The following is a 55,377-nucleotide window of genomic DNA, read 5'->3' on the forward strand; positions in this document are numbered from 1 at the left end:
GAATGGTAACGTATGGCAATTTACCAATATGAGCTCAGCAATGCTTCATTTCGTAAGCAACAACGGGTTTTTTCATCACCAAGCATCGGTCGACCGACTGCTTTCTTGAGCCATAGTCACAAAGATAACCAGCAAGCATTAGGCCTTCAGCAAATGCTCATTGAACAAGGGTGGGATATCTACATCGATTGGCAAGACCAAAAGATGCCGGAACGCCCTGATGCAGAAACCGCAAGGCGAATCAAGAATGCCATTGTGCATGCCAATTGGTTCCTTTTCCTGGCTACTGAGAACTCCATGTCATCACGATGGTGCCCTTGGGAGATTGGTTACGCTGATGGAAAGAAGAATCTCAATAACATCGTCATCGTTCCTACCGTCGACTCATCAGGTCGTCATCATGGCAATGAATATTTACAGCTTTATTCCCGTATCGACACCACACCAAACGGAGCATTAGCCCTATACGACCTTCAAGGGCACAGTCGTTGGCTGAGAAATATCTGATTATGCCTTACAAAAACCTGACGGGAAGCTCAGAATGAAACGTGATCAGTTACGGCTCGTTGACACCCTTTCAAAAGAGCTAGAAGAAGGAAATCTGGCTATTTTTGCGGGTGCAGGCTTTTCAAGAGCAGCAGGTTATGTCGACTGGAAGTCATTGCTCAAGCCAATAGCTGATGAGCTTGATTTAGACGTCGATAAAGAATGGGATCTAGTTACGTTGGCGCAATACCACACAAACGTCAATGCGACCAACCGAGCAAAACTCAATCAGCTACTGGTGACTGAGTTCTCAATGACGGCGGAGCCCACTGAAAACCACGCGATTCTGGCAAGGCTGCCTATTCCGACCTACTGGACAACCAATTATGATCGTTTGATCGAAACGGCGCTTGAAAAAAACGAAAAGATAGCTGACATCAAACATACCAATAAGCAATTGGCAACGACACGGCCGAAACGTGATGCAATTGTTTATAAGATGCATGGTGACATCGAGCATGCCGCTGACGCGGTGTTGACTCGCGATGACTATGAGCGTTACCACGTCAATATGCAGCCGTTCATTACAGCTTTAAGCGGTGACTTGGTTTCTAAAACCTTCCTCTTTCTCGGCTTCAGCTTCACCGACCCTAATCTAGAATATATTCTTAGCCGCGTCAGGATTCAGTTTACTCGAGATCAACGACAGCACTACTGCATCCTGAGAAGAGCTAGCAAGGGAGAGAATGAAGACCTTGCTGACTTCGAGTATCGCCAACGTAAGGAAGAGCTTTTCACAGGAGAGCTGCTCCGTGTAGGGATCAAAGCCGTTTATGTTGATGAGTTTTCTGAAATTACTGACATTCTGCGTGCCATCGAGCATCGCCACAAAAGAAATACAATCTTTATCTCTGGTGCTGCTCATGACTATAACCCGTGGTGCAAGGCTGAATCAGAGCAATTCGTTTATCATCTGAGCAGGGCCATTTGCAAAGAACAGTACCGAGTGATCTCAGGGTTTGGCCTCGGTATAGGTAGCGCAATCATCACTGGCGTGCTTGAACAAACTGTTATGAATGGTGGCCGTCTCGACAACGACCAGTTAATTCTTAGGCCCTTTCCACAAAGCAAGACTGGGGAAAGGCCTCTGAAGGAACTGTGGACAGAATATCGACGCAATATGCTCGCTCATGCAGGCGTTGCTATTTTTATGTTTGGCAATAAGCTGGAAAATGGCGAGTTAATCCTTTCTGACGGAATGCGTGAAGAATTCGATATCGCTGTAGCGAAAGGCGTTTTTGTAATTCCTGTAGGTATTACAGGCTCGATGTCGAAATTACTGTGGAATGAGGTTATGAAGTCTTATCAAGAATCTCAGCACGAGAATGGTAAAAAGATTACACCCTTGTTGGGTGAACTAGGCGATAAATCTACATCACTTGAACGCGCTCAAGAAGTCATCCTCCTCCTCTTACGGCTCATCTAAGGTGTCCCCATGGCTAGAAAGGTTTTCTTTAGTTTCCAGTACGACGACGTTCTGAGAGCGATGAATGTCCGTAACAGTAACGTGATCAATGCCAACCCTAAAGTTGGATTCATCGACAAAGCAGAGTTCGAGAAGTTAGAGCGCACAGGTGATAGCACGGTAAAAGCATGGATAGATGCCCAGCTTATCGGTACGACTGTGACAGTCGTACTTATAGGTGCCAATACTGATAAAAGTAAATGGGTAAAATACGAAATAGAGAAAAGTATCAAACGGGGCAACGGATTGTTGACTATAGATATTAGTAAAATCCCAGATTTCAATAAACAAACAAGTGACTTCTGCGGCATGAAGATCCAAGGATACAAGCACTACCGCTGGAATACAGATAATGGTCGTGAAAACCTTGGAGTATGGGTTGAAGAAGCCGCCAAGGCTGCTGGAAAACCTTGAGCGATATTTAAGCGACCACACCTTTGAGCTAATTAACGAAGATGAATTCTGATGCCCCGCCTGAAATCATACAGGCTACCAGGGGACCTATTCACCAAGCGATCCTGCGTTTGAACCCTTGTTTTAGCGGAAAAATGTCACGTGCTAACTGCTCGAATTATCCTGAATCGGATCAGGTGTCTTTGCCATCCATCAGAATAAGCTGAAGTACCACTGGCTTAGTTGCTGCCAATTGGGTTAGTGGCACACATATCGCCAATCGTTTTTAGTTTCATTGCATAACGGATTGTTGTAAGCCATTGCTTACAAACGCTGTGGTCAATCGCTTACATAAAAATGGCTTGATAAAGGCTAGGGTGAAAGTGTGACGCCCAGGATCGCCGCTTTAGCACGTCGAATGCGTCACAACAGGGATGTGATTATTGGTAGTGAAAAGAGGTAGGAGTGCCAGGGATGGCAGCTCTTTTCTAGGTTTTGGCCACTGCTAGCTCTTCCCAGCGTGTGGTGTAGCGTGGTGTACGGTGCTCGCAACGCAATTCCCAAGCATTCTGTTTGCGAGGCATGCCAATCCGGACGGTATTTTTTCCGTGTTCGCGATTGAGCTTATCGAGCGTGGCCATCAATTTTTCATTACGAGCACGTTTCTCGTCACTGATCGGTTCGGCGAGCAGCCCTAGTTGTTCATTGTCGTGATCGCACAAATCAATGAGCATAATCCCGCATTTTTGGTACCAGATGTCTTTTTTAAAAATTCTTTCTAGCCCTGCCATGGCAGCTTTGATGAGCTCGCGGCTATCATCGGTGGGGTGAGGTAGCGGTATTACTAACCGTTTACTGTAGCTCGGCAGATCTTGCCGAAAGCGATTGGTGTGAACAAACACCATCAATGCTTACCATGCTTCACTAAAAGCCTGAGAAATTTGACTCCCCATCATGTATGAGTGACGCCAAAAGCAACCTAATTCACGCTCTGCCGATAAAGCGGGAGGAAGCTCCATCACTGCTAAATGATCCGGTAAATGTACATCTCTTACCCAGCCATACGGCAATAATGCATGACCATAACCTGCGGCAACTAAAGCCATTCGATGCTCAACACCAAGGCCATATGTACGAGTCAAGCCGGAGCTTAATAATTTACTTAAGCCTTCAGTAATTAGCGATGGAACAAAATCATCCTCGCTAAGTGGTAGTAATCCAGGCTCACAGAGCATAAGAGGATGGAGTTCAGGCTGAAGTTTATCGGCTCGCACTAGTAAGACAAAGTGTTCCTTGAATAAGCTTGTATATGCCATCCCCTCAGGAACCGACTGTGCTGCACTAATTAGCAAATCAATTTCACGGTTCTGTAAACGCCGTAACAGACCTTGATGCTTGCCACTAACCAACTCGACTTTAGTTTTACCTGAACGGTGAGCACAAATCTGGATAATCCGTAACAAGTTATCCGGTGCCAGTGAGGAAATCACTCCAATACGTAAGGTTTGCCCAAAGGGAAGAGCTAAGCCATCATCACGTAACCCCTCAAGCCGAGTCACGCCTTCTAAAATTACGGCGATTAAGTCTAAAACTTCCTTTCCAAAGGCAGTGGGTGTTATTTTACTCCCCCTTTCAAAAATGGGCTGTCCGAGAATTTCCTCTACTTTTTTTACTTGATAAGACAAGCCCGAGGTCGAAATACCCATGTCTATGGCCGCATAACGAAAACTACGTTTCATTGCGACGGCCTCAACTAAAAGCAAGTCACGCACAGACACTGCTGCTAGCTTGTTCGAAATTACTTCACGCACCGTCATAAAACATTCGATTCCAATTGATGAAACACTGGCTATAATATTTTTAATCAAAATCATAGTCAATCTCATTCTCAATTGGAGAGGTTATGACCTCAATACCCCGTTGCTTTGCCGTGCTAGTAGCGACAACTTTGTTATCAGGTAACTTGTCAGCGCAAGAATTTAACTTTACTGATGTAACCGGACAGGAAATTAAGTTAGAAGCCCCTCCTAGACGTATCATTACTCTGCCCAATCCAGCTGCAGCTACCTTCATCGCAATAGATGGTTCTACCGAGCTGTTAGTGGGTATGAATGAGGGCTCTAAACGAGCCTTTGAGAGCGGTATGATGAGCGTTATGTTTCCTGAAGCTGTTGATATCTCCAGTGACATTTTGTCGGAAAACGGTGGTTGGATGCCCAACGTAGAGGCCATCGCAGAACTTAAACCGGATTTAGTCATCCAGTGGGGTGAGCGCGGCGATGATATCGTAGCTCCACTTCGCAATGCAGGTTTGCCCGTTGCTCTAATGGTAGGCGGTGGCAATGCGGGTACAGAAGAGCTGGCCCGAGCCAATATGAAAATGGTGGCTGATATCACGGGTAATACTGAAAAACTGTCAAAGCTTATTGATTGGCGTGACCGTGTACAAAGTGAAATTACTACTGGTTTAAAACAAGTAGGCTTTCATGCAACACCAAGCATTTTGCATTTGCGCTCTGCCAAATCCAAGTTGACTGCTACTGGTGAGAAAAGTTATCAACAAACCTTCATCGAGCTGGTTGGCGCTAAAAATGTAGCTCAAGGAGCTGGCGTACAAAGCACTGTTAGCGTGGAACAGATTCTTGAATGGAACCCAGATATTATCTTACTTTCCGCAGCAGAGACGGATGCTGGATTAGAAGCGATATACGACGACCCATTACTTTCTCGCTTAAATGCCGCCGTACAAAAACGCGTTTATAAGACACCTCAAGGTGGATATATCTGGGATAGTGCTTCCCATGAAAGCCCCTACACATGGATGTGGCTGGCCAATCTTACTCATCCCGATATTTTCTCTTTTGACCTACGTCACGAATTAAAAGAAGGCTTCAAATTACTTTATAACTTTGACCTATCGGATGAGCAGATAGATCGAATTCTGCGTATTGCTATGAACGGCGACAGTCACGGTTATCAAGTGTTTCGTAAACAATGAACACATATACGCGATCGATTCACTCGTCCTCAGAAATGGTTGAGCCAGTTACCCTGAGCACTTGGCGTGCTAGTCATTGGCCTCTTTTGTCCCTACTGCTTATAGCGACTGTGCTAATCGGGCTATCAGTAGGTCGATACAGCGTAGCGCTAGATGAGATTGTAGCCATCCTATATGCAGCCTTACGAGGTGATAACTCACAGCATATGGATGCGTTGGTGATCTTGAATGTACGCTTGCCGCGCATATTATTGGCAGGAGTATGTGGGGCTGGGCTTGCCATCTGCGGGGTAGCCTTACAAACCTTATTTCGTAACCCTCTCGTTTCACCTAAAGTGCTAGGTTTATCCTCAGGTTCAGCATTAGGAGGATCACTGGCAATTTTGGCTGGAGTAGGGGGGCCGCTACTGATGGGGGCTACGTTTGTATCAGCATTTGCTGCTCTGTTTTTAGTAGTGCTGATTTCAAATATGGCGGGTCGTACTTTGATGACTATTGTGCTTGCTGGAATTGTTATTGATGCTTTATTTGCAGCAGGTATTTCGTTAGTTCAATATGCCGCGGATCCAGAAACGAGTTTACCTGCCATCGTCTTTTGGCTGATGGGAAGCTTTGCAACGGCGAGTTGGGAAAAATTTGCACAAACTGCTCCTATACTCATTGCCAGCATTTACCTACTGAATAGAATGCGCTATCGCATTGCTGTACTCGCTATGGGTGACGACGAAGCTAAGTCGTTTGGCATCCATGTTGCACGCTCCCGGATGATCGTCTTCGCGTTGATTTCTATCATTATCGGCGCCTGCGTAACCGCATCGGGCGTAGTGGGGTGGGTAGGACTCGTAATCCCACACTTTGCTCGTATGTTAGTAGGCGAAGATCACCGCCGGCTCTATTTCACGAGTCTTATGCTGGGTGCCACTTTCATGATTTTGACTGATACGTTGGCTCGTAGTTTAACTGCTGCAGAGATTCCTTTAGGCGTACTCACAGCTCTAGTTGGCGCCCCCGTCTTTGTGTACTTACTATGCACTCGTCGACGTGAAAGGGCTTAATCATGCAAACCGTCTTTACCTCTCATCTCAGTTTAACTGGAGCGTGCGTACGTTTTAGTGAACGTGTGATTTTTCAGGATTTAAGTTTTAACGTACAAAAGGGCGAAACGTTGGCCATTTTGGGCCCAAACGGACGCGGTAAGACTACGTTGCTAAAAGCTCTATTAGGCTCACAACGTTTAGATCAAGGACAACGGCAGGTACCCCACCTCATCGGCTATGTACCTCAATACCAATACGGTAGTGAAAACCATTGTTGCCTCGATGTGGTACTCATGGCACGAGCCGCCTTGCTTCCCATGTTCAGCCTTCCTTCACAGCGGGATCGTAAGCTAGCTCTTGAAGCATTGGAAAAAGTAGGCGGAGGGCATTTTGCTTATCGTTTATATGGCTCTCTATCCGGCGGCGAGCGCCAATTAGTGTTGCTTGCTCGTGCTTTAGCTACTGGTGCTGAGGTACTCATACTTGATGAGCCGGCTTCAGCTTTAGATTTAGCTAATCAGGACTTATTGCTTAACGTCTTATTCGAGTTACGCCGAGTACGTAGCCATTCGGTCGTTTTTACCACTCACCATCCGCAACACGCTCTGCATCTCGCAGACAAAGTACTGCTGATGCACACCAACGATCAGATTAAATTTGGTCCAGCTGATGAGCTGTTAACCGAGTCTGAGTTATCCCGTTTATACAACGTCAGACTACGCCGTCTAATGGTGCAAACGGGAGAACATTTTCAAAGCACAATCTGCCCGGTTTTTGGAATACGTGAACCGGATCAAGATATGCCCATTTCTTATCCTCTAAACAAAGGTAAATACAATGAGTAACGATACAATCTCCTATCTGGAAAATGGACATGAATTTACAGTCCACTTTGATGAGTTATTAAAATACCACGGTGCCGGTTATCCGGGTGGTGTAGCCCACGGGCTAAAAGTTATGCAGCGAGCCTGGCCCTTGCTAGATAATGGTCGTTTGCCTGAACGACGTGAAATTCGCTGTGTCACAGCCTTTGGAGGCCCAGGGGGTAGAGATGCGATTGAGTTTGTTACCCGCGGTCTTACTGAGGGTCGCTACATTGTTGATAACTCAGTAGGGCTCGAAGAAGAAGAGTCCCCCGGTGGTCGTTATTACTTCCGTTTCGAGTACCGTGGCACCGCTGTTGAAATCACCATCCGTCCCGGACACGTACGCCCCGAGTTCATTCAGTTAGCACGCAAGAAAGACCGCTCACCAGAAGAAGAGATCATTTTGGCTGAAATGAAGCTCGAAATGGGAGAACGCTTGTTAGTCCAGCCCGCAGAAGATATTTACAACGCTACCGTATTATCGTAATAAGTCATAGCCATGAGTCAAGAACGTCAAACTTGGCTCGGGCTACTTGCCCGAGCTAACCGAGATTATCTGGAAAATATCTGGGCTACTTACAATCCGGGTGTGCCTATACAAAAACTCGCTGGCCCTGAAACGGGGTTGGTGCAGCTCAATACACAAGCTTGTAAGGCCTCAGTGTCATTTCAGTTTGGTGAGGCTTCTTGTACTCGCTGCGTAATCGCTATTGGGAAAATTCAAGGTTACGCAGTACATTTGGGCTCCGATCTACGCAAAGCGGAGTTAGCGGCCTATCTAGACGCCTTTCTACAAACGGCCCCCTCCCACCAACGTGAGCTGGTGCTGCACCCTATACGCCAACAGTTAGAGCTAAAAAAGGCTGAGAGGGAGCAGCTGACGGCTGCTACTTCTGTACGTTTCTACACCACACAAAAAACTTAGAATCATGAAAATACCTTTACGATCTGAGCACAGACATGACGATGAGTTACATCGGCAGACGCGTACTTATCGGCGACTACTGCATGCCTTTGGTTACCCAATGCGCATACAGCAACTAGAAGAGCGTGCTATTCATTGCATCGTTGACTGCCTTCTAGACAGCCAAACGACGGTAGCTATTGAGGTGGAAAATAAGGAATTAACAAGCCGTATTTTGAATACAGGCGCAACCTTGAGCCAAACTCCCGAATGGGTTTTTGCAGGTTCTCAACGGCATCACTTACAACATATTCCAGCAGGAAGCCGTGAGGCGCCTGAAAGTGGGGCAACCCTTGTCATGGAAATAGCCGCCATATCACCTACAAACGGGGGGCTTGCTATACGAGCCACCGGTGCAGGACTCAACAAACCACACACTTTATATTTTTCAGGGTTACATCAAAATGTAGTCATTGATCATATTGCTTTTCGTGCCGATTACCCGCGTGGAGTGGACCTACTACTATGCGCTGACACGCAGCTGGTTGTATTACCACGTCACTTAACTTTGGAGATCATTTAATGTACGTACCAGTAAAGGGTGGTGAACAAGCAATTGCTGCTTCCCGTATAGCCGTAGAACGGAGTCGCCGAGGCGACGACACAATCCCCGAGATTGAAATTAATCAAATCATGGCACAAATGTCGTTAGCTCTTGATCGGATCATGAGTGAGGGGGGCTTATACGATCGACGTTTTGCTGCTATTGCCTTTAAGCAAGCTCAGGGAGACATTGCCGAAGCGGTATTTCTCGTACGTGCTCATCGCGCGCAATTAGCCAATTTTGGCTCAAGCCAAAACATAGATCTAAAAACAATGCATTACAGTCGCCACATTTCCGCCACGCAAAAAGAGTTGGCTGGAGGGCAAATTTTAGGCGCCACTTACGACTACACCCACCGCTTACTGAATATGGATTTAGAACACTCTCGCCCTCAGTGCGAGTTACCTAAATCAGTGATAACAGCTCCCTCATCGCCCTCTAGCTCTGAGCCACTGTACGCAGATCTTATCCGCACCGAAATATCTAAAGCTCCGATAGACATTACGCGAACTGTTTTGCCTTCTTTACCTGATCCTTGCGAGCGTCTCGCTCATCTCGCTCGTGGCGAAGAAGGCTACTTAACTGGATTAGCTTACGAGAGTTTGCGTAAAGCCTCAACGAGTCATCCCTATGTAGCGCAATTAATGAGAGGGAGCGTTGAAATATTCGTAGAGCTGGAAGACCTCAATTTAACCGTATCCATTGGTGAGGTTGAGTTAACTGCCTGCACTACTGTGGCTCCAAATTTTAGCTCATCTCCACATTTAGAAGCGGGTTTTGGTATTGCTTTTGGAGCTAACGAGCGTAAAGCCGTCGCCATGGCAATCGTAGATCAGCACTTTAAAATTGAGGGTGCTACCAGTGATGCACTCATGCATACCGACGGAGTCGCTGCATCCGGCTATGTCAGCCATTTGAAATTACCTCATTACTCTGACTTTGATGCTGATTTAGCGCGTTTACGCCGAGTTCAGGCTAAGGAGGAAATATGAATTATGCCTACCTTGATCTACCGTCCAAACAAGAAATACGTCGTAAAACCCTAAAAGCACTCTGTCTACCTGGACGTCAAATACCTTTCTCAGCTCCTGAGCTACCCATTGCCTATGGTTGGGGGGTAGGAGGCATGGCTATTACCGCTGCCTTATTAGAACCGAATGACACGTTAAAGGTAGTCGATCATGGTTCGGATGATACCGTTAATGCCCTGAATATCGCGGATTTTTTTACTAAAACGGCAAACATATCAATTACGACAACAAGCTCAAAGGCTACTCTCATTCAAACGCGTCAGCGAGTCCCTGAAAGCCCGTTGCGGGAAGAGCAAATTGTGGTGTACCAAGTTCCTCGACCTGACCCTCTACGTGGATTTATTAATGATGCGGCCGAAGCACTGACACGGCACGCACATCATGATTACGGTGTCGTGTTAAGCGCTCTATTTGAAACATGGTTGCAACAAGATGAGGCGTGCTTAGGATACGACCACCCTGTGATTGTTAATGATGGGGTCTTAATGTCACCGTCGCCTATTCCTGCTATGGATAACCCCCGCATGGCGATGATGCCTGCTATTCAGATTTTTGGCGCCGCACGCGAGCGACGAATTTATGCATTGCCTGCCTATACACCCTTAGCAAACTTAGCTTTTGTTGACCTGCCTGCTAGCCTGAAAAAAGTCGATACAGCATGTTGTATCTGCGGCTCATCTATTCATTATTTGGATAATATTGGTACGTCAAACACCCCCCATTGGGTATGTTCCGACTCCGAAGCATGCAAGGAGCGCGCTCATGTTTAGCTTGCCAGATCCCGTGCTGACAGCACAGGCTATCTCACTTGAAATAGCTGGGCACCGTATTTTGTCGGATTGTCACCTCAAGCTTTATCCTTCCGAGGTTCTCGCTTTAGTCGGCCCCTCAGGTGCTGGAAAATCAAGTCTTCTGAATATACTTGCTGGACGACAGCTATCTAACAACTGTCAGGCTCTTTCCCTTTTAGGCCAGGATTTACTACGTACTAGTCTTTATCAAACTAACCTTTTACGTCGGCGGGCGTGTGGCTATGTGGCTCAGGATGCCAGCACAACCCTAAACCTGAGACAAAGTGCCGCCACTAATATCGTACGTCGTCTTTTTGATTTAGGTGACAACCGTGCGGTTGATGCACTCAAACAAGCACAAAAATGGGGCCAGCGACTTGGTTTATGTCCAGAACGATTACATGAGCCAGTGAAGAACTTTTCGGGAGGGATGCGCCAACGCGTACAAATCGCTGCGGCCATGATCCATCAGCCGAGCATTTTATTTTTAGATGAACCCACTGCTGGTCTCGACTCAGTCGCTCAAGCAGATTTTTTAGATGTGCTCTCTAATTTGAGAAACCAAACACAGACTGCCATGGTGTTTGTGACTCATGACTTACGTCTAGCTCGACTCATTGCTGATCGGGCCATCGTGATGGATCAAGGCCGCATCGTCAGCGAATCCATTATGGATCGTTTGCTTACTGAGCCTGAGCATCTCATCGCCCAAGCTCTTGTTAAGGCAATGATTTAATGAATAAACCAACTGTGATTTTGCAGTATGAAGGCAATGGCATACATCATGGGCCACTTCGCATAACGGCACAAACAGGGCAGATCGTACAGATCTGGGGAGCGTCAGGCTCAGGAAAATCGACTTTGCTCTCACGAATTTGGGGAAGTCGAAGCTTAGGAACGGCACACTTGTGCATACGAACCCACGATCAGCAGTTCACACCAAGCACAATGACACCCGCCCACTTTGCATTTCTACGCTCACGATTAATGTCGTACGTAGGGCAACATCCTACCGTACTACCTCGCGAAAAACTTGTGGATTGGTTTGCTCTAGTCCCCACAAAGACAGTACTCGACGGACTAAGACTGCTGGACCTCTCTCCTAGCTTACTCTCTCGCTATGCCTGTGATGTCTCTGGTGGTGAACTACAGCGTTTTATGTTGCTTCACGCTTATTTTTCTTCTCCTCCAATCTTACTTTTAGATGAGCCCTGTACAGGATTGGATCCAGAGCGTAGTCATCAGGTGAGCACGCTTTTATTACAGGCTAAAGCCGCTCAGAAACTGGTTATTTACACCAGTCATACGAGTGCCAGTTGGGTGGATCAGTCAATCTCTTTAGACGGTTAAACCGTCTACATTTAATTTAACCTGGAAAAGTACTCATAATGAAAAAAATTTTATTGGGATCTGCGTTGAGTGTAGGTTGCCTAAACTTCGTTCATGCCGATACCTCAGTCACACTGGTAATCCCCCCACCAAACCGTAGTGCTTTAAAGTAGAATTTCTCGCAAAGGAAATTCAATGAAAAAGTCTCCCGCTTTGGCTGAGTGAGCGGCTTATTAATGCCTACGCCATACAACATTTAATAAAAAAGAGGAGGGCCAAAAAGAAAAAAAATCTCACGGCAGTGTAAAAACAAACTCAAAAAGATAAATCAGGGAGTAAACATGTTGTTGAACAACAAAAAATGCCATGGCATTTCTACATTGGCACTAGTAGCAGGTTTAGGGTTTTCAGGAACCACACAGGCATTCAATGTGTATGAAGACGGAGAAACTTACTTTGACCTATATGGCCGTATACACTTGACGTTAAACAACGATGACGGTAACGACTATATTAGTGAAGAAGGTTCACGCCTTGGCTTTAAAGCTGGACATAGGATAAATCCTAAGCTAGAGGGTTTTATAAGAGCCGAGTTTAGATTCACCGCTAATGATCGTGACGAGGCACGGCCTAACGTCATTGATGATATAAGGAACACATATGTAGGGCTACGATTTGAAGACGTCGGAGCCGTAAAGGTTGGTAACTTTGACTCCATCTATTATCAGAACATATCCAAGGTTATCAATGTAAGAAATACTGTGGATTGGCGAGCCTTGGCAAAAGGTGGTGCCCGCGCCCGTGGAAACTCTATCTCTTTTGAATCCCAAAGTTTCGATGGCTTCAGCCTGGGTGTCGCTGGAAAGCTCGATCCAGAAGATGAAGATGCAGGTGAAGAAGAAACACTTAACCTAATGGGATATGTAGCCTATGAAACAGGCCCGGTACGTTTTGCCGCTGGCTATGATGAAGCAGAAGGTGATGATGATGCTCTACTCGGGGCAAGCGTAACCTACAAAATATCTCCACAGCTAAGTGTCGGTGCGTTATTTGAAGAGCAGGGAGATATTCGTCATTATGGTATAGCACCCGTTTTTAGTTACTCAGAAGGCAAAATATACGGGAACGTCAGCTATATGGAAAATAGTGACATGAATTTGAGTGACGTCCAATACGTTGCGGGTGGCAGCTACCGGCTTAGTGATCCAATGTTTGTATATTTAGAATATGCTAGCAGTACAGATAGGGAGATCAATGCGATTGATAAGGATTGGTGGGCTTTAGGGGTTCGATACGATTTCTAAGTTTCACAGAGCCCATTAATACAGGTCTACACAGCACCCCGAAAGTTGAACTTGTCCTGCCCGGGAAGATCGAACACCTGCTTCTCGGATTTGGGACCGAACAGCTGCTTTTTGAACCAGTCCAGTTGATGCGTCAGCTGACGAATCGCTTCTGCCTGGGCTCCCAACTGCTCCCGCAACACGGCATTCTCCTCGGCCAGAGCCGAGTAGGAAGGTGCATTGGAAGAAGGAGCGGAAGCGGTTGAATTCATGGCCGATATTATATCGAAAGTCGGCCTTCTATACCTCTCGAAAACGCTTGAACTGGCGATATTTCTGCACCTCGATGCCATCGATCAGCAGTTGCAGATCCGTCAGGGTCAGGGCTCGCTGCCCGGAGGCGGATAACGGCACCCGGAACTGGCCCTGCTCCAGGCGCTTGGCCCACAGGCAATAACCGGTGGCGGTGAAGTACAGCATCTTCATCTGGGTCTTGCGACGATTGACGAAGACGAAATACTGGCCACTGAGCGGGTCGTGCTTCAACTGATTCCGAACCAGGGCGCTCAGGCCCCGGAAGGATTTGCGCATGTCTGTGGGTTCGGTACATAGCCAGATGCGCGCCTGGCTATCGAGCCCGATCATCCGTTCTGGCTCAGCCGTAGCTCGACGCCGTTACCCAGGCTGAGCACAATATTCCAGCCTAAGCCGGATGATGGCGACGTGCCCATCAGTGACGACAAATCGAGAAAGCTGGCTTCTCCAGAGTCTGTCGAATTATCGGTCGGCTGATCGGACAGGCGCTTTCGCCAGTTGCAGAAGCTGGAATAGCCAATGTTCTCTTGTTTACAAAACTGCGAAGCTGACAGACCACTGTCACGATGCTGGTCAACCAGGGCCTGCCACTGTTCCGGGGTGCGGTGCTTTCTCATGGGGGTAACCTCGTGTGGGCAAATGTGAGGTTACTGTAGGGCGAATGTCAGCCGGGCGGCAGGACGTCTTAGAATGAACGCTTACGCTGGCTGAGCAAATCGGGTTGGATCACAAAAATACATCAAGCACCCGCTGCTGAGTTTTTTTTCCAGCTGAGCCCTGTAGTACGTCCACTTTTTATTGAGTTCGAAAAAAATCGTTTTAAGGGGATGGTGAATCAAACGATTTCTAATCTTACTGAACCGCAGCGAAATTTTTTGGAGCTTTTTTGGCAAGAGCCGATAATTCATGGCACAAGGGAAAGCCAAAATTCAATGCCTTACAAAATCTACCATGCTGGCTTGGGATTAGTCACTGTACTTGGACTTTCAAAATCAGAATGGCGAGAAGGTGGACACCTGTGCGAGCGATTTGCACTTAATAACTATGCAAAGTCGAGATTGGAAGATGAGGTTTATGGTATTCCTCCTGTTCGGATTGAAGTTGATCTGAACCTCGAATATGTAGAAGGTCCCGGTTCCTCAGGTGGTGGAGCGCGAGGTCGGATTTAACAATCACAGGCATCAGTATTGACCACTAGAGCGAATAGCCAATTTGATGCGAATAAAAAAATGGCAAAGGTGTGGCAGCCTGTCAGCGATAACAAATGGTTATCATGCGAATTATCATAGGGCTCACATTGGCCAAGCTCTACACCTTACATTCCTATTTGCGCTTCAAGCTTTTTTACATGGTACCGCACAGTTCCCGTGCTCATAGGCTGCATACGGCTTCTGCCAGCAAAGATAAAAGCCTCAGGGTCGATTCCCAACTGATCTACCTTCATTAAATGAGGCAGCGGCCCGAGGAGCTCGTAGCGCTCATCATCCACAGTAATGAACACCTTTCGGCTGGATTGCACAACGTGTGCACAGCGAAGCATAAGTACCTTTTTTAATGGCAACTGATAAAGCATTGAAATTGCTGCAGGCATTAAAGCTTTAGCTTCGCGCTCGTTCGGTGTTGAAACAAGCTTTTCCATTACTGCCTTAATTTTTTTAACGTGTTGCTTATTGCTTATCCCTTTATTTTTTTTCTCAGGTAACACGAGATTAACGGCGTATTTATCTTTGGCAAAGGTTCTGAAAACAGCTAAGGAAGCACAATGCCCTGGCTTTTTCTTAGCATGAGATACGATAGCTTCTTCGGGAAGTTCCTGAATGGAAGATACCTTGGCTGACATCAATAGCTCTATAGCTGCTCGCAGATAGTTCCTAACAGTCAAAGGTTTGATTGGTGTCTCTTTGTAAGTAACTCTCTCACTCAATTCTTTTGCATAGTCGACGACCTCACGATGCCAAGGCTGCTTCTCATAACATTGCAAAATATCATTAATCCTCTTATTTTCAATCGCTTGCTCTTTCTCTTCGTTATCCCACTCTATGCCTAGTTTTTCTACTAAGAAATTCACCACATGAAAAGAACGGCGAAGCTTTTCAGCTCCAAATAAATTGAATAAGTGTTGCTGATCAATATCTCTGACGGACAAAGTATTCCGTTCGAGTATGACCAAAAAACGCGCATAACTATCTATTCGCGTCGTCATATTTCCCGCTTGCCTAGGAAGCCTTTCCCAAGAGCAAAACTCAAGAAATAGCGCTCTACACCAAGAAGCTTCAAATAACTCAAGGTTCAGCATTATTCGTCGGTCTAAACGGCGTTTTAAAGAACAGTCTTGGCAAGGGGCGTTGCCACCACCGGGAGTATCTGCTCCACAGTCAGGACATGAGTGAGTTTTTGGATATGGCCCGCTGCAATCTCTACAAACAGCTCGTCCTTCAACATCATATTGATGGAGCTGACGATATTTCCGACAAACCGAGCAGGTTACAAATGCGCAGGCCTTCCTTTCGCATGCCTGGCAGATAATCTCTGAAAGTTCACCATTAGTGATGCGTGAATATCTGCTAGAAAGACATCCACAACGGGAACAGGTATGTTCCTCTCGCCCATGCGGAGCGCAGCTTTTGCAAAACGCAGCGTGACCAATAAGATAACCGGCTCTCGGCAGCGGCTTATCGCAGCGCGCGCAGACACGGTGCAGCCTGAGGCACTCACCGCAGACCGGGTTCTCTTCATACTTATGGGCTCGCACTGACTCGCCGCATTTAGTGCAAGTCTTCTTCTTAAACTCACGGGCATAACATGTCGAGCAGTAAGCGCTCCCTTTGTAGCGCCTTTGCGCCTTAAGCATGGATCGACCACAGTCATCACACTGCAAGTGGGGCTTATGACTCACAAAAATGGGTATCCTAAAAAACTTAATATATGTCGAGCTCTTTCCTGGCGGAACTGTACAAGCTCAGTTCGTCGGCACCGATTTAGACAAGGGCCTTTTGGCTGCTGATTCGTGCTGCGCGTTCTTCGTACCCCCACAGGCAGATATGACAACTGCTCAGCAAAAAAAGCAGGCATTATAGATTTTATGAATGTCCTCTGAGTTAGACCAAGCACACTTGAACCTTCTTGGAATGACGATGGCCAATCAAGAAGCCAATATGCCAAGGTTTCCAAAATTGCAGTCCTATAGGCAACACGCTGATGCTCATACAAGCAACGCTGATTTGAAGGACGATGGAAGGGTTTCAAGTCGTAATGATGCCTCAGTCGATCATGCTGTAGCGAATTAGCGAGCACGCCTGCCATTACCCGAATGACACTCAGAGCTTCCGGACTGGTGGACGCTTGTGGGAGCAAGTTAGTCGGAGTTCCATTCGCTAATTTCAGTAGCTGGGATTGAAGAGCTAACACTAATGGAGAACAGCACAAGGTTGGTAACTTGCGAGAAAGAAGCGACACCCCACATACCGTACAGCGATCCATTCTTTGCACGGTACTTAGATGTGGCATCAATGGCGCATCACAACGTGGGCAAGCATCGCTCATCATGGCGCCATGGTAAGGACAAACAACCATAAACCCTAAACGCCAGTCACGATAATAGATGGCCCCATAATCCTTGAAGCATTCGGAACAATATTGGAGGCCGTGCTGGGTACGTACCTTGTTAGATATCCCCGCTGACAGAAGAAAGGGGACATTTCCCTGACGATGAATTTTTACCAAACTCTGCTCAATTGAACGTAATGTCATCCTTTCGACTGACGCAACATCAAAACCTGAGTGGCGCGACACGGTATAGAGCAGCTCATCACTGGCACTACGATCAATGTCACGGCTCCAGATAGGAATAGATGGAGCCCAGTAATTAGCAAACCGATAGGGGGTCAGGCCGTGAGCAAAGGCGCTACGCATCAACCACGAAGTAAACAGCTCATTCTTAGCTGGTGATAGCATGATCGCCCAGCTTCCTCTGATCACAGTTTAAGCGCCTCCTTGCCATAATCAGAGAGTTTAACCCAGCCGATGTTATCAAGAAGCTTAGCGTCTATATGCTCTTTACCATCTCGGATCGCTTTAACGGTCGCTCTTTTAAGCACGGTCGCTACGCCGCCGATGGTGCCCCCACTCATACTATGTAGCTTTATCGCGATATCCTGACTAGACAGCTGAGAGGGCTCAGCTAATGGCAGTAAGCGTTCAAAGCTGGCCAAGAGGCGCAAGAAGCTAACATCTAACTGCCATCGAGGTAGTGCCAGCGGCTCAAAGCGACTTGAGAGTTGAGTATCGGTGTGCAGCGCGAGAATGGAGTCACGCGTACCGACGGCTACAAGCGGAAGCTGTAGCTTATTGCTCAATCTTTTAAGCATTCCTAGAAAATGCCTCTGTTGTCTTGCACTTCCATGTAGCACATTGTGGATTTCATCAATAATGAGCATCCTGGCTTGTACGTAAGTTAATACCGAAATAGCTTGGTTCTCCTTACGCTGCACGGGATCCGTATCTCTGTGGGCTATCTTTAATGACAGAAGTAACTCAGTCCAAAAACGCCCCTCATTTGGTTCGGAGGGCATTTCCATAACAATGACAGGTGCTAATGGCTCTCCAGAGGGAAGAATCTTCACAGGATGCTTTTCTCTGAAACGGTCGATTAATGTACTTTTTCCATTCCCGCTTTCTCCGACCAGCAACGTGTTGGGCATCCGCTGTACACGGGGATGTGCTAATTGATCCTCAAGCCGGGTCATGATTTCTTTGGCCCTAGGATAGGAAATCCAATGGTTTTGCTGAGCGAAATAAATGCGGTCTTCCGTCGTCCAGGTGAGTGTCTCAGCAATCTCTGGCTTGAGGTGATCAAAATGGGTCATATTCATTCCCTAGGCATCGTCATCGAATGGTTCTATAGGCAGTGCGAATATATCAATCTCACTTTGCACCTCTGTTTGAGGTGGAGCAGGAAAAACACTCTTAGCAGGCGCTTGTGTTTCAACAGATTCCGTTTTCTTGGCGAGTTTCTTCGTCGTATTGATACGAGCCATCTGACGTCTTGCTTGCTTCGTTTTCGTGACGGCCTGTTCAACACGATGACGCATCTTGAGAATGGTCTCAAAAATCACATCCTCATCAACATGCCGCAGTCCTTCCTCTCGAATGCGGCGAGTTGCTTCCCGTAACTCCCACACACTAATCGCTGGTCGAGTAGGATTCCGATAAGGAACCATGTAATAGATCTCACTTTCAGGGTCGTAGAAATAGACTTTACTGATATCGCGTGGATCACGACGGATAGTAAATGAACGAGCCTTCGTTTGATTTTCGGGGTCTTTTGAACCAATCCAAGGGTTCAACACTTCATGGTAGTAATTAATTTCATCCAGCTGGACGCCGTAGCGCTGCACAGTGCGTGAATAAAGAGGAAGGAAGTCTAACTTCAAACGCGTGGGGTCAGTTGGTATAGGCGGCATCCCCAAGCCCGGCTGTGTTGAGTCTCCTAATATACCGAGTTGCCACTTGCGCATTGGTGGCATGTTCAATTCAGAATGCTTGCGACGGTGATACACCCCAACAATAAATTCAACTAAATGCTGCTCAAACTCACGAAGGGTGAGCGCTGATTCTTTTTCTGAGTCATATCCTTTCCGTTGCTCAACGTTGGAAAATGTTGTGCCAGGTAAGGTGTGTATCTCATTTGCAGCAGTACCCATATAACGCTCTATATGTCCGCCGTAGTGGGGAAGCTTTACCGGACGTAATTGCAGGTCGATACCGTATTGTTCACAAGCCCGGCGCAGCATTTTCCCCCGGAATTCTTTCGCGTTATCAGCATGCAGAACACGCATTTTCCCCCAGACTGGCCACTCTTGCCCCACCCCCAGGTTTGCAAGATATTCATGCTTAGGCAACATGGCATTGGAGACACACAAACCCACTGAGATAGCACTGGGCTTTTCCATGCTAACCGCAATCCCCACCACCATTCGTGAAAAGACATCAATAGCCAGAGTTATCCACGGTCGGCCAAGCGCCAGACGATGCTCTTCATCAACTAAGATGACGTCAGCAGGCGTATGATCTATTTGAACAACAGCAAGAGGGAAATCCGCATTTGGAAACTCTCCCCTGATAGGAGCAAAGGTGTCACGCGCCTTATCTCGTAGCCCGCGGCGTCTCATCGTTTCACGTGTCGAAATCTGTTTTATGCGGTTACGGATTGTATTGGAGTGAGGAGGAAGTAAACCGGCCTGTTTGCAATGAGCTTTGACAGTGATAATTACGTCACTGGGCTTATATCGTTGACGACTTAGATATAAGTCATTGATCGCCCCTTCGATTATTGCCTCGACTTTCTTATCGAGCTTTTTCGTACCTGGCTTGCGGCCTCGCGGGGCTGGTATCAATGCTGAAATATGGCCAGCCTCGTGATAGTCCTTAACCCATTGGTATAAAGTGGCAACGTGAACACCGGCTTCTTCTGCTAACTGCTCTGCCTTTGCACGAGTACGAAATGGATCGTCAAGTAGAGGACGGATTGCTGCAAACCGCTGCTGAGCAACTTGCCAGTCTTCGTCTTCGATCTCGGATAAATCCTTTCCTTCAGCAACACCACCTTCTCCAAGCTCTATATCCGTTACGGGACGAAGCTGATGCGCAGACAGACGGTGCACCTCTCCAGTGTCGGTATCTTTAGCAAGGAGGGTTGCTGTATCCAACAAGTGCGAAACTCTATAGGTACGACCATTGGCTGTTATCACAGACCCAGTAGTTACCGATAGAAAAGCGGGCTCTGTAGCCATAAGAAACCTTCTCCGTTAGTAATCCATATGGGGCTGGACATGTTTAATGGGCGTATGAGGTCAGCATGAACACGGCCTATAGCGATCATTTGCCATAAACAACTAAGCGCACACATACGCTTTTCCTCATTCGCATAAGCAGCTGTAAGTAGAATTTCAGGTGTTGTTTCACCGAGCACGGCAAGGGTTCTAGCCAAGTGAGTAGCGGTAGCCGAGTCCTCTGCCAAGTCCCTATAGGCCCTTAGAAATCGTGCATTGTTCAATAGGCCAGTGCCTCTAATCTCTCGCTCAGTCACAATGCGAAAGCCCCAACCTTGCTGCTTGCAATAGCGTATAGCTGCCTGAAATTTAGGCTTCATAATGTGCCAATTTTCTCTCAAATCTTCGCGATACTTAACCTCATACAGAATCGGCGCCGCTTCATCCGAGTAAGTCACGAGCATATCGGGCGTGTACTGACGCCTTTTTCGATCATCATCTTGATACTTAAGGGTTAGCGGCTGCTCACAAACCGTAGCGACCAACGGATCAAAATCGAGGATCATCAGGAAATCGCGCTCTAATGATGACTCAAAATTGCAAGTGCTTCCTCGTAAGAAAGAAACCTGCCCAGTAAGGCTCCTTCGGTTAGTTCCAATAACTCTAACAGGCCGATTCATATTCAGTCGCCTATATATTTGTGATTTTAACACCCAGTCGCTTATATTGGTGTCAATTAGTAGCGTATTTACTTGTCGAAAATAACGTAAGATATTGTTCCAGTATAGCATTAGTAGCTGTTTTTAGTGGAATTCACAGTGGCTCAAAACCCAAACCAGGAGAAATCTCGCTTGCCCATCACGGTGTGCTTTTTTTAGACGAGCTGCCGGAGTTCTCCCGCAACGTGCTAGAAGTTCTGCGCCAGCCACTGGAGACAGGCGAAATACATCTGGCCCGGGCCAGCCACGAACGCCGATACCCGGCTCAGTTTCAATTGGTAGCCGCCATGAATCCTTGCCCTTGTGGGCATTTGGGCGACCCACGCCAGCGTTGCCAATGCACCGCTAGTCAGATTCAGCGCTACCAGGCGCGGCTTTCCGGCCCGCTGTTGGATCGTATTGATCTACAGGTCGAAGTACCTGCGCTTCCGCCCGAGCAGTTGACCGCCCAAACTCAGGGCGAATCATCAGAAGCAGTGCGCGAGCGCGTGATGGCCGCAAGAGAGCGCCAAATGGCGCGCGGCGCACTCAACAGCCAGTTAAGCGGTAAAGCCCTGGAAGCCGCCTGCGCACTTGACGATGAAGAGCGCGCCTGGCTTGCCAGCGTTCTGGAAAAACTCAAGCTCTCCGCCCGCGCCTACCACCGCGTGCTACGCGTAGCGCTGACGCTGGCTGATCTACAGGGCGAGCCCAAGCCCTCCCAAGCACACCTGATCGAGGCCATTGGCTATCGGCAGCTGGATAGGCTGTTGAAGGGTGCTTAATGAAGTGGCTGAGCAGCGTATATAGTTCTCTGAATTAGGCATTGCCTGTCAGGTCATCAAATTATAGGTATGTCATTGCTTACCTGGCAGCGAAAAATCCAGGCACTTCTTATCAATCAACGTTTCCAGTGCTACTACAACAGGGCTTTCAGAAGCGGTAACAAGGATAAGCGGGCAATTGGATGCAATATCTGCCAAGGGGACTGCGACTAAACTGGACGAAATTTCAGCCACACTCTTAGGCAGCACGGCTATGCCAATCCTGGCCATGGCGAAGCAAAGCATGCTTGAAATATCAGGCACCTCTAAAGCATTCGCCAATGATAGCCCGGCACTCTCTGACAAGCATTCGATCTGACGTCGAAGAAAGGTTTGCTGGGTGGCAGGTTGTAAAAGTAATCGCTCGTTACTCAAGTCTTTAAGAAAGAGTCGATGGGTTTGGGCAAGATGGTGGTCTGGATGGATGAGGACATAAAGTGGCTCTTCTCCCAAGAGATGTTTTCTCAAGCCCTTGGTAGCCGTTTCAGGTATATCTGCTCTTAAAACAGCCGCATCCAGATGGCCCGAACGCAGCGAGGAAAGGTGGTCAAGCGCATTTCCGTAATGAAGCTGAAGTGTAAGATGAGGCCTTTTTTCAAGCACTGTGGCCAGCGCGGAGGTAAACACTGGCGAAAAAATAGCGCTCGCAGAGTAACCTATGTGGAGAGAACCGGCTTCACCGGCATCAGCTTGTCGAACAAGGCTCAGGCTTTGCCTTGCCGATGATAAAAGATTAATCGCCTCTATCAAGAAAACCTCACCTGCACGCGTTAGCTGTACCCCATGCGTATTTCTTAAAAATAGCTTTACATCTAGCACCTCTTCTAAATTTTTTATTGTTTGACTAAGTGGCGACTGAGTTATGTGTAAACGCTCGGCCGCCCGTCTAAAGTTAAGCTCCTCTGCTACTGCCACAAAATAACGTAACTGTTTAAGCTCAAACATAAAACCACTCACCGTGAGATAAAAAAAGACATTCCATCTAAACAAAAACTTATATAGCTTAATAGAACTTCTAAACAGAGCTTTAAATTATGCGCATTTTTATAACATTAGCATCATTTAGCGCATTCTTTAACTTATACCAAACTCAAGCTATTTATCCTTGGCTGGCAGCTCGATATGCTGTAGAAATATCCCAAGCGGGATGGCTAAGCATGGCTAGTCTCTTTGGCATGATGCTATGCGCCCCCTTTGCCAGCAAACTAACCTATAAGTTGCCTCCCAGAAAAACAATCATCTTTGGACTCTATACATTAATAACCCTTAATGCATGTATAGCTATAAGTACAACGCTGGAAACTCTTTTTCTCATACGCTTTTTCCAAGGTATCATATTGCCCTGCATCCTGACGTCTGGAATGACGATAATAGGTCAGGCGCAATGTAAGGAAAGGCGCACTAAGTGGATTGGCTGCTATGTTACTGGAACAATCATGGGCAGCACATTGAGCCGATTTTATCCTGCCTTCGCTATCGACACTATGGGCTGGCAGTGGGGCTTTATATCCTGTGCAGGGCTACTACTTTTAGCCTTGCTCATCATGGCGCATGAAAAACACGTTAACACCATTACCGCAACGACTAACAATGATGACGAAAAAATATTTTATTTAACACAACTTAGGCACGCACTGTCTGATAAAACGCTTATAATGATCTACAGCATAGGCTTCGGGATTTTATTTACACAAAGCTCGGTCTTTACTGCTTTAGGCATCGCACTATCTTATCCCCCCTACAGTAAAACGGCTGGAGAAATAGGGCTTATCTATCTAGCCTGTTTACCTGCAATAATTGCAGTTATCACCGTACCAACGATGTATACATCTAAGAACGAGACGCTGCTCTTTATAATTTTACTGGCATTGCTTTGGGGTTCTATGCTTCTAATGACGAAGAATTATTACCTGGTCATTTTTAGTGTACTTCTCTTCTCAATAGCTACCTATCTATTGCAAGCTTTAACGACGGCAATGCTAAGCCAAGTGCGTAAAGTACCGGTCAACTTTGCCAGCGGTGTATACCTTTTCTTTTACTACGGAGGAGGAGCGCTAGGGGCAATATGTTCCGCGACGCTTTATAGCGCCGGGGGCTGGGCGGGGGTAACAATCGCTATTATGATGGTTCACGCCTTAATATTGGCACTATTACTATGGTTAACAGCCGCTTTCAATAAAAAGAAGCCCTGCACCATATCGCATTAATATCCGTTCAAACAATATCAGTCGAGTATAGGAATACACGGGCAATGTAGCACAGATGGGAGCCTGGCGTGACGCAACGGCCCCACGCCAGGCCCCGCCATCAAAGTGCCCCTTAAGGCGCTTCGCGATGCAGTTTTAACGACGCGTACACGCCAGCATATCCACCAGCCGCTGGCAGAGCGCATCCAGTTTTTTGCTATTGGCTTCTTCGATAAACGTGCCCGCTTCATCAAAAGCGGTGTGCGCTTTGGAGAGCGACATGGGCTGGGGCAGTACGATCAAGCCTAGATTGGCGAGCAACTGTTGGGCCAGCGGCATCGCACGAATGCCGCCTAACCCACCAGGCGAGGCCGACACCAGCGCAGCCCACTTGCCTGAATAAAGTGCCAGGCCCGGCGTGTCTTCATAAGGGCGAGACAGCCAGTCCAGCGTGTTCTTCAAAAGCGGGGTGATAAAGCCGTTGTATTCCGGCGAGGCGATAAACAGCGCTTGGTGATCAGCCAGCAGTTCGCGCAGTTTAAGCACGTTCTCCGGAACGCCTTGGGTTTCAATATCTTCATCAAACAGAGGGCACGGGTAGTCTTTCAAATCCACAAACGTGGCCACGCCGCCCAATGCCTCAATGCGCTTGGCAACCAGCCGCGCCAACTGTTTGTTGTGTGAATCCTGGCGGCTGCTTCCAGCAAATACTAATACCTTGGGTACTACGCTCATTCGATTGGGCTCCTTAGTAACAGGCTATTTAGGGTTCGACAGGCTCATGCGGCCCGCCAGGCATCTGGTCAATAAACGTGTTGATAGCGCTAAACAAGGCCTCGCGAATCGGCTCTGCTTCGTTAACTAAATGGTGGCGTGCTTCCGGATGGTAGTGAATCTCGGCAGCGGTAAATTTTTGTGCTAAAACGGTCAGGTTCCACTGCCAATCAACCGTTAAATCCTGCTCACCCTGCAAAATCAATGTTGGCACGTCGACAGACTCAAGCGCTAGCAGGCGTGGCATCCAGCGCCGCATGGCACTTACCCACGCCACACTTAAGCGCTCGGGCTGCAGTGGGTCGTGATCACGCAGAAATTCGGTAAACGCTTCGTCGGTTGAGTTGGGCCGAAATTTACGCGGAATATCCTTTAAGAACGGGCTAGCGATAAGGTGCATCCAACTCGCCTGAGTCCACCGCCAAGGGCGTACCAACGGCGCGAGCAGCACTAGGCCATCCCAACCGGCCTCTTCGCGCCGGGTGAGCGCGTCGGTTGCAAGAATCGCACCCCCGGTACTCTGCCCAACACCCAACCACGGCCTGGGAGCTATGCCTAGCGTGATCAGGGTGTTTTGCATGTAGGTAAGGCAGTGCTGATAGTCGTCAAAATCTTCAATTTCTGCGCGCGGGCCGCTCGAAAGCCCATGACCCGGCAGGTCCCATAGCACTACCCGCCAGCCCTTGGCCAACAGGTGCGTTAACAGGTGACGATAAAGGCCTAAATGGTCAAAGTAGCCGTGCACCACAAAGGCTGTGCCTGATGGATTGGGTGGGCTCCATACCTGGCACCACAAGGCAAAGCGGCCGGTATCGATAAAGCCTGCATGTACCTCATCGGTGCTTTCAAAGAGTGCTTCCAGACCATAATGCAGAAAATAGCCCTTCACGACGTCCCACAGCGCTTCACCCGGCACTAATCGGGAAAAGACTGATTCGCCTGCCGTTTGCCGAAACAAACTTTCCATCTGTTGGAAATCCTGCATCCAAACCTCTCTATGAGCGCCCTGTTTTCTTATCATTTGGTCGAGCATTGTGCCGCTTTAACGTCTACGCTGTTTACATGCCTGCACAGTTGTGGAAGTATTTTCCATAAATGTATTTTGCGCTTATTTTACTCTGGCCGTGGCCATTCACCACCCACGGGCACCTTCACAGGAGAAACCCCATGAGCGAGCGTATCACGCGCCACCGTTTGCAGGTGGCCACCGAGCTGGACCGCTTTATTAACGAGCAGGCACTACCTGGCACGGGCGTTGATGAAAGCGCCTTCTGGGCCGGTGTCGATGCCCTGTTCCATGATCTGACCCCAAAAAATAAACAATTGCTAGCAGAGCGTGATGCGCTGCAAGAAAAAATTGATGCATGGCATCGTGAGAACCCCGGCCCCGTTAGCGACATGCCAGCCTACCGGGCGTTTTTGAAAGAGATCGGCTACCTGGCCGACCTGCCTTCCAACGTAAAAGCGACCACCGCCAATGTCGACCGCGAAGTTGCCATACAGGCAGGTCCACAGTTGGTGGTGCCGGTAAGTAACGCCCGCTATGCCCTGAATGCGGCGAATGCGCGCTGGGGCAGTCTTTATGACGCGCTCTACGGCACCGACGCTATTTCCGAGGAAGACGGCGCGGAAAAAGGCACACGCTTTAACCCCAAGCGCGGCGCTAAAGTCATTGCCTATGCGCGAGGCGTTCTGGACCGTGCGGCGCCCTTGGCCACCGGTTCCCACCGCGACGCAGTTAAATACGCGATTCGTGACGGTCATTTGGTCGTTACGCTGGAAGGCGGCCGGGAAACAGGCCTAAAAGATTCCGGCAAGCTGATTGGCTTTACCGGTGAAACGTCCGCTCCTGAGACGATTCTGCTAGCCAATAATGGCCTGCACCTGGAAATCCAGATCGATGCCAGTCACGCCATTGGCAAAACTGACCCGGCGGGCGTAAAAGACGTCGTCGTTGAAGCCGCGCTCACCACCATTATGGACTGCGAAGACTCCGTGGCTGCCGTGGATGCCGAAGACAAGGTAGGCGTTTATAGCAACTGGCTCGGCCTGATGAAGGGCGATCTGGAAGAGAACATCGACAAGGGCGGTAAAACCTTCGCCCGTAAGCTGCACGCTGACCGCACCTGGAACACCACCGAAGGCGGCAAGGTGACCCTACCCGGCCGTTCGCTGATGTTTGTGCGTAATGTGGGCCATTTGATGACCACGCCCGCGATTCTGGATGAGGAGGGCAACGAGTTGCCGGAAGGTATTCTCGATGCCGTGGTTACCTCGCTGCTGGCCCTGCACGATCTTAAAAAAGATGCCGACCAGCCGCGTAACTCGCGCACCGGATCGGTGTATATCGTCAAGCCGAAGATGCATGGTCCTGCCGAGGCTGCATTTGCCAACGAACTGTTTGGCCGCGTAGAAGATATCCTTGGCATGAGCCGCGACACCCTAAAGATGGGCATCATGGACGAAGAGCGCCGCACCACGGTCAACCTCAAGGCGTGTATTGCCGAGGCCTCTTCACGCGTGGCGTTCATCAACACCGGCTTCCTGGACCGCACCGGCGATGAGATGCACACCGCCATGGAAGCAGGCCCCATGGTCCGCAAGGGCGACATGAAATCCGCCGCGTGGATTACCGCCTACGAGAAGAGCAACGTACAAGTAGGCCTTGCTTGCGGTCTACGCGGTCGCGCCCAGATCGGTAAAGGCATGTGGGCTATGCCCGATTTAATGCACAACATGCTGGAACAGAAAATCGGCCATCCAAAAGCCGGTGCCAACACCGCTTGGGTACCTTCACCCACGGCCGCTACCCTACATGCGTTGCACTATCATCAGGTAAATGTCACCGACGTTCAGCGCGAGCTTGAAGCGCTGGGCGAGCCCGACTTCCTGGACGACTTACTCAGCGTCCCAGTGGCGGAAAACCCTAACTGGTCAGATGACGAGATTCAGCAAGAGCTGGATAACAACTGCCAAGGCATTCTGGGTTACGTGGTGCGCTGGGTAGAGCACGGCGTGGGCTGCTCCAAAGTGCCGGATATTCACGATGTAGGCCTGATGGAAGACCGCGCCACGCTACGCATCTCCAGCCAGCATATTGCCAACTGGCTGCATCACGGCATTGTCGATGCGCCGCGCGTAGAGGAAACCCTCAAACGCATGGCGAAAGTGGTCGATGAGCAAAACGCAGGCGACCCCACTTACACCGCGATGAGCAGTCACTTTGAGGACTCCACCGCGTTCAAAGCCGCCTCTGACCTGATCTTCAAAGGCCGCGTACAACCGTCGGGCTACACCGAGCCGCTGCTTCACGAGTGGCGCCAGGTGCATAAAGCGAAGTAAATTCGTTTTATGGTACAACTAGCCCTAAGGCATATGCCTTGGGGCTTTTTTTATGAAGGACAACAACAATGACCATCATGACTGTCGAACAGATCGAGCACTTTCTGGATGAGGTGTTTCCCCAGCGAATGGGCAGAGTTGAAAGCGTAGGCGAGATGTGTGCCACGATGCGCTTAACGGTAGGTTATGAACACCTGCGCCCTGGCCCCCGAGTAAGCGGCCCTACGATGATGGGCTTTGCCGATGTGGCGCTGTATGTGGCGATCCTTGCTCAAATCGGCCCTGAACCCATGGCGGTGACCAGCGACTTAAACTGTCACTTCCTGCGCGCAGCTTCAGGCGAACACGACATTATCGCCCACGCTAAACTGATCAAGCTGGGCCGCCGTTTAGCGGTGGGTGAAGTGCAGATATTCTCCGCAGCCGATGAACGCCGCCCAGTTGTGCACGTCACCGCAAGCTATGCCTTGCCCGCTACGTAGCAGCCGACAAACGGGGTAAGCAGCGACCGTAGAGAATAGCTTGCAAAAAAACGCCCCGGGCCCTGGCTATCAAGAAGCCAGGGCCCGGGGCGTTTTGGCGGCTAGAACGCTTAGTAAGCGGCTTCTGGCTCGTAGTACTCTTCTACATTGTCGAGGGTGATCAGGTCAGCGTTAAGGATGAGCCGTGAAGGTACGCCGTGGTACATATCGCCCAGATGCTCGCCTTTCACGCCGTGTACCGCTAGCGCCATGGCAGAGGCAATCATGTTCGGCGGATAGGTAACGGTGCCTTTAACCATCGGGTGCTCGTCACGGATCATTTCAATCACGCGCTGAGAACCGCCACCGCCCACAATCAGTTGGATATCGTCGCGGTTGTTTTCATCAACCGCCTGAAGCGCCGAGATCAATACGTCATCGTCACCCGCCCAAATGGCATCTACTTCCGGGTTACTGCCCAGCAGGTCTTCCGTTACGCTAAGCGCCTGCTGTGGGTTCCAGTTGGTCGTTTGAGAGGTCAGGATATTGATGTTGGGGTAGTTTTCCATCACCCGGTTAAAGGCATCGACACGCTGGCTGTTGATGGGGATGGGCGGGCCTTCCAGCACCAGAATATTGCCCTCGCCGCCCAACTCTTCAGCGATATAACGCGCGGCGTGCTCGCCTAAGCCTGAGTTATCGCCCGCAATAAAGACGTTTTGCGCAGGCGTTTCAAGCTCGCGGTCCACCACAACGGTATAGATGCCTTCATCGTAGGCTTCAGAAATAACCGCCTGAAGCGTTGCCGGGTCGTGGGGAAGAATGACCAGCGCATCCAGGTTGCGGATCATCAAATCTTCCACGTTAGAGACCTGGGCCGTGCCGGAGTTGGCGGAAAGTACCGTAAAACTGACATCCGGATACTCCTCACTTAGGTCGTTGGCGGCTTGCTGTGCCCACCATAAAAGGCCTGCGGTCCAGCCATGGTCAGCGGACGGCACGGTGATGCCAATATGGTAGTCATCGGCCAGCGCCAGGCTGGACGTACTCGCTATGGCCGTTGCCAGCGCGACAGTCTTGAAAAGGCGTGATAGTGTCATTGTTATTGCTCCCTTTCTAACGTACATCGTGGATGGGCGAGCCAACCCCGCCCAGTGTGATCGTCGGCCCTGTTTGGGCATAGCGACCGAAAAGACCGTTTTTAACGTCCGCTTTTACAAGTCAGGCACGCTTGTACTGCAGCAGTACCGCCAGCAAAATGACGCCGCCCTTGACCAGCCCCTGCAAATAAGGGGAAACGCCGGTCAGGTTAAGCATATTGTTGATAATGCCTAGAATCAGCGCGCCGATGACCGTGCCCCATATCGAGCCGCGCCCACCGGAAAGCGCCGTGCCTCCTATGACAACGGCGGCAATAGCATCCAACTCATAAAAGTAGCCCGCATCACTCGGGCTTACCGAGTTGAGCCGCGAGGTCAGCATGATGGCCGAAAGCCCCACGCAAATGCCCGCAATCACAAAGGTGGAGAGCACAATGCGCTCAACCCGGATGCCCGAATAGCGTGCTACCTGAGGATTAGCGCCCACCGCGCACACATGCCGCCCGTAAGGGGTATGAAACAGCAACACATGAGCGATGATCGCCAAACCAAAGAACACGATCACCGGAACCGGAATGCCCAGCAAAAAGCCGCCGCCCACGCTTGAGAAGTGCGGATTGGGGGTAGAAACCACTGCTGCATCGGTGAAGTAGAGCGCCAGCGAACGAAAAATCGACATACTGGCAAGCGTTACCACAAAGGCCGCTATGCGCCCTCGGGTGACTAACAGGCCGTTGAATAGCCCTAACAACCCGCCCGCAGCGATAGCGGCCAACAGGCCGAGAAGCACCGCCTGAATGGGGTCACTAATGCTATTGACGATATACAGGATAACCACGCCCACCAGCGCCACCATCGACCCCACCGACAGATCGATCCCGCCGGCGATAATCACAAAGGTCATGCCGATAGCGATAATGCCGGTATAGGAGACCTGGCGCATTACGTTGGAAATATTGCGCGTATTAAGAAAATATTCGCTGGCGATGGACGACACCACGAACAGCAAAATCAGCGCCACCAGCGGGGCCAGAATCGTCGCGTTAAGGGGCAGCCTGCGCAGACCTTGGCGTGCAACGCTCCCCATTGACTTGGTATTAGGCGGTTGAGCCATCTTTATTCCCCACTTGTTCACGGTTGGCGTGCTGCCGTGCGCCAGCGGCATACAGCATTATTTGTTCTTCGTTGATATCGTCACCGTTAAGCTCAACGGCTATTTGCCCCTCACGAATCACTAACACCCGATCCGCAATACCAATGACCTCTTCAAGCTCAGAGGAGATCACGACAACAGCTTTATTTTGTTCGGTAAAGTCGCGAATCAACCGGTAAATCTGCTGTTTAGCGCTGATGTCGATGCCGCGGGTGGGCTCATCGAGCATCAGGATCTCGGGCTCGATATCGAGTAGCTTCGAGAAGTAAACCTTCTGTTGGTTACCACCGCTCAACAGGCTCACCGGCGCCGCGAGGTTGGATGCCTTGATGGCCAAGCGCTGCTGGTAATGTTCAGCTTGACGCCGTTCAGCGCGATGCTTGATAAACCCGCGCACATAGCGTTTCAGGCTAAGGGCGGTAATGTTCTGCATGACGTTAAACGAGAGAATCAGCCCCTTGCCCTGGCGGTCTTCCGACAGATACGCCAAGCCGTGGGCGTGGGCTTCGTTGGGCGAACGAAGATCAACAAGCTCGCCATCGATTAATATTTCGCCCTGCTCTTTGCGGTGCAGCCCCATGATAGTTTCAGCAATTTCGGTGCGCCCCGCACCTACCAGCCCGGCAAGTCCCAACACTTCGCCACGGCGTACTTCAAGGTTGATGTCCTTGAGCTTGCCCTTGAGGCTCAAGCCCCGCACCCACAGCGCGGGCGGCGTGTTATCAGCACGTTGCGCAAGCTTCTCAGGGTAAATTTGTGACAGCTCACGCCCGACCATTTTGCGCGCCATGTCCTCTTCATTAAGCGTCGCGGTCTCGCACAGCTCTACCTGCTGGCCGTCGCGTAAAATCAGCAGCCGATCACAGAGATCTTTGACCTCTTTTAGCTTGTGAGAAATAAACAGAATCGTGACGCCCTTGGCGACCAGCGCACGCACCACGTTAAACAGCACCGCGACTTCGCGGTCGGTCAGCACCGTGGTGGGCTCGTCCAGAATCAGCAGACGCGCGTCGTTAACCAGCACCCTGGCCACTTCTACCATCTGCTTTTGGGCAACGCTTAGCCGCTCGATGGGAAGCTCAGGGTCCAGGTCCACTTCAAGCGAGCTGAGCAGCTCTTGGGTTCGCTTACGCATACCAGCGTGGTCAAGAAAACCATGACGGCGTACTTCCTGGCCGAGAAAGACATTTTCGTAAACACGCAGCGTGGGGATTAAATTGAATTCCTGGGGGATCATCGCCACGCCGTGAGAACGCGCCGTAATCGGGTCCAATGCGCTGAATATCTGGCCATTCAGGTGAATCGTACCCACCGTTGGCGTGTAAATACCGCTGATGATCTTTAACAGCGTGGATTTTCCGGCGCCATTTTCCCCCAGAATACCCAGCACTTCGCCCGGCATAACGGAAAGGGAAATATCATTCAGTACTTGAACGGGGCCGAAGGCTTTACCGATCCCTTCAAGCGTTAAAATAGGCTCACTCATGGGGCGCCCCCGGAAACGTCCGGCGCTTTACTCAGATGCAGCGGCGTCCAGCCACCCTCCGCCTGGTGTGAGGTAATCGCCGCGGCAATAAAGCGCATGCCATCCACACCGTCTTCAATGCCGGGCAGCCAAGTGGGATACTCACCAGCCGCGTGACCATCGGCCAATGCCTGATACAGGTTGGCAAAGGCTTCAATGTAGCCTTCCGGATGCCCGCCCGGCACGCGAACGCCTTGAGCGATATTCGCACTTAGCCAGTCATCGCGCCGCGTTAAGCGCTGGCTTGGCCCATTAAGCGGTTTCAGCCACAGCTCGTTGGGCTGCTCCTGAGCCCATTGCAGGCTGGCCTTCTCGCCGATGACGCGAATGGTTAGCGCGTTTTCATAACCAGCGGCCGTCTGGCTTGCCCACAGCATGCCTCGCGCACCGCCATCGAAACGCAACAACGCCTGAACGTTATCGTCCAACGCCCGCCCCGGCACGGCTGTCACCAACTCAGCGCTGACCTCACTGACGCGCTGGCCGCTAATAAACTGGGCCAGCTGAAACGCATGCACGCCGATATCTCCCAAACAACCCGCCGCTCCCGCCTGGGTGGGGTCTAAACGCCAGGCGGCTTGACGGTTATCGGCTTTCGGGGGTTCGCTTAACCACTCCTGAATATATTCGACCTGCACATGGCGAAGCTGCCCCAGCGCGCCCTGGGCAATCAGTTCACGGGCATGCTGAACCAGTGGGTAACCCGCATAGTTGTGCATTAATACAAAGTGGCGAGCGCTTTTCTCAGCCGCTTGCGCCAGCTGCTCGGTTTCCTCAACGCTGAGCGTCATGGGTTTTTCACACACCACGTGAAAGCCCGCTTCCAGGCTTGCCAGCGCCGCCGGGTAATGCAGATGGTTGGGCGTGACAATCGCCACAACCTGGGCGCCATCTTCACGAGCCGCTTCGCCTGCCAACAGTGCTGCGTAGTCGGCATAGCAGCGCTGCTCATCTATACCTAACTCGTTGGCGGTCGCCAGGTTGCGCGCGGCCTGGGATGAAAAAGCCCCGGCCACCAGCTCAAAGCGGTCGTCCAGGCGCGCCGCCATACGGTGCACACCGCCGATAAAGGCGCCCTGGCCGCCGCCTATCATGGCGAGGCGAAGTCTGCGTGGCGTGTTATTGATTATTGTCATGAAGTAATCCCTGAGCGTTAATTTAACCGAGGCCCAGCAGCGTGCGGTTGGCCTGGCGATCCGTTCCGGCATCGGCAAAATCATCAAACGCGCGGTCGGTCACCTGAATGATGTGCTCGTTCACGAACGTGACGCCTTCCGCCGCGCCCTGCTCAGGATGTTTGATCGCGCACTCCCACTCGATGACTGCCCAGCCATCAAAATCGTACTGCGCCAGTTTCGAGAACACCGCTTTGAAATCCACCTGCCCGTCGCCCAAGGAGCGAAAGCGGCCTGCCCGCTCGACCCAAGAAGTGTAGCCGCCGTAAACGCCCTGCTGGGCGGTAGGATGAAACTCGGCATCCTTGACATGAAACATGCGGATATAGGGGTGATAGCGGTCAAGAAAGGCAAGGTGATCAAGCTGCTGGAGCACCAAATGCGAAGGGTCATACAGCATGCAGCAGCGCGGGTGATGGTCCACTGCGGCTAAAAAACGCTCAAAGGTCGCGCCATCGTGCAGGTCTTCACCGGGATGTATCTCAAAACATAAGTCCACACCCGCCGCATCGAAGGCATCCAGAATAGGGCGCCAGCGTTTGGCAAGCTCGGCAAAACCATCTTCAACCAGCCCTGCGGGGCGCTGCGGCCAAGGGTAAAGAAACGGCCAAAGCAGCGAGCCGGAGAACGTGGCATGGGCCTTCAAACCCAGATTGGCGCTGGCCTGGGCAGCAAGCTTTAGCTGTTCGACAGCCCAGGCTTGGCGCGCGACCGGGTCGCCGTGCAGTTCAGCCGGGGCGAAGCCATCAAACAGGCTGTCATAAACCGGATGCACGGCCACCAATTGGCCCTGCAAATGCGTCGAAAGCTCGCAAATTTCCAAGTCATATTGCGCTAGAAGCGCCTGGACTTCCTGGCAATACGCTTGGCTTTCTGCTGCTCGCTCCAGATCAAAAAACCGCTTATCCAGCGTGGGCATTTGCAGCGCTTTAAAGCCCAGCTCCGATGCCCAGCGAGCAATATTCTCCAGGCTATCGAAAGGCGGCTCGTCACCAATGTACTGGGCTAGAAAGAGCGCGGGCCCTTTAAGGGTCTTCATCATCGACCTCATTTGTTTTGTTGTTTTAGCGTCAGCAATCAGTGCTGAAAGACACAATGTAATGGATTACATTTCAGCAGAGCAACGTACATCGGTCAAGCGCGTCAAAAAGGGGGTATAAAATGGATAACGCACTGCTGTAAAAGGGCTTTAAATCTTAAACCTCTCGGTAAGCGCTTATGTTTTAGACTAAAGAATAAATAAAAAGAGGGAATAAATAGCCGCATAATTAACGCGCTAATAGTAAGGATGCGTTTAAATGTTGTGGCTAACACTGCTAAAATTTGGATGTAAACATTTACATTTTGGTTAGTAGCGCGCCAACATTGTCTTTAACCGCCCGCCTTCAGGCGCGTTTTTCAGGACCATCGTTCAATGCTTAACACCCAGGTAACGAGCAAACAGCCGCATAGCGTGCCGACGATTAAAGACGTGGCGAAAGCCGCGGGCTGTTCGACAGCGACCGTGTCACGCGCCCTGGCAACGCCTGAAAAAGTCAGCGATGCCACTCGCAAGCGGGTGAATCAAGCAATTGCTCAGGTGGGCTATTCGCCCAACATTGCCGCGCGCAACTTGCGCCGCGCGGAGTCCAAAACCATCGTGGCGCTCTTGCCGGATATTTCGAATCCGTTCTTCTCCGAAATTATTAGCGGCATGGAGGATGTTGCCCATCAGGCGGGTTATCAGATACTGATTGGCGACTGCGAACACGACCCTATGCGCGCAGAGGCCTACTTTCGGCTACTTTCCACCAATCAGGCCGACGGTATTGTGCTGCTAACCTCCGAGATCCCCAAGGCGCTGGTCAAGCAAGCGGATAAGCAGGCGGACTTTCCGTTGGTCATGGCGTGTGAATTTTTTAGCGATATCGATCTTCCACTGATTGCTATCGACAACCATCAAGCCAGCTGTCAGGCGATTGATTACCTGGTGTCGCTCGGCCACCGACGTATTGCCACGCTTTCCGGCCCGGCGAACAATCCTATTTGCCAGGAAAGAAATCGCGGCTACCGCGATACGCTCGCGGCCCATCAGTTGAGCAATGAAGCACGTATTGCAGAGGGTAACTTTGGCTTTCGCTCCGGGTATCAGCAGGGGCTAGCCCTGCTGGAGGGGAAAACGCCCCGACCCACCGCAATTTTTTGTCATAGTGACGAGATGGCGGTTGGTGTGCTGAAAGCCGCCCGCCAGTTGGGTATTAGCGTGCCCGACCAGCTGTCGGTTGTCGGCTTCGATAATATCGGCCTGAGTGAATACTGCGACCCGGAACTGACGACCATTAGCCAGCCGCGCAATGAAATCGGCCAGCAGGCCATGCAGTTGCTGCTCCACCTTTTGCGCGGCGAGCAGCCCATTCGGCATCAGACGCTAAGTAGTCACTTGATCGTGCGTAAAAGCACTGGGCGGCTTAAAGGTCAGCCGTAAAAAGTCTACCGGGGCTTCTTGATTAAGGGCTTCTGATCACCGCTACCGCCAGCATCAGCCACCCGGCAATCAGTAAAACGCCACCAATAGGCGTCACGATGCCTGCATTCAAACCGGCCATCGCCATGGCATAAAGCGAGCCGGAGAAGCCCACGATTCCCAAGCCCCACAGCGCAACTGGCCACTGCCAGCCCTTGAAACCGAACACACGCTGACCGACCAGTACCGCCATTATCGCCAGTGTGTGCCAGGCCTGGTAGCGCACGCCGGTTTCGGCCGCGTGCACCAACTCCGCCGATACTCGCGCGGCCAGACCATGAGCAGCATACGCGCCCACCATGACCGTGATAGCTCCAGAGAGCGCTACCAGGCACCAAATGATTCGTTCGCTACGTTGCATTATTGCTCCTTTCAAGGTGTTAGCGCGCCTGTGTAAGCACGCGTACGACTCGGCATACCTTGCGCCGCAGGAAACCGCTACAATAGAGGCACTTTTTGGTATTTCGCTAGGGTTAGCCCTAACTCTTATAGACCCCATGCCTCGATAGACGAGACGCCCTTATGCAAATTCAACTCAATGGCGAGCCTTACGCGCTGGAAGCGGGCCTGACGGCTGCGGATCTAATCGATCAATTGGCGCTTACGGGTCGGCGGGTCGCGGTAGAGATCAACGAAGAGATTGTGCCACGCAGCCAGCTAGCGATCACTCCCTTGGCCGAGGATGACCAGGTTGAAGTGGTGCACGCCATTGGCGGTGGCTAGCCCGCAGCTCTCATGATTCTTCCACTGGCTACGCCCTATTTCTTGCGCTTTATCCAGGATTCGCTATGACACTTCAAAACGATGCGCCGTTTACTATCGCCGGACGTAATTTTAGTTCTCGCCTGCTGGTCGGCACCGGCAAATATAAAGACTTCGACGAGACCGGTGCGGCGATTGCCGAAAGCGGCGCCGAGATTGTGACCTTTGCCGTACGCCGTACCAACCTAGGCCAGGAAGCCGGACCCAACCTGCTCGACGTGATTTCGCCGTCGCGCTATACCCTGCTGCCCAACACGGCAGGCTGCTACACCGCCAAAGACGCCGTGCGCACTTGTCGCCTGGCCCGCGAACTGCTGGATGGCCACAAGTTGGTCAAACTGGAAGTACTGGGCGATGAGACCACGCTTTACCCCAATGTCGTCGAAACGTTAAAGGCTGCCGAAACGCTGTTGGCCGATGGCTTTGACGTCATGGTGTACACCAGCGACGACCCCATTGTGGCACGTGAGCTTGAAGCCATGGGTTGCTGCGCCATCATGCCGCTGGGCTCGCTGATTGGTTCAGGCCACGGCATTCAGAACCCACACAACGTGCGCCTGATTGTGGAACAAAGCAGCGTACCGGTGCTGGTGGATGCCGGTATCGGCACGGCGTCCGACGCGGCCATGGCCATGGAACTGGGTTGTGATGGCGTGCTGTTGAATACCGCCATTGCCCACGCTCGTGAACCGCTGCGCATGGCGCGCGCTATGAAGAGCGCCGTAGAAGCCGGGCGCGATGCTTTCCTGGCCGGGCGCATGCCGCGCCGCCAAACGGCAGACCCTTCATCACCTTTTGCTGGCCGCATTAACGGTTAAGAGATCTTATGACTGATATTAAAAGTACCGACGAGTCCTCAACCGGGCCAGAAAGCGCTGAAGCGCCGCTGCATCGTCGCGGTATTAAAAGCTATGTAATCCGTGCTGGGCGCATGACTCAAGCCCAGAACCGGGGCCTTGAAGACGTATGGCCACGCTTTGGCCTAACGATTGACGACGGCCTGCAGGACCTGACCGCACTATTTGGCCGGGAAGCCCCCCGCGTGGTTGAAATCGGTTTTGGCATGGGTAATTCGTTGATCGAGCAGGCCGAAACCCACCCGGACACCGACTTTATCGGTATCGAAGTACATTCGCCGGGCGTCGGCAAGCTGCTGGATGAAGTGGACAAGCGCGGCCTGACCAACCTGCGCATCTACAAGGAAGACGCGCTGGCCGTACTGGAGAAGTGCCTGCCGGAAGGCTCAATCGACACCGTGCAGCTGTTTTTCCCCGACCCTTGGCCGAAGAAAAAGCACCACAAGCGGCGCATTGTGCAGCCCGCGTTTGTCGAACTGATTCGTACACGCTTAAAACCCGGCGGCACCTTCCACATGGCGACCGACTGGGAAGCGTATGCCGAATGGATGGCCGAGGTAATGGAAGCCGCTCCCGGCTACGCCAACACAGCCGATGCCGACACGGCGCCCTATGTACCCCGCCCCGCCTTCCGCCCACTGACCAAGTTTGAAGCCCGTGGCGAGAAGTTGGGCCACGGCGTGTGGGATCTGATTTATCGGCGCGAGGCGTAAGTTACTGCTTTCGGCCACCTTCGCCTGCCAGGCGTAACATTGGGCAAGTGATGCTTCCCATAAAACGTCGGCAGGTGCCCCGCCAGTGGCTTCTCTTTGCCCTATATTTCCCTTTACTGCTTTATGTTTCCCTTTTTACATTAAGGGACGTTAATATTTCCATTTTATGCAAGCTATCGATTTCGGCGTATATTTCTTCGCAGAAGGATTCGGCTACGTTGCTTAACGGCTTGTGTTTAGATTTAAGCAAGGCAATTTCCCATTCGATGGTGGGTTCCATCGCCTTTGACACGACGGCTGTTCCCGGCAGCAGTAGTTCTGCAACAGGATCAATGACGGCGACGCCAAGTCCTCGGTCAACCAATGCACACACCCCTCGCATATGGCGCATTTCAGCCGCCATATGTCTTTTGATATTCACTGTTTGCATCATGTAATCCACACGGGCACGCAGAGGGCTATCTGCCATCAGCTCAACAAATGCCTGATTCTGCAAACTAGACAGCGATATAACGTCCTGCTCCGCGAGTGGATGGGTGCGGTGCATGATGCAGCGCGCAGAACAGCGCGCCAGACTTGTGACCTTTGCGCCGTAGGTATCCGCTTCAAGCGTAATTCCCAATGCTACGTCGCAGGTATTGTTGTCGATCATTTTAAGCAACTCTTGTAAACCTGCATCAATCAATCGCACGCCTACATTAGGGTGTTTTTGTTTAAAGCGCTTAATAACGTCGAGTAAAAAGGTATCGCAAAAAATGGGTTGAGCAGCGACGACAATACTGCCCAGCTGATTGTTGGAAATTGCATCCGCATCTTTCTGAGTATCTCGAATACTCGCCATAAGCCTTAAGACAGAGGCGTGGTATAAAAATGCTTCGGATGTGGGTGAAAGCTGATTACGCGTTCGTTTAAATAATGCAAAACCCAACGCTTCCTCAAGCCCAGTAAGTAATCGACTCACCATTGACTGGCTAATGCCCAACATCTCTGCAGCCGCCTTGGTGGTGCCGTGCTTCATAAATGCATCAAATGCTTCAATCTCTTTTATTTTCATTATCTTGAACTCACTCTAAAAACCTTCGCTAAATCATTAACAGATAAAAACGAACTTTATAAACCATAAGCTTGCAATTTTGGCCCACCACTAGAACATTAATGCATACTAAATAGAATCATTGAAACAAATTTCATACTTGTCTATGTTGAATAAGCTGGGTTTAAAACTGCTGCTGGCAACGCCGTTTAATAAAACTTCTAACAACTGCTGCGGAGATAAGTATGAAACTCACCCTAAGCTTAACGGCGGCAACGCTTCTCGCTGCGTCCACCGCCTATGCTCAAAGCTATCCTTCCGAACCCGTCACGCTCGTTGTTCCTTATGGCCCGGGCGGCGCTTCTGACCTTGCGGGCCGGGCCTTGGCGGAGTCTGCGCGCGAATATCTAGGCCAGCCTGTCACCGTCGTCAATCAGGCCGGCGCCGGTGGAATGACCGGCGCTCGCGATGTGACACAGGCCGAGGCCGATGGTTACACCCTGCTGTTGGCCCGCGTCGGCATGGCGCTGTCACCGGCGGTCAATGAAAACAGCAGTGTTGACTGGGATGAGTACACGTTTATCAGCCCACTTGAAGCCACTCCCATGATTCTGGCCGTGGCCGATGACTCCCCCTACGAAAACGTTGAGGATCTGCTGGAAGGCATCGAAAACAACCCTGGAGCAATGAGCTACGCCGCTTCTGGCGCCACCGCCATTGATGGTTTTACGGTGCAATCACTGCTTGCTGATGCGGGAATGGACCCATTGACGGCGGCAACATTGATTCCTTATCGGGGCGGCGGCGAGCTGGCAACGGCCCTGCTAGGTGGGCACGTTGATTTTCTCGCCATCGCGGCAGCGTCACTGATGCCGCATATCGAGAGTGGCGATATGCGCCCGTTAATGGTGTTCTCACCCGAGCGTATGGAAGCATTACCGGAAGTGCCCACCGCTGAAGAGCTGGGCTATGAGCTGGCAGGCCAGGTTATTGGCTGGAGCGCTTTGTACGGCCCGCCTGACCTGCCCGAAGAAGTGATGGATACCTGGAGCCAGGTAATGGAGCAGGTTGCCGAAGATGAGACGTGGCTCAGCCGTGCCGAAGGCCGTGGCTCGATTTCTACCATCGGCAGTGTCGATATGGAGACGTATGCAGAAGAGCAATACGAGTTCTATCGCTCCTTGGCTGAACAGTTTGGCTATCTGGAATAAATACACGCTAAACATCGCGTAACGACGGTATATATCACTTCATCGCTGGAGGGGTCATGGGTATAACACGCGGCTTGGTTATTACAGTGCTGTTCGGGATCGTGCTTTTTTTACTGATCCCCGCCTATGTGCCCCGCCCACGCTTTATTCCGGGGTTTGCACCACCGCCTGATATGTGGCCACGAACGGTTTCCATGCTGGGCATGGCGCTGGGAGTGCTGCTTGTCGGGCTATCGTTTTCCCGTAAAACCGAAGCACTCGCTGACCCTGAAGATGCCAGCGCCCTTCGCGGCGGTACACCTCTTGTCACGTTGCTCACTCGCTTCGGTTGGACAGTACTGGCCTTTGCGCTCTTTATCGGCGCGGTGACGCTATTAGGGTTCTTGTTATCGAGCATCCTGCTGTTAATGGCGATGCTGGTACTGACGGGTTATTGGCGCCACAAAATAGTGGCAACCATCGTAGCCATCATACTTCCAATGCTTCTCTACCTGTTTTTCTCCAGCGCTCTCAATACGCGTTTCCCGGTTGGTAGCCTTTTCAGGGTTCTCGGAATTTAACTGTCGCGTACAGGACTGACCACTATGCTCAACGATCTGCTGGTTGCCTTTCAGGCGGTGGCCACCTTTGAGAATTTCCTGATCATGGCCGCCGGTATCTGGGGTGGAGTGATTATTGGCGCGATTCCCGGCATGACCGGCACCATGGCCGTTACGCTGGCGCTGCCCTTCACCTTTTACATGCAGCCTATCCCGAGTATTTTGCTGCTTGTCGCGCTTTATAAAGGCTCGACCTATGGCGGCTCGGTATCGGCGATATTGATCAAAACCCCAGGTACTGCTTCAGCCGCCTGCACCACCCTTGATGGCTACCCTCTGGCCCAACAGGGAAAGGCGGGCAAAGCCCTTAACATGGCGCTCTACTCCTCATGTACCGGGGATTTTATTTCCAATCTCTCACTGTTTTTTATCGCCGCGCCACTGGCACTTCTCGCACTGCGTATCGGTCCTCCCGAATATTTCATGCTGATGATTTTTGCGCTCACTACCGTGGCGGGCGTATCCGGGCGCTCGCTACTGCTTGGGCTGGTTTCTGCATGCCTGGGGCTTTTGTTGGCCACCGTGGGTGAAGATATGTACGGCTCGTTCCGCTTTGACCTGACAGTGGATATGCAGAGCGGCTTGGCCGTGGCACCCGTGCTGATTGGCCTGTTTGCGATTCCCGAGCTTCTTAAGATTATTGTGTTTCGTCACAACCAAAACCATAAGCCCATGCAGCTGGGCGATAACCGCGTAACACGCAATGAGCTGCGCCGTTCCTTAAAAGCAATGCTCAAAGGCAGCATGATTGGGGTTGTGATGGGGGCCATTCCCGGCATTGGCCCTTCGGCGGCGGCCTTCTCCTCCTACGGCGAAGCACAGCGTAGTTCAAAGAACCGCGAAAACTTTGGTAAAGGCGAGCTGGAAGGCATCGCGGCATCAGAGTCTGCCAATAATGGCTGCTGTGGCTCCACCATGATTCCATTGCTAGCACTAGGCGTACCGGGTGACGTGATTACAGGCGTAATGCTGGGCGCTTTTATGATTCACGGTATGTCGCCAGGCCCCATGCTGTTTGAGAACAACCTTCATGAAGTTTACATGCTGTTTATTGGCATGCTGTTCTCATCCATTTTGCTGTTTGGGGCCGGCAAGGCAACGATGCGCTTTTTCTCGCATATCTCACGTATTCCGCCTGGCTTGATGGCGCCGATTGTCCTCGCCCTGTGCGTATTCGGTATTTTTTCGATCTCCAACAGCATGTATGACGTCATCGTGCTGCTGGCGATGAGCGTATTTGGCTTTTTCATGTTCCTGTTCGCCATTCCCGCCGCGCCCTTTTTAATCGCGTTCATTCTTGGCCCAATGCTGGAAGAAAACCTGCGTCGCGCCCTTGCCCTATCTCGTGGTGATCCCAGCATTCTGGTGTCATCGCCGATCACCTGGTTGTTCGCGTCTTTGGCGATATTTGTGGTGGTAGTAACGATTCGTCAGCAACTTAAAAAAGCCCAGGTTTGAGCCAACGACTCCCCTATTGCCGAGGATTTAACACCATGCAAGCTAGTACCACGCCGAACGCTCACCCGCAGTTGGCAGCTTCAATATCACACCTTGCCGACCTGATCGCTTACGACACAACGAGTGCGTACTCCAACCTCGAACTTATTGACTACATGGAGAAATTCTTCACCAATCTAGGCGCGGATGTGACGGTGTTACCGGATAAGAGCGGTGAGAAAGCCAACCTGGTCGCTCGTTTGGGCCCGGCCGACCTACCTGGCATCGTTCTCTCTGGCCATACCGACGTGGTTCCTGCCAACCCGAAGAGTTGGCTAAGTGACCCTTTCAAAATGGAGCAGCGCGGCAGCCGCCTGTTTGGTCGCGGCACCTGCGACATGAAAGGTTTTGCAGCGTGCGTCATGGCGGCAGCACCGGCGTTTGCCAACGCTGAACTACAGCGCCCCGTCTATTTCTGCTTCTCTCACGATGAAGAAGTGGGCTGCCTGGGGGCGCCCGCCATCGCACGCTATTTATCAGAACTGAAAGTACCACCGGCGTTGGCGATTATTGGTGAGCCCAGCGAAATGAAGCTGATCAACGGCCAGAAAGGCAAGATCGCCATGCGAGTGACGGTGCGCGGTGAAGGGGGGCACTCATCGTTTTCTCCCCAGCACGTCAACGCTGTCGAGTATGCCTCACGTATCATCACCATGATCGCTGAACGAGCACGACGATATGAGCAGGATGGCCCCTTCGATCACGATTTTACCGTTCCTCATGCCACCACCCTTACCACCATTATTGAAGGCGGTGTAGCAACCAACGTTACCCCCGACATGTGTAGCTTTATCTTCGAGCTGCGTAGCATTGATCAAGATGCGGCCGCCACGGATATTCAAACGCTGATCAACGATATCGAGTCGGCCCTGCTGCCCGAAATGCAGCGCCAATCATCAGATTCCGCCATTGAGTGGCAAGAGTTGTTTGCCTACCCTGCCATGGGCGATGCCACTGACAGCGAGATGTTTAAACAACTTGAACCCATTCTTCCCGAGCGTGGAGGAAAAGTGTCTTATGGCTCTGAAGGTGGCGTTTTCGAAGTTGATGGCGGTATACCTTCCGTAATACTTGGGCCTGGCTCCATTCGGCAAGCCCATAAGCCCGACGAATTTATAGAAATAGAGCAACTCAACCAATGTCTCGCTTTCTTCGATAAATTAAACGCTTGGATGAGATAATGAGGACTGAACAAGCAGTAGTGGTTATACATCCAAAACAGCCCAGAATTCGTTGAATTGATGGGTAAAGACTGCTGTAACAGGATTGATTTTATTTGACTTGGCCCCAACTGGCGGCATTACTTTAATTCACCATCCTGCACTTATTACAAAAAATAATTTACGTAATGTGCAAAAAAGAAAGCCACTCCAAAGGAGTGGCAAAAGACCGTGACTAGCAATGAGAGGGAGAAACCATGACAACAAACTGGCGGCTCGCTGTCGTGGTCTGTAGCGACTCATTAAACGCTACAAGCACAATATAATCATTATCATTTAACTCGTCAATACAAATGCGAATACTTTTTATTTATTTTTACATCTTACCCTGAGAGCTGTAACCAGAGCGGAAGCGTGAGCATGGCGAGTAGCGTTTGACCGGTGATAATGGCTGCCATTAGCTCAGCGTCACCGCCTAACTGGCGGGCCAGAATATAGGCCGAGGTTGCCGTGGGAAGTGCTGCAAACAGCAGCGCCACGTCCCGGCTAACGGTATCCAGGCCTAGCGCCCACGCCAGCACCAATACCAGCGCTGGCATTAGTAACAATTTGACGCTGTTGGTCGCTAGCAGGCCACGGTCAATGCGTAACAACGCGGCCGGGCGTAGTGCCACCCCCACGGCAACCAGCCCTAGTGGTAGCGCGGCACGCCCTAGCAGGCCGACGGTGTCCTCACTCCACCCTGGCAGGCCAATGCCGCTCAGGTTTAATCCTATGCCTGCCAGGCAGGCGAGGATCAGCGGGTTTTTCACCAGCGCCATGACGCTTTTACCCATGCTCGCACTGCCTAATGTGCCAGCAGCCACAAAACTTGCCACACACATGATGTTCACCACGGGCACCATCAGCGCTACGGCAACCGCTGCCGTGGTTGCACCTAACTCGCCATGCAATGCCGCGGCCCCCGCTACGCCTACATAGGTGTTAAAGCGCACCGCGCCTTGAAACACCGAGGTAAACGCTGCAGGCGTTAGCTGTAGCCAATGGCGAAACCACCAGATCAGTAGCCCAAAAAACGCAATGGCGCCTAATAGCACCAGGGCCAAGCGCCCTACCGGTACCTGGCTGACATCGGCGGTGGCCAGCGTTCCCACCAGCATGGCCGGGAAAAGCACAAAGTAAATTAGCCGCTCCATTTGCGGCCAAAAATCTGCACCGGGCCAGCGCCAGTAGCCCATGCCCGCTCCTAATAGAATGAGTAGGAACAGGGGCCCTAACGCAGTGGTAATACTCTCCATGGGTTTTCCTTAGTGACTGCGACATCACAGCACAACGACATCGACACGTTTACTGTTACCATGAAACGACACCCCGCCTCACGGCCTGCGTAGCGGTATTCTGCCATGAAGATACTACCTAAAACTGCTGGTTTTTCAGGTTTACAGGGACTCAAGGTGCTGATTTTAGTCACCGGTTTAGCACTGGCGATGTCTACATGGTACGTATTTTTTCATCAATATCACGATAACAGCCACGTTACCTGGTTCCCTTCCGCCGCCAGTTGCGATGTCCATGCTCACCCTTGTTCAGTCGCACTGGGCAGTGGGCGCCAGTTGACCTTTCATATTGATATCAACGGCCCTATAGAAGCGCACGCTGCTTTACCGTTGGAAGTCGATATTCAAGGCATTCCAGCCCATCAGGTCAACGTGGATTTGGTTGACCGCTATCGAGATTCGAGGATTGAGCGCTTTGTGCTGGATGCCATCACGCCAAGCCGTTTTCGTGGTCAAGGCCAAGTGGATAAAGAGGTGCAAACTGCTACGCCCTGGCGGGCACGCGTGATTCTTGAAACACCGGAGGGAGATATGGGGAGCTGGTTTGACTTTGAAGTGGTAAAGAAGAGCTAGCCAGGCAGAACTAGTCAGACAGAACCGGCATAACCGGCGCGGCTTCCAAACGGTCAAGCATACGCATGAGCGCGCTCGCCTGGACGCCTTCACGGGTATCGTGCAGCGGATTTTTCTGCCAGAGGCTTTCTGCATACCCCCACCAATCCCAGCACCCTTGCGGGTTCGACAAGCTGCTGTCAGCTTGTGGGTAAAGCACTATCTGCTGGTGGCTGGCGGCCCAATGATTCAAACCGCTATGGCTAACAAAGGTATCACCAATAGCGTTAGCGCTCATTTGGCAGCCGTGCAGCGCAATAGTGACCGGGCATGCTCCCTCTTCACATGCCGCGGGAATAAATACATACCCCGTGTCCGCTAGCCCTTTAACCGCAAACTCCGACTGATCGAAAGCGACCAGCTCTCCCGTTGCGGAAGTAGTTGTGGAAGTAGCTGCGGAAATAGAAGCGTCACGTTCGGGATATAACCAGGCAAGCATTTCTTGCGCAACATCTTCATCACAGGCCAGCACATGGCTACCACCGCCCTGGCGGCAGTTGCCCAATTCCTGCGGACCAACGGCCTCCTCCTCGCGTAGCTGGACTGGCCAGCCATGCCCCGCTGCCTGACTACGTACCCGTTGCAGTTGCTCAGGTGATGTCAGCCAGCCCAGCCACTGCTTGACCAATAGCTCAGCCAGCTCGGGCTGTACGACATCATCAGCATCGCCATACCAGATAAAGGCACGGAGCTGAGCCAGGTCTTCACGAGCACCGACCCGGTCATGCCTTTCATAACCCGCCCAACGTGCGTCTAGCCTGTCCAAGGCTGGCTGGCCTGCACGGGTTTGCATGCATTGATTAAGCGCAAGATTTAAGGAGCCCTGCGAACAGCCCCAAGGCCCTGCCGCCAGCACGCCTACACGCTAAAGCGCTCAGGCCAGGCAACCGCTAGCTGGGTTGCCATATAACCGCCTGATGAAACGCCAACGACGCTTGCCTGCTCTGACATGGCATTCAGCGCGGGCAAACGCTCAGGCGTTTCAGCCATTGCACTGGCTGCCAGCGGGCCGCTTAGCAACAACAACGCACTTAGCGTGTGAGCAACCCGCAGGGCCATAGGCATGGATTATTCAACGCCTAACAGTTCAACCCGGAACGTGAGCATTTCATTGGGGCCAATCGGGCCTTGGCCGTTTTCGCCGTAAGCCAGGTCAGCAGGGATATACAGCATCCAGCTATCGCCAACGCTCATCATCTGCAGGCCTTCCTGCCAGCCTTCAATAACTTGATTGACCTGGAAGCTAACCGACTCGCCGCGCTCAAACGAGCTGTCGAATATCGTGCCATCCAGCAGCATGCCTTCGTAATTCACCTCAACAGTGTCCTCAGGCCCGGGCGTTGCACCATCGCCCGACTCAAGCACTTCGTACTGCAGGCCAGAATTCGTCACCTCTACGCCCTCACGCTCGGCGTTTTCTGCCAGGAACTCTTCGCCTTCCTCGAGGTTTGCCTGGCCGATCTCAGCGGCTTCCTGTTCACGCGCCTCCAAAGAGCGCTCCTGGAAGGCCATAATGGCCTCAACCATTTGCTCTTCGTCGAGCGCCAACTCATTGTCCTCGAACACATCGCGCATGCCGTCGTTAAACGCATCCAGGTCAAGGTCGCCGATATCCGCTTTCATGCTTTCACCCAGCGTAACCCCAAGGCTGTAGGCAAGGCGCTGATCGTCAGTTTCAGGGGCCGCAGCAACAAACGGTGCCACTAAAAGCAGACCTGTCAGAGCCGTTGAGGAGAGCAATGTTTTCATAAAAAAGTAACCTTATTCGACGGCGCAATACGCCAGATGTTAAGTGCTTCAAAGCCTAACACCCGCTTCAGGGTGTATCTACCTGAAACGGGTGCTGTTGTTACGACTGTAGTTAAGACCGTAGTTAAGACCGTAGTTAAGACCGTAGTTAAAACCGTAGTTAAAACCATAGTTAAGACTGTAGCTACGCCTGTTACGACCTCGCTTTTACCAAGAGGTTTAACCTTGTGCAGCAATGCTTACGTCAATCGTGATGCCTACAACGAAGCTACACCACCAAGGTGGGACAATGCGCCGCACCGGCCACCCGTTGAGATACACTGCCCAGCAGCATGCTTTTTTCGCCGTTAGTGCCTTGAGCACCAATCACGATCAAATCGCACTCTCGCTTCCAGGCGAAGCGTGCAATGGTACGTGAAGGCCGACCTCCTTTAACAAAAGCACGCACGCTCGTGCTGTCCGCGCCTTGCTCAATGGCATGGTTTTTCGCGTGTATAGCGATCTCGGTGGCGTACTCTTTTAACGCATCGTCGGGAATATCCAACTGATTGGGGCGTACCATGGAAAGTGACGCCTCAAGCAGGCTGTGGTGCTTGAATACGCACAAGAAATAGAGCTCAGCGCCCGTTAGCAGATGTAACCCTACTGCTTTATCGAGCGCCTTAATGGCGCCTTTCGAGCCATCCACTGGGACTAAAATGCGGTTAAACATGCAGTTCTCCTTAATGGAAGGCTAGCGGAACGCCAGGTCGCGTAGAAACAGCGCAATCTGCGGGAACATGATGAGAAGCGCGGCCGCCAGAATGAGCATAAAGATAAACGGCGGCGTGCCTTTAATAACTTCCCAGTAAGGCCGCTTAAAGATCGCAATCGCGGTAAAGATGTCGCAGCCAAACGGTGGTGTGGCCGAGCCAATCGCCACCTGCAGGGTAATCAAGATGCCGACCAGTACCGGGTCGAGTCCTGTTGCGGCAATGGCAGGGGCAAAGATAGGCGTAAGCACGAGGATAACCACGATAGGGTCAACGAACATGCAGGCGATAAAGAAGGAGATACAAATCGCGATCAAGACACCGGTCGGCCCGGCATCATTCACGCCTACGGCTTCCAGGATCGTTTGGGGAATTTGAGCGAAGGAAATAATCCAGGAGAAGCTATTACCGACTGCTACCAGGATAAACACCACAGCGGTAATCAAGCCGGTAGATTTGGCAATCGTGTAGATATCGGCCATTTTGAGGGACCGAAACACCACAAATTCCAGCAGCACCGCATACAGCACACACGCTGCGGCAGCCTCCGTAGGGCTAAAAATACCGCCATAAATACCACCGACAATAATAACCGGGAAACCCAACGGCCAGAGCGCTTTTTGAACCGCAACGCCACGCTCTCTCCAGTTGGCTTTCGCCTCAGTCGGTACATCCTTAACGATGGCGTAGGTAATACAGTAGGCTGAAAACATCAACAGAATCAGAAGACCGGGGCCAATACCGGCGATAAACAGCTCACCAATCGATGTGCCCGACACGACCCCGTAGATAATCATGCCAATACTCGGCGGAATCAAAAAAGCGATATCGCTGGCATTAATAATCAGCGCCAGCGTAAAGGAGTCGGAGTAGCCGGCTTTAAGCATTTTGGGCCGCAACGGCGAACCCACCGCGACCACGGTTGCTTGGGTTGAACCTGAAACAGCGCCAAACAACGTACAAGAGGCCGCGGTACTGACCGCAAGCCCGCCCTTAATATGGCCGATAAACGACATTACCATCGCGATCAAACGGTTAGCCGATTGGCCGCGGGTCATAATATCGGCCGCTAAAATAAACATGGGTACCGCGATCAGTGAGGCTGGCCGTATGCCTGCCATCATTTGCTGAATCAGCGTATCCATCTGGCCGAAGCCGTTAAACATCATGTAAAAACCGATGATCGCCGCTGCAATGAGCGGCACCATCATGGGAAAGCCCAGCAGTAGCAGGGCAATCATGGTGACTATCATTATTGTCGTCATAGCTCTTTCCTCAGGATACGATGCCCTGCGTCAAACTTCAGTTTCGGTATCTTTATAACCATCGACCACACCCGTTGAGAGATACACATCCCGACTCGTGAGGTTTTTAATGGCGGTTAGCAGGTACTGAATACCCGTGATGAAAAAGCCCATCGGCACCCATAGGTAAATTATCCAGACCGGCAAACTTAACGAAGGCAGCACGCGTCCTTTGCTATACAAGTCGAGGATATAAACGATCGAGTAGTAAAACAGGAAGAACATAATGAAAGAGGTGACGAGCGAAATGCAGATCATCAACGCTTTACGCCCACCCACCGGTAAAGCGTCGTAAATTGCCGACATGCGTATATGACGCCCATGGCGCGCCGCATAGCCAATACCAGCAAACGTAATCATGATGATCAAAATGCGGTTTAATTCACCGGAGAACATGATGCTATTGCCAAATACAAAGCGGGCAATCACATTGGTGACCGTATTCAGCGCCATTAGCAAAACCCCTAGCGCCAATATCACTGACTCGATTTTGCTAATTGCAGTGTCGATCACTCCCAACACGCCGGGTAAACCAGAATGATAGCTCTTTTCGGATTCTTCATCGGTCATGGCCGGACTCCTTTTTAACGGCATGTTTAGCGGCATGACGATGGCTAGCAACGGCCAATAACATGCTAGTCATCAAGGTTATTCCACGTTCAAAGTTGAAGGGTGAGAGAGCAGTACCGACATACGTTTAGCGTAGGGGGTACTCAAGCTTTTCGCCTTTTGTATGGGGCTACTATCCACCAACGTTGCTCCCCTTAAAGGTATCGATAAACAATAGAAAAGGGGCAGCCGTGGCTGCCCCTGATATGAGTCACCCTTTCTGCCTTAAACGGCAACTCAACATTACGGGTTTGTGGCTTCCAGGTCGGCTTTGAACTGCTCCAGCAGTTCAGCGCCACCCTCACCCGTCATTTCGAGGAAGGCTTCTTCCACTTGTGGCGCCCGTTCACGGAACATCTGAATCTGCTCTTCGTTCAGACGCGTAACGGTCACATCGCTAGAAGCCGCCTGGATTTTCTCCAGCGCTTCGTCGGCCAAGCCCTGGATGTGCTCCATGGTTTGGTCATAAGCAGCTTCAGAGGCATCTTGAACCAGCTGCTGGTCTTCTTCAGAAAGATCTGAATAGAAGTCCTGGTTCGCCATCATGGCGGTGGTGAACCAGCCATGGCCGGTAAACGTCAGGTGCGGAGAGACTTCATAGAGACCGCCCGACTCGATCCAGAAGATCGGGTTTTCCTGGCCGTCAAGAATCCCGGTTTGCAGACCACCGTACACTTCACCCCACGGCAGCGGAGTGGGTGTTGCACCAAACGCGCTGTAGGTTTCTGACAACAGCGGGTTGGTCATGGTACGGATTTTCTTGTTCTGCAGATCCTCGGGCGAGCTGACCGGCTCATCGGTGGTAATCACCATTTCGCCTTCTGGGTACATCTTAAGAAGTTCAAGCCCCTGCTCAGCGTAAAGCTCGGGGAACATCTCGTTAATCGCTTCGCTTTCGTCGAAGAACGTTAGCACCGTATCTTGATCGGTAGGCAGAAGGTAAGGAATAAAGAAAATCTGAGCTTCTGGAATCAGCGCGCCGGTAAAGCCCGGTGACTGGTTAACAAACTGGAGAATGCCGTTTTGAGTCTGCTCCATGATGTCGTCAGACTCGCCCAGTTCGCCAAAGCGATAAACCTGAACGGTGTGGTCGGAATTATCTTCGATATACTCTTTGAATGCGTAGGCGAACACATCCTGTACATCACCTTCGTACTCTTCGTGAGCGTAGCGCCAGTTGTCTGCCTGGGCAGCCGCGGTCATGCCCAGCAACAGTGCGCCAACGCTAGCCGTCGTTACTAACTTGCTTGCCTTCATGCGATGTTCCCCTTGCAGTGGTAAGCGCGCCGTACGAGTGCGCAAAAATTCTGCCTTTGTTTTTTTACATTCGCTTTTTAACATTCGCTGACACGCAAAAACGTTATCCATTGCTGTGGGTCAGCGGACGCATAACGAAAGATTATTCAAAAGCAGCTTATTTTCAGGCTAGCGCGGTGACTCGAAGTGGTCAAGCCGGGCTGCCAGGGTTTGCCAAGCGTTAACCACGCTTTCGCGCGCGCTTGGCTCACCCTGACAACCTTTGTCAAGTTCGGCAAAAAACAGCTTATCTTGCAGCCATTTCTCGCTATCGTTCGAAAACAACGCGCAGTTTGTTAATCGCTGGTCGCTGTCAGAATTTTCGATCGCCCACCTTTGCCAACGTTGAAGGTTTTCACGTTCGGCCTGCAGCTCAGCCTGCTGAATCGTTTTACGCAGAGCGGAAACAGAGGCGCTGTGTCGTGCCTGGGGCTTTAACGTGCGGCGTAAATGACGCAGCACTTCTGTGGTCTCACGCTGCCATAGCTGACGCCGCTCACGCTGTGGCGCCAGCGCTTCTGGGCGTGCTTCAAGCCCATTCACAAACAGCCAGCCGTGAAATAACAGCTCGCACACATCGACGCCTAATGTGTCCTGTAGCGTCAGGCAGGCGTCTTCAACGCCGGGGGCTTTATAAAACGAGAGGGCAAAATCCCATAATGGCATCTGCTCCAGGCGGCGCAATCGGTTAGAATCGAGCATTGGTTTACCCACTTTTCATTGGGAGAGAGCATGATCGCACTGCGCCAAGTCGCCCTGCAACGCGGCACGCAAACGCTACTCGAGAACGCCGACTTGACCCTGCACGACGGTATCAAGGCGGGTATTATCGGGGCAAACGGCGCTGGTAAATCGAGCCTTTTCAAGCTCCTGCTGGGTGAATTAGGCCCCGACCAGGGCGATGTTGAAATGAGCGGTGGGCAACGCATCGCACATATGGCCCAGGAAGTTGAAGCGCTTGATCGGCCAATTATCGAATATGTGCTGGATGGCGATAAGGCCCTGCGCCAAGCTGAAGCCGAACTGCTCGCCGCCCAGGAGGCGGGCGAAGCGCACCGCGAAGCCGAGCTTCACGGGCTAATCGAAACCCTGGATGGCTACCGTGCAGAGTCTCGCGCCGCCCAGTTACTGGTTGGGCTTGGCTTTTTCCAGCCAGATCTTTCCCGTCCGCTTTCCGACTTTTCAGGCGGCTGGCGAATGCGCGTTAACCTGGCGCGTACGCTGTTTATGCCCTCTGACTTATTGCTGCTGGATGAGCCCACCAACCACCTGGACCTCGACGCGCTGCTGTGGCTGGAGCAGTGGCTAAGCCGCTACCCAGGCACCCTGCTGCTGATTTCCCACGACCGCGATTTTCTGGATGCAGTATGTGACCACATTGTGCACATGTACCACCAGACGCTTGAGCTTTATCGGGGCAACTACTCTCTCTTTGAGCGAACGCGAGCCGAGAAGCTAGCCCTGCAACAAGCCGAAGCCGCCAAGCAGCAGGCCCGCCGCGAAGAGATTGAGCGCTTTATTGCACGCTTCAAAGCTCAGGCAACCAAAGCGAAGCAGGCGCAAAGCCGGGTAAAAATGCTGGAGCGTATGGAAGATATTGCCATCGCCCACGTCGATTCGCCCTTTCACTTCACGCTACCGGCCGCCGATAAAACCTCGCACCCGCTGCTGGTACTTGATCAGGCCCAGCTGGGCTATCAGGGTAAAGAGCGTGACACCGTTCAGCTCGACAAGGTCAATATTACGCTGCTGCCGGGCAGCCGTATTGGCCTGCTGGGGCCTAACGGTGCGGGTAAATCAACGCTGATCAAGTCCTTGACCGGCGAGCTTGAGCTGCTAAACGGCAAGCGCGTTCCCGGTGAGCACTTGGCGATTGGCTACTTTGCCCAGCACCAGTTGGAAGGGCTAGATGTCACCTCTACCCCTTTTGTGCATGTCCAGCGCCTTTCACCTAGAGCCAGCGACCAGGAGATTCGCAACTTTCTGGGCGGCTTTGGTTTTAAAGGCGATGACGCCTTTGGCAAAGTGGCTACTTTCTCAGGCGGTGAAAAAGCGCGTTTGGCACTGGCGCTGGTCGCCTGGCAAAAGCCCAACTTGCTGCTGCTGGATGAGCCCACCAACCACCTGGATCTGGAAATGCGCGAAGCGCTTACCGAGGCGCTGGCCGGTTTTGAAGGCACGGTGATTCTGGTATCCCACGACCGCCACCTGCTGCGTGCTACGGTCGATGAGTTCTGGTGCGTGGCGGACAACCGTGTAGAGCCGTTTGATGGCGACCTTGAGGATTATCGCGCCTGGTTGAAGGCACGCCTTGAGGAGAGCCGCCGCGACTCGCGCAGCGAGAAAAACGAACGTCAGAACCAGCAACCCAGCGGGGATAGCCGCGACGCGCGCAAGGCAGCCCGTAAGGCCGCTGCCGAGCTGCGTGAAAAGCTGCGTCCGCTGAAAAAAGAGCGCGACCAGGCTGAAAAAGCCATGGAAAAAGCCCAGGCCGAACTGGAAGACGTAGAGTCTGTGCTGGCCGACCCCGAGCTTTATACCGACAGCAGCCGCAAGGCCGAGCTTACCGATGCGCTGGCCCAGCAAGCCACCATCAAGGCCCGCCTGGACAGTTCCGAGCAGCAGTGGCTAGCAGCGGAAGAGTCGCTGGAAGCCATGGAAGCTGAGCTGTTGGCCAGTGAAAACGCTTAGTGCCAGGATGTTTGTACTCTGCGAAACCAAATAGCTAGCTTTCCAGCAGGAACGTCACCGGGCCATCGTTAACCAGCGCCACCTGCATATCGGCGCCGAACTGGCCGGTGGCCACCTTCGGCCAGGCCGACTGGGCCTGGCTGACCAGCGCATTAAACAGCCGTTCACCTTCGGCAGGGGGAGCGGCGCTGGAAAAGCCCGGGCGCAGGCCCTTATGGGTTTCAGCGGCCAGGGTAAACTGCGATACCAGCAGCAAGCCACCGTCTACCTGCTGAAGATTGAGGTTCATTTTGCCTTCGGCGTCGCTAAAGACACGGTAGTGCAAAAGTCGGTGAAGTATTTTCTCAACGGCGGCGTCAGTGTCGCCCTTCTCAACACCCACCAGTGCCAATAACCCTTGCTCAATAGCACCCACCGCTTGCCCCTCGACACTGACGCTTGCCTGGCTCACACGCTGTATCAGTACTTTCACTTGCACTTCTCCTGACGATATCAGCGCCTAGTGTACCTATTCACGTCACCAGGCGCGGCATAACATCAGATCGCAGTGGGGTTCGCTGAGCAGCGCTTGCGTTAGCTGGCTGGAGTGAAAAGGCTGGCTACGGCTACTCATCACCGCCAGGTCAGGCGAATGGTACCTGATATAGTCCTGGGTCACCTCGCACGGCGTGCCGGGTTCAAGCACCAGCTCAATATCGGGGGCATCGTCGAGCTCGCGCACCAGTTCATCAATCTGGTGTTTTAATGCCTCCCGCAGGTGCGCCACTTCCTGCTCACGCCACTGAGCAAAAGTGACCTCAGAACCCAGTGCCTCTTCACCGGGCACTGTCCAGGCATGCAGCAGTGTTAGTTTTGCATCGGGAAAGTGGCTTAGCGTCTGTTTTAGCATGCGGCGAGCGCTCAAACAGGCATCAACGGGTATCACAATATGCTGCCAGGGCTGGGTGGGCGTGTACTGGGTAATCACCACAGGACACGGCGCATTGCGTACGACGCGCATTAGCGTGGTGCCCGCCAACAGCGCTTTCTGGCCACGCTTGCGGTGCATCCCCAATACAATCAACCTGGCCTGCTCTTCATGGGCCTTGCGTGCAATTTCAACATGGGGTTCGCCGGTAACGG

At 51.6% G+C, this 55,377-nt stretch carries 59 protein-coding genes and 1 pseudogene (1 of these 60 only partly in view); 29 read left to right on the forward strand and 31 right to left on the reverse strand.

The window, feature by feature from the left end; all coding sequences use genetic code 11:
- The first annotated feature begins 12 nt into the window (after positions 1-12).
- The 3 genes from ACT3T6_RS05415 to ACT3T6_RS05425 are packed head-to-tail and all read left to right on the forward strand — an operon-like array spanning position 13 to position 2,425.
- Positions 13-507, forward strand: coding sequence for a toll/interleukin-1 receptor domain-containing protein (locus tag ACT3T6_RS05415; RefSeq protein ID WP_096277120.1), 495 nt, complete (start codon positions 13-15; stop codon positions 505-507).
- Positions 508-541: 34 nt separating this feature from the next.
- Positions 542-1,972 carry an SIR2 family protein gene (locus tag ACT3T6_RS05420; RefSeq protein ID WP_192526915.1) on the forward strand — a complete coding sequence of 477 codons (1,431 nt, stop codon included), beginning with the start codon at positions 542-544 and terminating at the stop codon, positions 1,970-1,972.
- 9 nt (positions 1,973-1,981) lie between these two features.
- A complete protein-coding gene (locus tag ACT3T6_RS05425; protein WP_096277114.1) occupies positions 1,982-2,425 on the forward strand; it encodes a TIR domain-containing protein in 444 nt (147 codons plus the stop codon).
- Between the two features lie 467 nt (positions 2,426-2,892).
- On the opposite strand, the gene ACT3T6_RS05430 is transcribed toward ACT3T6_RS05425, so the two are convergent.
- Both ACT3T6_RS05430 and ACT3T6_RS05435 read right to left on the reverse strand, forming a co-directional pair.
- Complete coding sequence (locus ACT3T6_RS05430; protein ID WP_192526914.1) at positions 2,893-3,309, reverse strand: DUF4113 domain-containing protein; 417 nt, start codon at positions 3,307-3,309, stop codon at positions 2,893-2,895.
- Positions 3,310-3,315: 6 nt separating this feature from the next.
- A complete protein-coding gene (locus ACT3T6_RS05435; RefSeq protein ID WP_225733714.1) occupies positions 3,316-4,278 on the reverse strand; it encodes a LysR family transcriptional regulator in 963 nt (320 codons plus the stop codon).
- Positions 4,279-4,307: 29 nt separating this feature from the next.
- Between ACT3T6_RS05435 and ACT3T6_RS05440 the strand changes: the two genes are divergently transcribed.
- From ACT3T6_RS05440 to ACT3T6_RS05490, 11 genes are all read left to right on the forward strand, one after another.
- Positions 4,308-5,402 (forward strand): ABC transporter substrate-binding protein, encoded by a 1,095-nt coding sequence (locus ACT3T6_RS05440; protein WP_096277102.1) that lies wholly within the window; start codon positions 4,308-4,310, stop codon positions 5,400-5,402.
- A gap of 35 nt (positions 5,403-5,437) precedes the next feature.
- Complete coding sequence (locus ACT3T6_RS05445; RefSeq protein WP_226913506.1) at positions 5,438-6,457, forward strand: FecCD family ABC transporter permease; 1,020 nt, start codon at positions 5,438-5,440, stop codon at positions 6,455-6,457.
- A gap of 2 nt (positions 6,458-6,459) precedes the next feature.
- Positions 6,460-7,284, forward strand: a complete 825-nt coding sequence (locus ACT3T6_RS05450) for an ABC transporter ATP-binding protein (protein ID WP_016239116.1) — start codon at positions 6,460-6,462, stop codon at positions 7,282-7,284.
- Positions 7,277-7,792, forward strand: coding sequence for a hypothetical protein (locus ACT3T6_RS05455; RefSeq protein ID WP_019282989.1), 516 nt, complete (start codon positions 7,277-7,279; stop codon positions 7,790-7,792). Before ACT3T6_RS05450 ends, ACT3T6_RS05455 begins: the two co-directional genes overlap by 8 nt.
- A 12-nt stretch (positions 7,793-7,804) precedes the next feature.
- Positions 7,805-8,230: a phosphonate C-P lyase system protein PhnG gene (gene phnG, locus ACT3T6_RS05460; RefSeq protein ID WP_081194694.1), complete on the forward strand. Its 426-nt coding sequence runs from the start codon at positions 7,805-7,807 to the stop codon at positions 8,228-8,230.
- A 4-nt stretch (positions 8,231-8,234) separates the two neighbouring features.
- A complete protein-coding gene (gene phnH, locus ACT3T6_RS05465; protein WP_048766753.1) occupies positions 8,235-8,792 on the forward strand; it encodes a phosphonate C-P lyase system protein PhnH in 558 nt (185 codons plus the stop codon).
- Complete coding sequence (locus ACT3T6_RS05470; RefSeq protein WP_016239120.1) at positions 8,792-9,805, forward strand: carbon-phosphorus lyase complex subunit PhnI; 1,014 nt, start codon at positions 8,792-8,794, stop codon at positions 9,803-9,805. Before phnH ends, ACT3T6_RS05470 begins: the two co-directional genes overlap by 1 nt.
- Positions 9,802-10,614, forward strand: a complete 813-nt coding sequence (locus ACT3T6_RS05475; protein ID WP_048766754.1) for an alpha-D-ribose 1-methylphosphonate 5-phosphate C-P-lyase PhnJ — start codon at positions 9,802-9,804, stop codon at positions 10,612-10,614. Before ACT3T6_RS05470 ends, ACT3T6_RS05475 begins: the two co-directional genes overlap by 4 nt.
- Positions 10,607-11,371: an ATP-binding cassette domain-containing protein gene (locus ACT3T6_RS05480; RefSeq protein ID WP_016239122.1), complete on the forward strand. Its 765-nt coding sequence runs from the start codon at positions 10,607-10,609 to the stop codon at positions 11,369-11,371. Before ACT3T6_RS05475 ends, ACT3T6_RS05480 begins: the two co-directional genes overlap by 8 nt.
- On the forward strand, positions 11,371-11,985 hold the full coding sequence (locus ACT3T6_RS05485; RefSeq protein WP_016239123.1) for an ATP-binding cassette domain-containing protein: 615 nt from the start codon (positions 11,371-11,373) through the stop codon (positions 11,983-11,985). Before ACT3T6_RS05480 ends, ACT3T6_RS05485 begins: the two co-directional genes overlap by 1 nt.
- A 320-nt stretch (positions 11,986-12,305) precedes the next feature.
- Positions 12,306-13,268, forward strand: coding sequence for a porin (locus ACT3T6_RS05490; protein WP_086961201.1), 963 nt, complete (start codon positions 12,306-12,308; stop codon positions 13,266-13,268).
- Between the two features lie 26 nt (positions 13,269-13,294).
- On the opposite strand, the gene ACT3T6_RS05495 is transcribed toward ACT3T6_RS05490, so the two are convergent.
- From ACT3T6_RS05495 to tnpA, 3 genes are read right to left on the reverse strand one after another with little or no spacing between them, the layout of a single operon-like run.
- Positions 13,295-13,519 carry a transposase gene (locus ACT3T6_RS05495; RefSeq protein ID WP_226913503.1) on the reverse strand — a complete coding sequence of 75 codons (225 nt, stop codon included), beginning with the start codon at positions 13,517-13,519 and terminating at the stop codon, positions 13,295-13,297.
- A gap of 28 nt (positions 13,520-13,547) precedes the next feature.
- A complete protein-coding gene (gene tnpB / locus ACT3T6_RS05500; RefSeq protein WP_192526912.1) occupies positions 13,548-13,892 on the reverse strand; it encodes an IS66 family insertion sequence element accessory protein TnpB in 345 nt (114 codons plus the stop codon).
- Positions 13,889-14,179, reverse strand: a complete 291-nt coding sequence (gene tnpA / locus ACT3T6_RS05505; protein ID WP_022519766.1) for an IS66 family insertion sequence element accessory protein TnpA — start codon at positions 14,177-14,179, stop codon at positions 13,889-13,891. The genes tnpB and tnpA overlap by 4 nt, the downstream gene beginning before the upstream one ends.
- A gap of 213 nt (positions 14,180-14,392) precedes the next feature.
- Here tnpA and ACT3T6_RS05510 point away from each other — a divergent pair, with 213 nt between their 5' ends.
- Complete coding sequence (locus tag ACT3T6_RS05510) at positions 14,393-14,731, forward strand: hypothetical protein (RefSeq protein WP_141393021.1); 339 nt, start codon at positions 14,393-14,395, stop codon at positions 14,729-14,731.
- A 146-nt stretch (positions 14,732-14,877) separates the two neighbouring features.
- On the opposite strand, the gene ACT3T6_RS05515 is transcribed toward ACT3T6_RS05510, so the two are convergent.
- From ACT3T6_RS05515 to ACT3T6_RS05535, 5 genes are all read right to left on the reverse strand, one after another.
- Positions 14,878-15,765: a hypothetical protein gene (locus ACT3T6_RS05515; RefSeq protein WP_096277095.1), complete on the reverse strand. Its 888-nt coding sequence runs from the start codon at positions 15,763-15,765 to the stop codon at positions 14,878-14,880.
- 689 nt (positions 15,766-16,454) lie between these two features.
- A complete protein-coding gene (locus ACT3T6_RS05520; RefSeq protein WP_192524527.1) occupies positions 16,455-17,516 on the reverse strand; it encodes a TniQ family protein in 1,062 nt (353 codons plus the stop codon).
- Between the two features lie 20 nt (positions 17,517-17,536).
- Positions 17,537-18,427 carry a TniB family NTP-binding protein gene (locus tag ACT3T6_RS05525; protein WP_192526911.1) on the reverse strand — a complete coding sequence of 297 codons (891 nt, stop codon included), beginning with the start codon at positions 18,425-18,427 and terminating at the stop codon, positions 17,537-17,539.
- A gap of 9 nt (positions 18,428-18,436) precedes the next feature.
- Positions 18,437-20,272, reverse strand: coding sequence for a Mu transposase C-terminal domain-containing protein (locus ACT3T6_RS05530; protein WP_192526910.1), 1,836 nt, complete (start codon positions 20,270-20,272; stop codon positions 18,437-18,439).
- 50 nt (positions 20,273-20,322) lie between these two features.
- Positions 20,323-21,012: a TnsA endonuclease N-terminal domain-containing protein gene (locus ACT3T6_RS05535; protein WP_217990263.1), complete on the reverse strand. Its 690-nt coding sequence runs from the start codon at positions 21,010-21,012 to the stop codon at positions 20,323-20,325.
- Between the two features lie 131 nt (positions 21,013-21,143).
- Here ACT3T6_RS05535 and ACT3T6_RS05540 point away from each other — a divergent pair.
- Positions 21,144-21,815 (forward strand): annotated as a pseudogene (locus tag ACT3T6_RS05540) (ATP-binding protein); the annotation flags it as partial.
- Between the two features lie 72 nt (positions 21,816-21,887).
- On the opposite strand, the gene ACT3T6_RS05545 reads toward ACT3T6_RS05540, so the two are convergent.
- On the reverse strand, positions 21,888-22,799 hold the full coding sequence (locus tag ACT3T6_RS05545; RefSeq protein WP_193054023.1) for a LysR family transcriptional regulator: 912 nt from the start codon (positions 22,797-22,799) through the stop codon (positions 21,888-21,890).
- An 89-nt stretch (positions 22,800-22,888) separates the two neighbouring features.
- Here ACT3T6_RS05545 and ACT3T6_RS05550 point away from each other — a divergent pair, with 89 nt between their 5' ends.
- Positions 22,889-24,061 (forward strand): MFS transporter, encoded by a 1,173-nt coding sequence (locus tag ACT3T6_RS05550; RefSeq protein ID WP_193054024.1) that lies wholly within the window; start codon positions 22,889-22,891, stop codon positions 24,059-24,061.
- A gap of 135 nt (positions 24,062-24,196) precedes the next feature.
- Here the strand turns inward: ACT3T6_RS05550 and ACT3T6_RS05555 are convergent, their stop codons facing one another.
- Both ACT3T6_RS05555 and ACT3T6_RS05560 read right to left on the reverse strand, forming a co-directional pair.
- Positions 24,197-24,775, reverse strand: a complete 579-nt coding sequence (locus tag ACT3T6_RS05555; RefSeq protein WP_172116887.1) for an NADPH-dependent FMN reductase — start codon at positions 24,773-24,775, stop codon at positions 24,197-24,199.
- A 28-nt stretch (positions 24,776-24,803) separates the two neighbouring features.
- Entirely contained in the window at positions 24,804-25,799 is a 996-nt protein-coding gene (locus ACT3T6_RS05560; protein ID WP_193054025.1) for an alpha/beta hydrolase, read from the reverse strand.
- A gap of 182 nt (positions 25,800-25,981) precedes the next feature.
- Between ACT3T6_RS05560 and ACT3T6_RS05565 the strand changes: the two genes are divergently transcribed.
- Positions 25,982-28,156, forward strand: a complete 2,175-nt coding sequence (locus ACT3T6_RS05565) for a malate synthase G (RefSeq protein WP_193054026.1) — start codon at positions 25,982-25,984, stop codon at positions 28,154-28,156.
- Positions 28,157-28,224: 68 nt separating this feature from the next.
- Positions 28,225-28,638 carry a PaaI family thioesterase gene (locus ACT3T6_RS05570; protein WP_172116877.1) on the forward strand — a complete coding sequence of 138 codons (414 nt, stop codon included), beginning with the start codon at positions 28,225-28,227 and terminating at the stop codon, positions 28,636-28,638.
- A gap of 110 nt (positions 28,639-28,748) precedes the next feature.
- Here the strand turns inward: ACT3T6_RS05570 and ACT3T6_RS05575 are convergent, their stop codons facing one another.
- The 5 genes from ACT3T6_RS05575 to ACT3T6_RS05595 all read right to left on the reverse strand — a co-directional run bounded on the left by ACT3T6_RS05575 (position 28,749) and on the right by ACT3T6_RS05595 (position 34,609).
- Positions 28,749-29,717 carry a substrate-binding domain-containing protein gene (locus ACT3T6_RS05575; RefSeq protein ID WP_193054027.1) on the reverse strand — a complete coding sequence of 323 codons (969 nt, stop codon included), beginning with the start codon at positions 29,715-29,717 and terminating at the stop codon, positions 28,749-28,751.
- 121 nt (positions 29,718-29,838) lie between these two features.
- A complete protein-coding gene (locus ACT3T6_RS05580) occupies positions 29,839-30,831 on the reverse strand; it encodes an ABC transporter permease (RefSeq protein WP_018916828.1) in 993 nt (330 codons plus the stop codon).
- The gene (locus ACT3T6_RS05585) at positions 30,815-32,356 is read right to left on the reverse strand and encodes a sugar ABC transporter ATP-binding protein (RefSeq protein ID WP_193054028.1); all 1,542 of its coding nucleotides are present in this window, start codon (positions 32,354-32,356) and stop codon (positions 30,815-30,817) included. The genes ACT3T6_RS05580 and ACT3T6_RS05585 overlap by 17 nt, the downstream gene beginning before the upstream one ends.
- Positions 32,353-33,531: a Gfo/Idh/MocA family protein gene (locus ACT3T6_RS05590; RefSeq protein ID WP_193054029.1), complete on the reverse strand. Its 1,179-nt coding sequence runs from the start codon at positions 33,529-33,531 to the stop codon at positions 32,353-32,355. The genes ACT3T6_RS05585 and ACT3T6_RS05590 overlap by 4 nt, the downstream gene beginning before the upstream one ends.
- A 22-nt stretch (positions 33,532-33,553) precedes the next feature.
- Complete coding sequence (locus ACT3T6_RS05595; protein ID WP_193054030.1) at positions 33,554-34,609, reverse strand: sugar phosphate isomerase/epimerase family protein; 1,056 nt, start codon at positions 34,607-34,609, stop codon at positions 33,554-33,556.
- Between the two features lie 375 nt (positions 34,610-34,984).
- On the opposite strand from ACT3T6_RS05595, the gene ACT3T6_RS05600 reads away from it, so the two are divergent.
- Positions 34,985-36,034, forward strand: a complete 1,050-nt coding sequence (locus tag ACT3T6_RS05600) for a LacI family DNA-binding transcriptional regulator (RefSeq protein ID WP_226913504.1) — start codon at positions 34,985-34,987, stop codon at positions 36,032-36,034.
- 22 nt (positions 36,035-36,056) lie between these two features.
- Here the strand turns inward: ACT3T6_RS05600 and ACT3T6_RS05605 are convergent, their stop codons facing one another.
- Complete coding sequence (locus tag ACT3T6_RS05605; RefSeq protein WP_193054031.1) at positions 36,057-36,434, reverse strand: DUF423 domain-containing protein; 378 nt, start codon at positions 36,432-36,434, stop codon at positions 36,057-36,059.
- A 161-nt stretch (positions 36,435-36,595) separates the two neighbouring features.
- Here ACT3T6_RS05605 and thiS point away from each other — a divergent pair, with 161 nt between their 5' ends.
- The 3 genes from thiS (at position 36,596) to trmB (ending at position 38,405) form a co-directional block, all read left to right on the forward strand.
- Complete coding sequence (gene thiS / locus ACT3T6_RS05610) at positions 36,596-36,796, forward strand: sulfur carrier protein ThiS (RefSeq protein ID WP_193054032.1); 201 nt, start codon at positions 36,596-36,598, stop codon at positions 36,794-36,796.
- A 65-nt stretch (positions 36,797-36,861) separates the two neighbouring features.
- A complete protein-coding gene (locus tag ACT3T6_RS05615) occupies positions 36,862-37,653 on the forward strand; it encodes a thiazole synthase (RefSeq protein ID WP_087110513.1) in 792 nt (263 codons plus the stop codon).
- Between the two features lie 8 nt (positions 37,654-37,661).
- The gene (trmB, locus tag ACT3T6_RS05620) at positions 37,662-38,405 is read left to right on the forward strand and encodes a tRNA (guanosine(46)-N7)-methyltransferase TrmB (protein WP_172116864.1); all 744 of its coding nucleotides are present in this window, start codon (positions 37,662-37,664) and stop codon (positions 38,403-38,405) included.
- Between the two features lie 121 nt (positions 38,406-38,526).
- Here trmB and ACT3T6_RS05625 read toward each other — a convergent pair whose 3' ends face one another.
- On the reverse strand, positions 38,527-39,459 hold the full coding sequence (locus ACT3T6_RS05625; RefSeq protein WP_193054033.1) for a LysR family transcriptional regulator: 933 nt from the start codon (positions 39,457-39,459) through the stop codon (positions 38,527-38,529).
- 224 nt (positions 39,460-39,683) lie between these two features.
- On the opposite strand from ACT3T6_RS05625, the gene ACT3T6_RS05630 reads away from it, so the two are divergent.
- Genes ACT3T6_RS05630 through argE form a run of 4 tightly spaced genes read left to right on the forward strand, consistent with a single transcriptional unit; the run spans position 39,684 to position 43,926 of the window.
- Positions 39,684-40,649, forward strand: a complete 966-nt coding sequence (locus ACT3T6_RS05630) for a Bug family tripartite tricarboxylate transporter substrate binding protein (protein ID WP_193054034.1) — start codon at positions 39,684-39,686, stop codon at positions 40,647-40,649.
- A 56-nt stretch (positions 40,650-40,705) separates the two neighbouring features.
- Complete coding sequence (locus ACT3T6_RS05635) at positions 40,706-41,209, forward strand: tripartite tricarboxylate transporter TctB family protein (protein ID WP_193054035.1); 504 nt, start codon at positions 40,706-40,708, stop codon at positions 41,207-41,209.
- 24 nt (positions 41,210-41,233) lie between these two features.
- Positions 41,234-42,706 (forward strand): tripartite tricarboxylate transporter permease, encoded by a 1,473-nt coding sequence (locus tag ACT3T6_RS05640; RefSeq protein WP_193054036.1) that lies wholly within the window; start codon positions 41,234-41,236, stop codon positions 42,704-42,706.
- 35 nt (positions 42,707-42,741) lie between these two features.
- On the forward strand, positions 42,742-43,926 hold the full coding sequence (gene argE / locus ACT3T6_RS05645) for an acetylornithine deacetylase (RefSeq protein ID WP_193054037.1): 1,185 nt from the start codon (positions 42,742-42,744) through the stop codon (positions 43,924-43,926).
- Between the two features lie 362 nt (positions 43,927-44,288).
- Here the strand turns inward: argE and ACT3T6_RS05650 are convergent, their stop codons facing one another.
- A complete protein-coding gene (locus tag ACT3T6_RS05650; protein WP_193054038.1) occupies positions 44,289-45,203 on the reverse strand; it encodes an AEC family transporter in 915 nt (304 codons plus the stop codon).
- 105 nt (positions 45,204-45,308) lie between these two features.
- Here ACT3T6_RS05650 and ACT3T6_RS05655 point away from each other — a divergent pair, with 105 nt between their 5' ends.
- Complete coding sequence (locus ACT3T6_RS05655; RefSeq protein ID WP_193054039.1) at positions 45,309-45,815, forward strand: hypothetical protein; 507 nt, start codon at positions 45,309-45,311, stop codon at positions 45,813-45,815.
- Positions 45,816-45,825: 10 nt separating this feature from the next.
- Here the strand turns inward: ACT3T6_RS05655 and ACT3T6_RS05660 are convergent, their stop codons facing one another.
- The 8 genes from ACT3T6_RS05660 to ACT3T6_RS05695 form a co-directional block, all read right to left on the reverse strand.
- Positions 45,826-46,647, reverse strand: coding sequence for a PHB depolymerase family esterase (locus tag ACT3T6_RS05660; RefSeq protein ID WP_319022140.1), 822 nt, complete (start codon positions 46,645-46,647; stop codon positions 45,826-45,828).
- A gap of 65 nt (positions 46,648-46,712) precedes the next feature.
- The gene (locus ACT3T6_RS05665) at positions 46,713-46,919 is read right to left on the reverse strand and encodes a hypothetical protein (RefSeq protein ID WP_319022141.1); all 207 of its coding nucleotides are present in this window, start codon (positions 46,917-46,919) and stop codon (positions 46,713-46,715) included.
- 3 nt (positions 46,920-46,922) lie between these two features.
- A complete protein-coding gene (locus ACT3T6_RS05670; protein ID WP_172116855.1) occupies positions 46,923-47,603 on the reverse strand; it encodes an FKBP-type peptidyl-prolyl cis-trans isomerase in 681 nt (226 codons plus the stop codon).
- A gap of 268 nt (positions 47,604-47,871) precedes the next feature.
- Positions 47,872-48,315: a universal stress protein gene (locus ACT3T6_RS05675; protein WP_172116854.1), complete on the reverse strand. Its 444-nt coding sequence runs from the start codon at positions 48,313-48,315 to the stop codon at positions 47,872-47,874.
- A gap of 21 nt (positions 48,316-48,336) precedes the next feature.
- Positions 48,337-49,620: a TRAP transporter large permease gene (locus ACT3T6_RS05680; RefSeq protein WP_192526889.1), complete on the reverse strand. Its 1,284-nt coding sequence runs from the start codon at positions 49,618-49,620 to the stop codon at positions 48,337-48,339.
- Positions 49,621-49,650: 30 nt separating this feature from the next.
- Positions 49,651-50,229, reverse strand: coding sequence for a TRAP transporter small permease (locus ACT3T6_RS05685; RefSeq protein WP_192526888.1), 579 nt, complete (start codon positions 50,227-50,229; stop codon positions 49,651-49,653).
- 282 nt (positions 50,230-50,511) lie between these two features.
- Complete coding sequence (locus ACT3T6_RS05690) at positions 50,512-51,525, reverse strand: TRAP transporter substrate-binding protein (RefSeq protein ID WP_193054040.1); 1,014 nt, start codon at positions 51,523-51,525, stop codon at positions 50,512-50,514.
- Positions 51,526-51,693: 168 nt separating this feature from the next.
- Positions 51,694-52,266 (reverse strand): TIGR02444 family protein, encoded by a 573-nt coding sequence (locus ACT3T6_RS05695; RefSeq protein ID WP_193054041.1) that lies wholly within the window; start codon positions 52,264-52,266, stop codon positions 51,694-51,696.
- A 30-nt stretch (positions 52,267-52,296) separates the two neighbouring features.
- On the opposite strand from ACT3T6_RS05695, the gene ACT3T6_RS05700 reads away from it, so the two are divergent.
- Entirely contained in the window at positions 52,297-54,255 is a 1,959-nt protein-coding gene (locus ACT3T6_RS05700; RefSeq protein ID WP_193054042.1) for an ATP-binding cassette domain-containing protein, read from the forward strand.
- A 34-nt stretch (positions 54,256-54,289) separates the two neighbouring features.
- Here the strand turns inward: ACT3T6_RS05700 and dtd are convergent, their stop codons facing one another.
- Positions 54,290-54,727, reverse strand: coding sequence for a D-aminoacyl-tRNA deacylase (gene dtd, locus ACT3T6_RS05705; protein ID WP_193054043.1), 438 nt, complete (start codon positions 54,725-54,727; stop codon positions 54,290-54,292).
- 45 nt (positions 54,728-54,772) lie between these two features.
- Positions 54,773-55,377, reverse strand: the 3' portion of a protein-coding gene (locus ACT3T6_RS05710) for a universal stress protein (protein ID WP_193054044.1). It continues 241 nt past the right edge of the window; the window shows 605 of its 846 coding nt (coding positions 242-846); the start codon falls outside the window, past its right edge; the stop codon is at positions 54,773-54,775.

Source organism: Halomonas sp. 72 (genome assembly GCF_052379785.1).
GTDB classification, from domain to species: Bacteria; Pseudomonadota; Gammaproteobacteria; order Pseudomonadales; family Halomonadaceae; genus Vreelandella; species Vreelandella citrativorans.

Excerpts from the sequence above, each read along its gene's own strand:
- ACT3T6_RS05415 (WP_096277120.1), top strand. The coding sequence starts at position 13 with ATGGCAATTTACCAATATGAGCTCAGCAATGCTTCATTTCGTAAGCAA.
- ACT3T6_RS05420 (WP_192526915.1), top strand. The coding sequence starts at position 542 with ATGAAACGTGATCAGTTACGGCTCGTTGACACCCTTTCAAAAGAGCTA.
- ACT3T6_RS05425 (WP_096277114.1), top strand. The coding sequence starts at position 1,982 with ATGGCTAGAAAGGTTTTCTTTAGTTTCCAGTACGACGACGTTCTGAGA.
- ACT3T6_RS05430 (WP_192526914.1), bottom strand. The coding sequence starts at position 3,309 with ATGGTGTTTGTTCACACCAATCGCTTTCGGCAAGATCTGCCGAGCTAC.
- ACT3T6_RS05435 (WP_225733714.1), bottom strand. The coding sequence starts at position 4,278 with ATGATTTTGATTAAAAATATTATAGCCAGTGTTTCATCAATTGGAATC.
- ACT3T6_RS05440 (WP_096277102.1), top strand. The coding sequence starts at position 4,308 with ATGACCTCAATACCCCGTTGCTTTGCCGTGCTAGTAGCGACAACTTTG.
- ACT3T6_RS05445 (WP_226913506.1), top strand. The coding sequence starts at position 5,438 with ATGGTTGAGCCAGTTACCCTGAGCACTTGGCGTGCTAGTCATTGGCCT.
- ACT3T6_RS05450 (WP_016239116.1), top strand. The coding sequence starts at position 6,460 with ATGCAAACCGTCTTTACCTCTCATCTCAGTTTAACTGGAGCGTGCGTA.
- ACT3T6_RS05455 (WP_019282989.1), top strand. The coding sequence starts at position 7,277 with ATGAGTAACGATACAATCTCCTATCTGGAAAATGGACATGAATTTACA.
- phnG (WP_081194694.1), top strand. The coding sequence starts at position 7,805 with ATGAGTCAAGAACGTCAAACTTGGCTCGGGCTACTTGCCCGAGCTAAC.
- phnH (WP_048766753.1), top strand. The coding sequence starts at position 8,235 with ATGAAAATACCTTTACGATCTGAGCACAGACATGACGATGAGTTACAT.
- ACT3T6_RS05470 (WP_016239120.1), top strand. The coding sequence starts at position 8,792 with ATGTACGTACCAGTAAAGGGTGGTGAACAAGCAATTGCTGCTTCCCGT.
- ACT3T6_RS05475 (WP_048766754.1), top strand. The coding sequence starts at position 9,802 with ATGAATTATGCCTACCTTGATCTACCGTCCAAACAAGAAATACGTCGT.
- ACT3T6_RS05480 (WP_016239122.1), top strand. The coding sequence starts at position 10,607 with ATGTTTAGCTTGCCAGATCCCGTGCTGACAGCACAGGCTATCTCACTT.
- ACT3T6_RS05485 (WP_016239123.1), top strand. The coding sequence starts at position 11,371 with ATGAATAAACCAACTGTGATTTTGCAGTATGAAGGCAATGGCATACAT.
- ACT3T6_RS05490 (WP_086961201.1), top strand. The coding sequence starts at position 12,306 with ATGTTGTTGAACAACAAAAAATGCCATGGCATTTCTACATTGGCACTA.
- ACT3T6_RS05495 (WP_226913503.1), bottom strand. The coding sequence starts at position 13,519 with ATGAATTCAACCGCTTCCGCTCCTTCTTCCAATGCACCTTCCTACTCG.
- tnpB (WP_192526912.1), bottom strand. The coding sequence starts at position 13,892 with ATGATCGGGCTCGATAGCCAGGCGCGCATCTGGCTATGTACCGAACCC.
- tnpA (WP_022519766.1), bottom strand. The coding sequence starts at position 14,179 with ATGAGAAAGCACCGCACCCCGGAACAGTGGCAGGCCCTGGTTGACCAG.
- ACT3T6_RS05515 (WP_096277095.1), bottom strand. The coding sequence starts at position 15,765 with ATGACGACGCGAATAGATAGTTATGCGCGTTTTTTGGTCATACTCGAA.
- ACT3T6_RS05520 (WP_192524527.1), bottom strand. The coding sequence starts at position 17,516 with ATGCTATCACCAGCTAAGAATGAGCTGTTTACTTCGTGGTTGATGCGT.
- ACT3T6_RS05525 (WP_192526911.1), bottom strand. The coding sequence starts at position 18,427 with ATGACCCATTTTGATCACCTCAAGCCAGAGATTGCTGAGACACTCACC.
- ACT3T6_RS05535 (WP_217990263.1), bottom strand. The coding sequence starts at position 21,012 with ATGAATCGGCCTGTTAGAGTTATTGGAACTAACCGAAGGAGCCTTACT.
- ACT3T6_RS05545 (WP_193054023.1), bottom strand. The coding sequence starts at position 22,799 with ATGTTTGAGCTTAAACAGTTACGTTATTTTGTGGCAGTAGCAGAGGAG.
- ACT3T6_RS05550 (WP_193054024.1), top strand. The coding sequence starts at position 22,889 with ATGCGCATTTTTATAACATTAGCATCATTTAGCGCATTCTTTAACTTA.
- ACT3T6_RS05555 (WP_172116887.1), bottom strand. The coding sequence starts at position 24,775 with ATGAGCGTAGTACCCAAGGTATTAGTATTTGCTGGAAGCAGCCGCCAG.
- ACT3T6_RS05560 (WP_193054025.1), bottom strand. The coding sequence starts at position 25,799 with ATGCAGGATTTCCAACAGATGGAAAGTTTGTTTCGGCAAACGGCAGGC.
- ACT3T6_RS05565 (WP_193054026.1), top strand. The coding sequence starts at position 25,982 with ATGAGCGAGCGTATCACGCGCCACCGTTTGCAGGTGGCCACCGAGCTG.
- ACT3T6_RS05570 (WP_172116877.1), top strand. The coding sequence starts at position 28,225 with ATGACCATCATGACTGTCGAACAGATCGAGCACTTTCTGGATGAGGTG.
- ACT3T6_RS05575 (WP_193054027.1), bottom strand. The coding sequence starts at position 29,717 with ATGACACTATCACGCCTTTTCAAGACTGTCGCGCTGGCAACGGCCATA.
- ACT3T6_RS05580 (WP_018916828.1), bottom strand. The coding sequence starts at position 30,831 with ATGGCTCAACCGCCTAATACCAAGTCAATGGGGAGCGTTGCACGCCAA.
- ACT3T6_RS05585 (WP_193054028.1), bottom strand. The coding sequence starts at position 32,356 with ATGAGTGAGCCTATTTTAACGCTTGAAGGGATCGGTAAAGCCTTCGGC.
- ACT3T6_RS05590 (WP_193054029.1), bottom strand. The coding sequence starts at position 33,531 with ATGACAATAATCAATAACACGCCACGCAGACTTCGCCTCGCCATGATA.
- ACT3T6_RS05595 (WP_193054030.1), bottom strand. The coding sequence starts at position 34,609 with ATGAAGACCCTTAAAGGGCCCGCGCTCTTTCTAGCCCAGTACATTGGT.
- ACT3T6_RS05600 (WP_226913504.1), top strand. The coding sequence starts at position 34,985 with ATGCTTAACACCCAGGTAACGAGCAAACAGCCGCATAGCGTGCCGACG.
- ACT3T6_RS05605 (WP_193054031.1), bottom strand. The coding sequence starts at position 36,434 with ATGCAACGTAGCGAACGAATCATTTGGTGCCTGGTAGCGCTCTCTGGA.
- thiS (WP_193054032.1), top strand. The coding sequence starts at position 36,596 with ATGCAAATTCAACTCAATGGCGAGCCTTACGCGCTGGAAGCGGGCCTG.
- ACT3T6_RS05615 (WP_087110513.1), top strand. The coding sequence starts at position 36,862 with ATGACACTTCAAAACGATGCGCCGTTTACTATCGCCGGACGTAATTTT.
- trmB (WP_172116864.1), top strand. The coding sequence starts at position 37,662 with ATGACTGATATTAAAAGTACCGACGAGTCCTCAACCGGGCCAGAAAGC.
- ACT3T6_RS05625 (WP_193054033.1), bottom strand. The coding sequence starts at position 39,459 with ATGAAAATAAAAGAGATTGAAGCATTTGATGCATTTATGAAGCACGGC.
- ACT3T6_RS05630 (WP_193054034.1), top strand. The coding sequence starts at position 39,684 with ATGAAACTCACCCTAAGCTTAACGGCGGCAACGCTTCTCGCTGCGTCC.
- ACT3T6_RS05635 (WP_193054035.1), top strand. The coding sequence starts at position 40,706 with ATGGGTATAACACGCGGCTTGGTTATTACAGTGCTGTTCGGGATCGTG.
- ACT3T6_RS05640 (WP_193054036.1), top strand. The coding sequence starts at position 41,234 with ATGCTCAACGATCTGCTGGTTGCCTTTCAGGCGGTGGCCACCTTTGAG.
- argE (WP_193054037.1), top strand. The coding sequence starts at position 42,742 with ATGCAAGCTAGTACCACGCCGAACGCTCACCCGCAGTTGGCAGCTTCA.
- ACT3T6_RS05650 (WP_193054038.1), bottom strand. The coding sequence starts at position 45,203 with ATGGAGAGTATTACCACTGCGTTAGGGCCCCTGTTCCTACTCATTCTA.
- ACT3T6_RS05655 (WP_193054039.1), top strand. The coding sequence starts at position 45,309 with ATGAAGATACTACCTAAAACTGCTGGTTTTTCAGGTTTACAGGGACTC.
- ACT3T6_RS05660 (WP_319022140.1), bottom strand. The coding sequence starts at position 46,647 with ATGCAAACCCGTGCAGGCCAGCCAGCCTTGGACAGGCTAGACGCACGT.
- ACT3T6_RS05665 (WP_319022141.1), bottom strand. The coding sequence starts at position 46,919 with ATGCCTATGGCCCTGCGGGTTGCTCACACGCTAAGTGCGTTGTTGTTG.
- ACT3T6_RS05670 (WP_172116855.1), bottom strand. The coding sequence starts at position 47,603 with ATGAAAACATTGCTCTCCTCAACGGCTCTGACAGGTCTGCTTTTAGTG.
- ACT3T6_RS05675 (WP_172116854.1), bottom strand. The coding sequence starts at position 48,315 with ATGTTTAACCGCATTTTAGTCCCAGTGGATGGCTCGAAAGGCGCCATT.
- ACT3T6_RS05680 (WP_192526889.1), bottom strand. The coding sequence starts at position 49,620 with ATGACGACAATAATGATAGTCACCATGATTGCCCTGCTACTGCTGGGC.
- ACT3T6_RS05685 (WP_192526888.1), bottom strand. The coding sequence starts at position 50,229 with ATGACCGATGAAGAATCCGAAAAGAGCTATCATTCTGGTTTACCCGGC.
- ACT3T6_RS05690 (WP_193054040.1), bottom strand. The coding sequence starts at position 51,525 with ATGAAGGCAAGCAAGTTAGTAACGACGGCTAGCGTTGGCGCACTGTTG.
- ACT3T6_RS05695 (WP_193054041.1), bottom strand. The coding sequence starts at position 52,266 with ATGCTCGATTCTAACCGATTGCGCCGCCTGGAGCAGATGCCATTATGG.
- ACT3T6_RS05700 (WP_193054042.1), top strand. The coding sequence starts at position 52,297 with ATGATCGCACTGCGCCAAGTCGCCCTGCAACGCGGCACGCAAACGCTA.